This window comes from Kribbella steppae (assembly GCF_004342025.1).
Taxonomy (GTDB): domain Bacteria; phylum Actinomycetota; class Actinomycetes; order Propionibacteriales; family Kribbellaceae; genus Kribbella; species Kribbella steppae.
Map to the genome: position 1 here is coordinate 455,352 of NZ_SLWN01000005.1, position 54,983 is coordinate 510,334.

Annotated in this window: 56 protein-coding genes and 10 tRNA genes (2 of these 66 cut by a window edge); 41 read left to right on the forward strand and 25 right to left on the reverse strand. The window is 66.7% G+C overall.

All coding sequences use genetic code 11. The annotated features are described in order from the left end of the window. Positions 1 to 735, reverse strand: the 5' portion of a protein-coding gene (locus EV652_RS17010) for an alpha/beta fold hydrolase (protein WP_158441173.1). It extends 177 nt beyond the left edge of the window; the window shows 735 of its 912 coding nt (coding positions 1–735); its start codon is at positions 733 to 735; the stop codon falls past the left edge of the window. 20 nt (positions 736 to 755) lie between these two features. Then, complete coding sequence (locus EV652_RS17015) at positions 756 to 1,166, reverse strand: VOC family protein (protein WP_132210105.1); 411 nt, start codon at positions 1,164 to 1,166, stop codon at positions 756 to 758. Between the two features lie 207 nt (positions 1,167 to 1,373). Here EV652_RS17015 and EV652_RS17020 point away from each other — a divergent pair, with 207 nt between their 5' ends. Continuing rightward, positions 1,374 to 1,748 (forward strand): VOC family protein, encoded by a 375-nt coding sequence (locus EV652_RS17020; RefSeq protein ID WP_132210106.1) that lies wholly within the window; start codon positions 1,374 to 1,376, stop codon positions 1,746 to 1,748. A 43-nt stretch (positions 1,749 to 1,791) separates the two neighbouring features. On the opposite strand, the gene EV652_RS17025 is transcribed toward EV652_RS17020, so the two are convergent. After that, positions 1,792 to 2,163 (reverse strand): nuclear transport factor 2 family protein, encoded by a 372-nt coding sequence (locus EV652_RS17025; RefSeq protein WP_132210107.1) that lies wholly within the window; start codon positions 2,161 to 2,163, stop codon positions 1,792 to 1,794. Between the two features lie 194 nt (positions 2,164 to 2,357). On the opposite strand from EV652_RS17025, the gene EV652_RS17030 reads away from it, so the two are divergent. The 4 genes from EV652_RS17030 to EV652_RS17045 all read left to right on the forward strand — a co-directional run bounded on the left by EV652_RS17030 (position 2,358) and on the right by EV652_RS17045 (position 8,130). Then, positions 2,358 to 4,304, forward strand: coding sequence for a heparinase II/III domain-containing protein (locus tag EV652_RS17030; protein WP_132210108.1), 1,947 nt, complete (start codon positions 2,358 to 2,360; stop codon positions 4,302 to 4,304). Positions 4,305 to 4,419: 115 nt separating this feature from the next. Then, positions 4,420 to 5,229, forward strand: a complete 810-nt coding sequence (locus tag EV652_RS17035) for an SGNH/GDSL hydrolase family protein (RefSeq protein WP_242001821.1) — start codon at positions 4,420 to 4,422, stop codon at positions 5,227 to 5,229. Between the two features lie 569 nt (positions 5,230 to 5,798). Continuing rightward, the gene (locus EV652_RS17040) at positions 5,799 to 7,697 is read left to right on the forward strand and encodes a heparinase II/III domain-containing protein (protein WP_132210109.1); all 1,899 of its coding nucleotides are present in this window, start codon (positions 5,799 to 5,801) and stop codon (positions 7,695 to 7,697) included. Positions 7,698 to 7,704: 7 nt separating this feature from the next. Continuing rightward, positions 7,705 to 8,130: a hypothetical protein gene (locus EV652_RS17045; RefSeq protein WP_242001822.1), complete on the forward strand. Its 426-nt coding sequence runs from the start codon at positions 7,705 to 7,707 to the stop codon at positions 8,128 to 8,130. Positions 8,131 to 8,132: 2 nt separating this feature from the next. Here the strand turns inward: EV652_RS17045 and EV652_RS17050 are convergent, their stop codons facing one another. Beyond that, a complete protein-coding gene (locus tag EV652_RS17050) occupies positions 8,133 to 8,702 on the reverse strand; it encodes a mycothiol transferase (protein WP_132210110.1) in 570 nt (189 codons plus the stop codon). 57 nt (positions 8,703 to 8,759) lie between these two features. Between EV652_RS17050 and EV652_RS17055 the strand changes: the two genes are divergently transcribed. Both EV652_RS17055 and EV652_RS17060 read left to right on the forward strand, forming a co-directional pair. Then, the gene (locus EV652_RS17055) at positions 8,760 to 9,248 is read left to right on the forward strand and encodes a GNAT family N-acetyltransferase (RefSeq protein ID WP_132210111.1); all 489 of its coding nucleotides are present in this window, start codon (positions 8,760 to 8,762) and stop codon (positions 9,246 to 9,248) included. A gap of 17 nt (positions 9,249 to 9,265) precedes the next feature. After that, positions 9,266 to 9,748: an NUDIX hydrolase gene (locus EV652_RS17060; protein WP_158441174.1), complete on the forward strand. Its 483-nt coding sequence runs from the start codon at positions 9,266 to 9,268 to the stop codon at positions 9,746 to 9,748. Between the two features lie 144 nt (positions 9,749 to 9,892). On the opposite strand, the gene EV652_RS17065 is transcribed toward EV652_RS17060, so the two are convergent. The 3 genes from EV652_RS17065 to EV652_RS17075 all read right to left on the reverse strand — a co-directional run bounded on the left by EV652_RS17065 (position 9,893) and on the right by EV652_RS17075 (position 12,412). Continuing rightward, the gene (locus EV652_RS17065; protein WP_132210113.1) at positions 9,893 to 10,897 is read right to left on the reverse strand and encodes a methyltransferase; all 1,005 of its coding nucleotides are present in this window, start codon (positions 10,895 to 10,897) and stop codon (positions 9,893 to 9,895) included. Positions 10,898 to 10,948: 51 nt separating this feature from the next. Continuing rightward, entirely contained in the window at positions 10,949 to 11,662 is a 714-nt protein-coding gene (locus tag EV652_RS17070; RefSeq protein ID WP_132210114.1) for a hypothetical protein, read from the reverse strand. 72 nt (positions 11,663 to 11,734) lie between these two features. After that, positions 11,735 to 12,412 (reverse strand): TetR/AcrR family transcriptional regulator, encoded by a 678-nt coding sequence (locus tag EV652_RS17075; RefSeq protein ID WP_132210115.1) that lies wholly within the window; start codon positions 12,410 to 12,412, stop codon positions 11,735 to 11,737. A 187-nt stretch (positions 12,413 to 12,599) separates the two neighbouring features. Between EV652_RS17075 and EV652_RS17080 the strand changes: the two genes are divergently transcribed. Continuing rightward, positions 12,600 to 13,262, forward strand: coding sequence for a hypothetical protein (locus tag EV652_RS17080; protein WP_132210116.1), 663 nt, complete (start codon positions 12,600 to 12,602; stop codon positions 13,260 to 13,262). Further along, on the forward strand, positions 13,259 to 14,035 hold the full coding sequence (locus EV652_RS17085) for a hypothetical protein (protein ID WP_132210117.1): 777 nt from the start codon (positions 13,259 to 13,261) through the stop codon (positions 14,033 to 14,035). Before EV652_RS17080 ends, EV652_RS17085 begins: the two co-directional genes overlap by 4 nt. A 122-nt stretch (positions 14,036 to 14,157) precedes the next feature. On the opposite strand, the gene EV652_RS46025 is transcribed toward EV652_RS17085, so the two are convergent. Continuing rightward, on the reverse strand, positions 14,158 to 14,739 hold the full coding sequence (locus tag EV652_RS46025; RefSeq protein WP_132210118.1) for a carboxymuconolactone decarboxylase family protein: 582 nt from the start codon (positions 14,737 to 14,739) through the stop codon (positions 14,158 to 14,160). Then, on the reverse strand, positions 14,729 to 15,139 hold the full coding sequence (locus EV652_RS17095; protein ID WP_199238224.1) for a hypothetical protein: 411 nt from the start codon (positions 15,137 to 15,139) through the stop codon (positions 14,729 to 14,731). The genes EV652_RS46025 and EV652_RS17095 overlap by 11 nt, the downstream gene beginning before the upstream one ends. A 129-nt stretch (positions 15,140 to 15,268) precedes the next feature. Between EV652_RS17095 and EV652_RS17100 the strand changes: the two genes are divergently transcribed. Next, a complete protein-coding gene (locus tag EV652_RS17100) occupies positions 15,269 to 15,634 on the forward strand; it encodes a VOC family protein (RefSeq protein ID WP_132210119.1) in 366 nt (121 codons plus the stop codon). A 227-nt stretch (positions 15,635 to 15,861) separates the two neighbouring features. Here EV652_RS17100 and EV652_RS17105 read toward each other — a convergent pair whose 3' ends face one another. After that, on the reverse strand, positions 15,862 to 16,344 hold the full coding sequence (locus EV652_RS17105; protein WP_132210120.1) for a GNAT family N-acetyltransferase: 483 nt from the start codon (positions 16,342 to 16,344) through the stop codon (positions 15,862 to 15,864). Between the two features lie 485 nt (positions 16,345 to 16,829). On the opposite strand from EV652_RS17105, the gene EV652_RS17110 reads away from it, so the two are divergent. Next, positions 16,830 to 17,495: a Type 1 glutamine amidotransferase-like domain-containing protein gene (locus EV652_RS17110; protein WP_132210121.1), complete on the forward strand. Its 666-nt coding sequence runs from the start codon at positions 16,830 to 16,832 to the stop codon at positions 17,493 to 17,495. A gap of 659 nt (positions 17,496 to 18,154) precedes the next feature. Continuing rightward, positions 18,155 to 18,682, forward strand: coding sequence for a hypothetical protein (locus tag EV652_RS17115; protein WP_132210122.1), 528 nt, complete (start codon positions 18,155 to 18,157; stop codon positions 18,680 to 18,682). Between the two features lie 76 nt (positions 18,683 to 18,758). Here EV652_RS17115 and EV652_RS17120 read toward each other — a convergent pair whose 3' ends face one another. After that, positions 18,759 to 19,292 (reverse strand): hypothetical protein, encoded by a 534-nt coding sequence (locus EV652_RS17120; protein WP_132210123.1) that lies wholly within the window; start codon positions 19,290 to 19,292, stop codon positions 18,759 to 18,761. A 433-nt stretch (positions 19,293 to 19,725) separates the two neighbouring features. On the opposite strand from EV652_RS17120, the gene EV652_RS17125 reads away from it, so the two are divergent. Together EV652_RS17125 and EV652_RS17130 are read left to right on the forward strand one after the other, a co-directional pair. Further along, the gene (locus tag EV652_RS17125; RefSeq protein ID WP_132210124.1) at positions 19,726 to 20,277 is read left to right on the forward strand and encodes a DEAD/DEAH box helicase family protein; all 552 of its coding nucleotides are present in this window, start codon (positions 19,726 to 19,728) and stop codon (positions 20,275 to 20,277) included. Between the two features lie 360 nt (positions 20,278 to 20,637). Beyond that, a complete protein-coding gene (locus tag EV652_RS17130) occupies positions 20,638 to 21,177 on the forward strand; it encodes a GNAT family N-acetyltransferase (protein WP_132210125.1) in 540 nt (179 codons plus the stop codon). Positions 21,178 to 21,368: 191 nt separating this feature from the next. Here EV652_RS17130 and EV652_RS17135 read toward each other — a convergent pair whose 3' ends face one another. Next, complete coding sequence (locus tag EV652_RS17135; RefSeq protein WP_132210126.1) at positions 21,369 to 22,250, reverse strand: sigma-70 family RNA polymerase sigma factor; 882 nt, start codon at positions 22,248 to 22,250, stop codon at positions 21,369 to 21,371. Between the two features lie 79 nt (positions 22,251 to 22,329). Here EV652_RS17135 and EV652_RS17140 point away from each other — a divergent pair, with 79 nt between their 5' ends. From EV652_RS17140 to mraY, 4 genes are all read left to right on the forward strand, one after another. Then, entirely contained in the window at positions 22,330 to 22,710 is a 381-nt protein-coding gene (locus EV652_RS17140) for a DoxX family protein (RefSeq protein WP_132210127.1), read from the forward strand. Between the two features lie 320 nt (positions 22,711 to 23,030). Then, the gene (locus EV652_RS17145) at positions 23,031 to 23,390 is read left to right on the forward strand and encodes a YciI family protein (RefSeq protein ID WP_132210128.1); all 360 of its coding nucleotides are present in this window, start codon (positions 23,031 to 23,033) and stop codon (positions 23,388 to 23,390) included. A gap of 446 nt (positions 23,391 to 23,836) precedes the next feature. Then, positions 23,837 to 24,415, forward strand: coding sequence for a dihydrofolate reductase family protein (locus EV652_RS17150; protein ID WP_242001823.1), 579 nt, complete (start codon positions 23,837 to 23,839; stop codon positions 24,413 to 24,415). A 337-nt stretch (positions 24,416 to 24,752) separates the two neighbouring features. After that, positions 24,753 to 25,838: a phospho-N-acetylmuramoyl-pentapeptide-transferase gene (gene mraY / locus EV652_RS17155; protein WP_132210130.1), complete on the forward strand. Its 1,086-nt coding sequence runs from the start codon at positions 24,753 to 24,755 to the stop codon at positions 25,836 to 25,838. A gap of 84 nt (positions 25,839 to 25,922) precedes the next feature. Here mraY and EV652_RS17160 read toward each other — a convergent pair whose 3' ends face one another. Continuing rightward, positions 25,923 to 26,540, reverse strand: a complete 618-nt coding sequence (locus EV652_RS17160; protein ID WP_158441175.1) for a GNAT family N-acetyltransferase — start codon at positions 26,538 to 26,540, stop codon at positions 25,923 to 25,925. A 475-nt stretch (positions 26,541 to 27,015) separates the two neighbouring features. Further along, complete coding sequence (locus EV652_RS17165) at positions 27,016 to 27,918, reverse strand: MBL fold metallo-hydrolase (protein WP_132210132.1); 903 nt, start codon at positions 27,916 to 27,918, stop codon at positions 27,016 to 27,018. A gap of 410 nt (positions 27,919 to 28,328) precedes the next feature. Here EV652_RS17165 and EV652_RS17170 point away from each other — a divergent pair, with 410 nt between their 5' ends. After that, positions 28,329 to 28,736: an NUDIX domain-containing protein gene (locus EV652_RS17170; protein WP_132210133.1), complete on the forward strand. Its 408-nt coding sequence runs from the start codon at positions 28,329 to 28,331 to the stop codon at positions 28,734 to 28,736. Between the two features lie 240 nt (positions 28,737 to 28,976). Here the strand turns inward: EV652_RS17170 and EV652_RS44045 are convergent, their stop codons facing one another. Together EV652_RS44045 and EV652_RS17175 are read right to left on the reverse strand one after the other, a co-directional pair. Beyond that, positions 28,977 to 29,150: a hypothetical protein gene (locus tag EV652_RS44045; RefSeq protein WP_158441176.1), complete on the reverse strand. Its 174-nt coding sequence runs from the start codon at positions 29,148 to 29,150 to the stop codon at positions 28,977 to 28,979. A gap of 209 nt (positions 29,151 to 29,359) precedes the next feature. Further along, positions 29,360 to 30,040: a hypothetical protein gene (locus EV652_RS17175; RefSeq protein WP_132210134.1), complete on the reverse strand. Its 681-nt coding sequence runs from the start codon at positions 30,038 to 30,040 to the stop codon at positions 29,360 to 29,362. Positions 30,041 to 30,210: 170 nt separating this feature from the next. Between EV652_RS17175 and EV652_RS17180 the strand changes: the two genes are divergently transcribed. From EV652_RS17180 to EV652_RS17200, 5 genes are all read left to right on the forward strand, one after another. Next, positions 30,211 to 31,365, forward strand: a complete 1,155-nt coding sequence (locus EV652_RS17180) for a sensor histidine kinase (protein WP_132210135.1) — start codon at positions 30,211 to 30,213, stop codon at positions 31,363 to 31,365. Beyond that, entirely contained in the window at positions 31,362 to 32,081 is a 720-nt protein-coding gene (locus tag EV652_RS17185; protein ID WP_132210136.1) for a response regulator, read from the forward strand. The genes EV652_RS17180 and EV652_RS17185 overlap by 4 nt, the downstream gene beginning before the upstream one ends. Positions 32,082 to 33,214: 1,133 nt before the next feature. Continuing rightward, complete coding sequence (locus EV652_RS17190) at positions 33,215 to 33,580, forward strand: hypothetical protein (protein WP_132210137.1); 366 nt, start codon at positions 33,215 to 33,217, stop codon at positions 33,578 to 33,580. 238 nt (positions 33,581 to 33,818) lie between these two features. Next, positions 33,819 to 35,954 (forward strand): carbon starvation CstA family protein, encoded by a 2,136-nt coding sequence (locus tag EV652_RS17195; RefSeq protein ID WP_132210249.1) that lies wholly within the window; start codon positions 33,819 to 33,821, stop codon positions 35,952 to 35,954. Then, entirely contained in the window at positions 35,951 to 36,139 is a 189-nt protein-coding gene (locus tag EV652_RS17200; protein WP_132210138.1) for a YbdD/YjiX family protein, read from the forward strand. The genes EV652_RS17195 and EV652_RS17200 overlap by 4 nt, the downstream gene beginning before the upstream one ends. A 143-nt stretch (positions 36,140 to 36,282) precedes the next feature. Here the strand turns inward: EV652_RS17200 and EV652_RS17205 are convergent. Continuing rightward, a tRNA-Thr gene (locus EV652_RS17205) sits at positions 36,283 to 36,358 on the reverse strand. Positions 36,359 to 36,521: 163 nt separating this feature from the next. Next, positions 36,522 to 37,310, reverse strand: a complete 789-nt coding sequence (locus EV652_RS17210; RefSeq protein WP_132210139.1) for an NmrA family NAD(P)-binding protein — start codon at positions 37,308 to 37,310, stop codon at positions 36,522 to 36,524. Positions 37,311 to 37,732: 422 nt separating this feature from the next. On the opposite strand from EV652_RS17210, the gene EV652_RS44050 reads away from it, so the two are divergent. The 14 genes from EV652_RS44050 (at position 37,733) to EV652_RS45795 (ending at position 42,462) form a co-directional block, all read left to right on the forward strand. Then, positions 37,733 to 37,801, forward strand: a tRNA-Trp gene (locus EV652_RS44050). A 178-nt stretch (positions 37,802 to 37,979) separates the two neighbouring features. Next, positions 37,980 to 38,055: transfer RNA gene (locus EV652_RS17215), tRNA-Pro, on the forward strand. Positions 38,056 to 38,147: 92 nt separating this feature from the next. Then, a tRNA-Arg gene (locus tag EV652_RS17220) sits at positions 38,148 to 38,221 on the forward strand. A 200-nt stretch (positions 38,222 to 38,421) separates the two neighbouring features. Beyond that, positions 38,422 to 38,498: transfer RNA gene (locus EV652_RS17225), tRNA-Leu, on the forward strand. Between the two features lie 69 nt (positions 38,499 to 38,567). Continuing rightward, positions 38,568 to 39,014, forward strand: a complete 447-nt coding sequence (locus EV652_RS17230) for an HNH endonuclease (protein ID WP_132210140.1) — start codon at positions 38,568 to 38,570, stop codon at positions 39,012 to 39,014. A 32-nt stretch (positions 39,015 to 39,046) separates the two neighbouring features. Then, a tRNA-Gln gene (locus EV652_RS44055) sits at positions 39,047 to 39,119 on the forward strand. 105 nt (positions 39,120 to 39,224) lie between these two features. Then, positions 39,225 to 39,316, forward strand: a tRNA-Ser gene (locus EV652_RS17235). A 28-nt stretch (positions 39,317 to 39,344) separates the two neighbouring features. Beyond that, positions 39,345 to 40,538, forward strand: a complete 1,194-nt coding sequence (locus EV652_RS17240; RefSeq protein ID WP_132210141.1) for an RtcB family protein — start codon at positions 39,345 to 39,347, stop codon at positions 40,536 to 40,538. A 48-nt stretch (positions 40,539 to 40,586) separates the two neighbouring features. Next, a tRNA-Ser gene (locus tag EV652_RS17245) sits at positions 40,587 to 40,674 on the forward strand. Between the two features lie 13 nt (positions 40,675 to 40,687). Further along, positions 40,688 to 40,761, forward strand: a tRNA-Glu gene (locus EV652_RS17250). Positions 40,762 to 40,859: 98 nt separating this feature from the next. Further along, a complete protein-coding gene (locus tag EV652_RS17255; protein WP_132210142.1) occupies positions 40,860 to 41,687 on the forward strand; it encodes an alpha/beta fold hydrolase in 828 nt (275 codons plus the stop codon). Positions 41,688 to 41,704: 17 nt separating this feature from the next. Then, positions 41,705 to 42,121, forward strand: a complete 417-nt coding sequence (locus tag EV652_RS17260; RefSeq protein WP_199238226.1) for a methyltransferase family protein — start codon at positions 41,705 to 41,707, stop codon at positions 42,119 to 42,121. Then, a tRNA-Tyr gene (locus EV652_RS44060) sits at positions 42,122 to 42,205 on the forward strand. A 134-nt stretch (positions 42,206 to 42,339) separates the two neighbouring features. Next, the gene (locus EV652_RS45795; RefSeq protein WP_255512598.1) at positions 42,340 to 42,462 is read left to right on the forward strand and encodes a hypothetical protein; all 123 of its coding nucleotides are present in this window, start codon (positions 42,340 to 42,342) and stop codon (positions 42,460 to 42,462) included. Between the two features lie 119 nt (positions 42,463 to 42,581). Here EV652_RS45795 and EV652_RS17270 read toward each other — a convergent pair whose 3' ends face one another. From EV652_RS17270 to EV652_RS17300, 7 genes are all read right to left on the reverse strand, one after another. Then, a complete protein-coding gene (locus tag EV652_RS17270) occupies positions 42,582 to 43,961 on the reverse strand; it encodes an FAD-binding oxidoreductase (protein WP_132210144.1) in 1,380 nt (459 codons plus the stop codon). Positions 43,962 to 44,079: 118 nt separating this feature from the next. Further along, on the reverse strand, positions 44,080 to 44,946 hold the full coding sequence (locus EV652_RS17275; protein ID WP_132210145.1) for a U32 family peptidase: 867 nt from the start codon (positions 44,944 to 44,946) through the stop codon (positions 44,080 to 44,082). Beyond that, positions 44,943 to 46,247, reverse strand: coding sequence for a nickel pincer cofactor-dependent isomerase, group 22 (locus EV652_RS17280; RefSeq protein ID WP_132210146.1), 1,305 nt, complete (start codon positions 46,245 to 46,247; stop codon positions 44,943 to 44,945). Before EV652_RS17280 ends, EV652_RS17275 begins: the two co-directional genes overlap by 4 nt. Then, positions 46,247 to 48,079: an IlvD/Edd family dehydratase gene (locus tag EV652_RS17285; RefSeq protein ID WP_132210147.1), complete on the reverse strand. Its 1,833-nt coding sequence runs from the start codon at positions 48,077 to 48,079 to the stop codon at positions 46,247 to 46,249. The genes EV652_RS17280 and EV652_RS17285 overlap by 1 nt, the downstream gene beginning before the upstream one ends. After that, the gene (locus EV652_RS17290; protein WP_132210148.1) at positions 48,076 to 49,527 is read right to left on the reverse strand and encodes an aldehyde dehydrogenase (NADP(+)); all 1,452 of its coding nucleotides are present in this window, start codon (positions 49,525 to 49,527) and stop codon (positions 48,076 to 48,078) included. The genes EV652_RS17285 and EV652_RS17290 overlap by 4 nt, the downstream gene beginning before the upstream one ends. After that, positions 49,524 to 50,414 carry a fumarylacetoacetate hydrolase family protein gene (locus EV652_RS17295; protein WP_132210149.1) on the reverse strand — a complete coding sequence of 297 codons (891 nt, stop codon included), beginning with the start codon at positions 50,412 to 50,414 and terminating at the stop codon, positions 49,524 to 49,526. The genes EV652_RS17290 and EV652_RS17295 overlap by 4 nt, the downstream gene beginning before the upstream one ends. Before the next feature lie 11 nt (positions 50,415 to 50,425). Then, a complete protein-coding gene (locus EV652_RS17300; RefSeq protein WP_132210150.1) occupies positions 50,426 to 53,140 on the reverse strand; it encodes a UxaA family hydrolase in 2,715 nt (904 codons plus the stop codon). Positions 53,141 to 53,301: 161 nt separating this feature from the next. Here EV652_RS17300 and EV652_RS17305 point away from each other — a divergent pair, with 161 nt between their 5' ends. The 3 genes from EV652_RS17305 to EV652_RS17315 all read left to right on the forward strand — a co-directional run. Further along, a complete protein-coding gene (locus EV652_RS17305; RefSeq protein WP_132210151.1) occupies positions 53,302 to 53,982 on the forward strand; it encodes a GntR family transcriptional regulator in 681 nt (226 codons plus the stop codon). Positions 53,983 to 54,019: 37 nt separating this feature from the next. Further along, positions 54,020 to 54,667 carry a DAPG hydrolase family protein gene (locus tag EV652_RS17310; protein ID WP_132210152.1) on the forward strand — a complete coding sequence of 216 codons (648 nt, stop codon included), beginning with the start codon at positions 54,020 to 54,022 and terminating at the stop codon, positions 54,665 to 54,667. A gap of 104 nt (positions 54,668 to 54,771) precedes the next feature. Continuing rightward, a protein-coding gene (locus EV652_RS17315) for a VOC family protein (protein WP_132210153.1) crosses the window boundary here: on the forward strand, positions 54,772 to 54,983 show its 5' portion. Its footprint extends 133 nt past the window's final position; 212 of the gene's 345 nt are visible here — the first part of the coding sequence; the start codon lies at positions 54,772 to 54,774; the stop codon falls past the right edge of the window.

The following is a 54,983-nucleotide window of genomic DNA, read 5'->3' on the forward strand; positions in this document are numbered from 1 at the left end:
CTCGATCTGCTCGGGCCGGAAATCCCAACCACGGAAGGAGATCGCGGCATCGCGAAGGTAGCCGTCTGAGTTCGCGAGAGCTTCGCGTACGGCGGCCGCGATCGCACTGTCCGAGCCGAGGATCCGTCCGTCGATCGTGGGTCCGCCGCGGGTGGTCAGCTCCGCATCACGTGGGTCGAGCTGAGCGAGAAAGCGTCGTGCCAGAGCCGCGTCGTCCGGATCACCGGGGTTGAGCTGATCGACGTACGACTCGAAGTCGGGCCGCATCAGCTCGACCGCCTCGTCCGGCGTGAGACCGGCCAGGCGGGTGAAGAATCCCTGCTGGTCGGGCCCGAGGTCGTCACGGAGGTACGGCGGATCCAGCTCAGGAACGACCGCCGGACTCGCCACCACGCCGACCGCGGTCACCCGGCCCGGATGACGAACCGCGCACGCCAACGCATACGGACCACCGATCGACATGCCGAGCACGGCGTACCGCTCGATTCCCAGCAGATCCGCCACCGCCGCAACGTCATCCGCCACGGACAGGTGCGTCGACGCACAGACATCGGACAGCCCGTACCCCGGCCGATTGACCGCGATGAGTCGTACGCCGGCGCGCCGAGCTGCCGCGTCACCGGCGTACGCCGCATGCCGCGTGTCAGGGCACCCGTGAAGGAAGAACACCGGCACCCCGTCGGTCGCACCACCGTGCCAGTACTGCGCCAGCCGTCCGTCCGGCAGGCGCGACAACCCCGTGGTCAGTTCAGTGCTCAGCTCTGGGCGGAGATGTTCACCATCCAGTTGATGCCGAACTTGTCGGTCACCATGCCGAACTCGTCACCCCACATCTGCTTCTCCAGCGGGACCGTCACCTTCCCGCCGTCGGACAGCTTCTCGTAGTACCCGCGCAGTTCGTCGCCGTCGCCACTCAGGCTGATCGCGATGTTGTCGCCCGGGTTGTACGTCATGCCCTGCGGTGTGTCCGACGCCATCAGGGTGAAGCCGCTCGGCGTCTCGAGCTGGCTGTGCATCAGCTTGTTCTCGTCGTCCGGGCCGCTGCTCGCGCCGAATTCGGCGAAGGTATTGGTGGCCAACTCCCCGCCGAAGACGCCCTGATAGAACTCCATCGCCTCCCGCGCGTTGCCGTCGAACTGGATGTACGGATTGAGCCGAGACGCCATTTGACTGCCTTCCCCCTCTGTGGAAACGCTCTTGCCCGCACAGTAGACCCGGCCACCGACAGTCCGCGAGCCCTCGCCTGCCCGACCCCGAGCGGTCACCACCCGTACGCCGATCGTGCCCCCACCCGCCACCGGCGTACGACGGTTGACCGGAGCGGCGGCCGAAATCAGCCGTCCACCGCCCGCACTCGCGGTTAGGGTCTCGGCATGATCCCGCGACACATCACGATCGACGCCGGCAACCCGTACGAGCTCGCGCAGTTCTGGAGCACGGCCACCGGCTGGCCGATCGCGGACGGCGACGACCACGGCGACGACGAGGTGCTCGTGGTCGCGCCGGCACCCGTCCCCAGCCTGCTGTTCATCGCCGTACCCGAGTCCAAGTCGGTCAAGAACCGCGTCCACCTCGACTGGGTTCCGGACCAGCGCACCCGCGACGAAGAGGTCGACCGCCTCGTCACGCTCGGCGCCACCATCCACGACGACCACCGCCAACCCGACGGCCGCGGCTGGGTCACCATGCACGACCCCGAGTACAACGAATTCTGCATCGAACGCAGTGAGGCAGAACGCACCGCCTGACCCTCCACGGCCCGCCCGGCGGCCGCCAAGGACTCAGCGATCGTCAGAGGATCGCCGTTGCCTGGGACCAGCGGATCTGCCAGCCGGTCGCCGTACGGCGGTAGCAGTCGAGATGCCAGGCCTCCAGTTCGTCGGGTTCGCGGCCGCCGACGGAAATCTGTATCGCGGACTTGTAGCGCAGTACGGCGACATCGCCGTCGAGCATCACGTCGATCGCGGAGATCGGCTCGAACCGCCGGTAGTCGATCTCACCGGACTCGATCCCGCCCAGGTACTCAGCCTTGGACCACGGGTGCCCGCTCGGCGTGACGAGGACGAAGTCGTCCGCGTGCACGGCATCCGCCTCGGCGCCCCTGCCCTCCACCAGACAGCTCAGCCGCTCCCGCTCGAGCTCCCTCAACCCATCCGCATCCACACGCCAAACCTACCGTCCACGACTAGTCGGTCAGGGTGAGGACTCGGCTGGGCGGGTACTGAGAGCTAGCGGGTGGGCACGCTCTGAAATTACTGGGGCCGGGCGCAACTTTTCCTGATTACTGACCATCGTGCGGCGTGTAGGAGTTGCTCACCGCCGGCGGGGGGCGCGGGTTAGTGGGTTGGGGGAAAGACATGGTCAGGTGGGTCCTGGTCTTTGGGCTGGTGGTCGCGGGGGCGACGTACAGCAACGAAGCGGTAGCGGAGGACAACCCGGGGATTGCGGTGGCGAGGGACCTGCCCGAGCCGCCGGGTGCGCAGTTCGTGCCGGGGGCAACGAATGTGGTTCCGGCGACCGCTGCGCCGGCGAGCGACATCAAGGCGAAGACCGAGGCCAGAACGACGGCGGAGGCGGAGGCGGCAGTTGCCGGCACGTACACGTGTCCCGGGTTCAGCTCGGTCGACGACGCGACGCCGTTGTCGTACATCATGCAGGACTACTACGCCTGGGGTGGGTTCAAGGCGTACAAGGTCGGCAACGGCAGCGGCAACATCAACTGGAAGCTCAACCCGTACGGCAATCCGAGCTGGTACATGTGGTTCCACTCACTGCGTTGGCTGGGGCAGGGAATCGTCGCGGCCAGCCAGGGCGACGCGAACGCGATCGCCCGCGTGACCACGATCGTGAGTGACTGGGTGATCGACAATCCCTATTCCTGGAAGGGAAATGTCGGCGCCTGGGAATCGACGATGCATCGCACCAACGTGATCATCTGCACACGACAAGCAGTGCTGACCGGCCTGAAGGTCACCACCCTGCCGGCGCGGTACCAATGGCTCGACAAGGCCTTGCTCGACCACGCCGCGTTCCTGGTCTACAACTGGAGCGGCGCCTGGAATCACGGCACCGACGAGAGCATCGCGCTGTTCGGTGTCGGCTGCACGCTCAACCGCGCGGACTACAAGACACTCGCGCAGCAACGCCTCGCCTCCGGCATCACGACCGCGATCGACTCTCAGGGGTCGACCAACGAGCAGTCGACGGCATACGCGCAGTTCAACTATTCCCTCTGGGGCCGTGCGGTCGACGTACTGCGGGCCTGCGGCGCCGACCCCGGTACGACGATCACCACGAGACGCGCCCTGATGGCGAATTGGCTGGCCCTGGCCACGAACTCACTGGGCAATCTCCACCAGATCGGCGACTCCGAGGTCGTGCGTACGGCGCCCATCGCCGGCACCCCACTCGAGTACGCCGGAAGCCTCGGGGCGACCGGAATCGCACCGACCCAACGTGTCGGGTTGTACTCAGCCGGTTACGTCTTCGGCCGCTCTGGTTGGGGCACGAGCGCCACGTTCGCGGACCAAACGTCGTACAGCATCAGGTACGGACCGGGGCGCCAACTGCACGGGCACAGCGACCACATGTCGCTCACGTACACCGCTCGCGGAAGAGACATCGTGATCGACGGCGGGCACACCGGCTACCAGAACGACACCTGGCGGACCTGGGCCAAGAGCCCGTTCGCGCACAGCGCGATGACGACGCCGCTGTCGGCCGACGGGTATCCGGCCACCAAGCTGACCCGGTACGCGCTCAACTCGACGTCTGATTTCTACGAGTTCTCCGACACACCCGGGACCGGGATCAGCCGTGTCCGCGCCACACTCGTGGTCAGGAATCCGGACCTGGTCGTGACGCTCGATCGCGGGTCGGCCAAGACCGCCCAGCAGTTCCAGACGCTGTGGCATCTGCCGTCGGACCAGCAGGCGACGGTGTACTCGCGAACGACCGCACTGGCGATGCGGCCGGGTGAGGACACCCGGACGATCCTGTTCCAGGTGCCGTACCGGCAGGCGCTCCCACGCGGGGCCATCCTGCTCAAGCAGGCGCAGACCCAGCCGATCCAGGGTTGGCACTACCCGACGATCACCACCCGGCGTTCGGCGCCCACGCTGATGTTCGCGCGGGCCGGCACCACGGCGTCGATCCTGTCGTTCATCGCACCGGTGCGGGCGACTGGCGCGGTCACCTACAGCACCCGCTGGTCCGGTACGACGTACGTCGTCGACATGAGCGTGGCCGGCGTACGGACATCTATCGGAATTGCCGCTGGCGGGTCGCTCGTCCGCCTTGCTTGAATCGGTGTCTACGGAGGGCCTGCCACGCGGCGGGCCCTCCGTGATGCAACGAATGGAACCGCTCAACGCGTCGAGACATATAGAGGGGTAAGACTTGAACCTGGGGGTGGGGCCCTTGAGACTTCGACGCGGCTTCCGCGAGCACGTCGGAGGCCCGCTCGTCGCCATGACGGTGACGCTGCTCGTCCTGGCGCTGCTGGGTGGTGTGATGGTGCTGCTCGAGCCCGGCAAGCCGCCCCTGTCAGCGCCGGTCAGCAGTGTGTCCGGCACCGGGGCGCGATCGGTGAGTCCGGGGGCCTTCGGCTCGGGGACGCTCGGTCCGTGGCAGGACCTGGCCAAGCGCATCTCGTCCGACGACGACATCCAGGACGCGCTGATGTTCAACGGGGTGTTCATGTTCGGCGACTCGATCGCCGTCCAGGACGGCGCGGCTCTGGAAGAGCTGCTCAGGAACCGAACCGGTGACTCCATCGCCGTCCACGACTGGTCGGGTCAGCCGACCTCGGCGGCGGTCGACGCCTTGGAGGACTGGGAACGACGGTTCGGACTGCCCAGCCGGATCGTGATGGCAGTCGGCTCGAACGACATCTTCGATCCGTCGGCGTTCGCCGCGCAGGTCGAGCGGGCCATGCACATCGCCGGGCCCTCGCGGACGGTCTACTGGGTGAACGTGCACGTCGACCGGGACCGTCAGCCGGCCGATGTCCGGGCGGCCGATCAGGCCAACAGCGCGTGGATCAACCAGCAGCTCGGGCAGGCCGCCGTACGCCACCCGAACCTGCGGATCATCGACTGGGCTGAGTATCTCGCGACCCAGCCCGGTGGGCCGGCGAAGTACCTGCGGGACGGCATCCACACCTCTGAGCCGTTCGGCCGGAACGCTCGCAACGAGTTGATCGTCGGGGTTCTCGCAGGCTCTCGGTGAGCTTGGCAACCTCCTCACCGCTTCCCGCGTTACCAAGGTGTGCCTCATCAAGGTGTGCCTCGAAACCCTGCGCTCGCCGCTCGCGGCACGGTGACATCCGCGGTCATCATCGCGGTGCTGCTCGTCACTCTGCTGACGCTGATCCATCTGGAGACGCCGAGCGCCCATGCGAAGAACAGCGCGAAACGGCCTGATTCTGCAGGCGATTCTGGACTACTGACCGTGCCCGGACGGGCAACGAGGGAACCGGAGTAGGGGGTCCGGACAACTTTGTTGTGTGTGGAGACATCAATACATGCAGAGGGAAGCATTTCGACTCTGGGGGATCCGATGACGGCGAGCACCATGCTGGAGTGACCAGCGGTACGACGTTTCGGCCGCGGCGATGCAACGTCCGAGCAGCCGCCGAGCGTTAGTAGAGCAACACCTGTTGGAGCAACAGCCCTGAGCGCCGCCACCTCGGGCATCGCGAGAAACCACCTGACCAGTCCTCGGGCCCCGTCCGGCCCAAATTCAGGTCTAGGCCAGAATTAGGCATGCCCTTGGGGGGCTGCAGTGAGGAACCAACCATGCCCGCGAAACGCCTTCGCAAGGCCGGAACGACCCTGCGACTGAGCATCGCCCTGCTGCTGAGCGCGATCGTCGTCGTGACGTCCTTGGTGATTCCCTGGGATAACTCCACGCCCGAGGCCGCACCGGATCCGACGGTTGCCCGCACTCCCGAACCGCCCACCCCGACCATCACCCAGGCGCCGAAGCAGGACGTCTACACCTGCCCGGCGTACAGCGGGATCGATCGTGCGAACCCGCTCGCCAATCTCTACCGCGACACCTTCGCCTGGGGAACGTCGGCGCCGTACAAGGTCGGCAATGGCAACGGTGATGTCGACTGGAGCCTGAACCCGTACGAGAACCCCAGCTGGTACATGTGGTTCCACTCACTTCGTTGGCTCGGACAAGGAATCGCCGCGGCCGACAAGGGCGACAAGCGCGCACTGGCCCGGGTCAGCGCGATCGCCCGCGACTGGGTGAAGGACAACCCGTACACCTGGAAGTCGAATGTCGGCGCGTACGAGTCGACCATGCACCGTACGAACGTACTGATCTGCTTGCGGCAGGCAACGTTGAGCGGGCTGAAGGTGGCGAAGTTGCCGCTCTCGTACACCTGGCTGGACAAGGCGCTGCAGGAGCATGCGTGGTTCCTGCAGAAGAACTACAGCGGTGACTGGAACCACGGCACCGACGAGAGCCTGGCCCTGTTCGGCATCGGCTGCACGCTCGGCCGGAACGACCTGAAGAAGGTCGCCGCCGATCGGCTGTCCAACGCGATCAAGACGTCGATCGACACCCAGGGCTCGACGAACGAGCAGTCGACGGCGTACGCGCAGTTCAACTACTCGCTGTGGGGACGGGCGATCGACGTCCTGCAGAAGTGTGGTGTCGACCCCGGTACGACGATCAAGGCGCGCCGGCGCGAACTCGCCAAGTGGCTCACGCTCGCGACCAACTCGCTCGGCAACCTGCACCAGATCGGCGACTCCCAGGTGGTGAAGACGTCTCCGGTCGAGGGGACGGTTCTCGAGTACGCCGGAACGCTCGGCCAGCGCGGGATCCGGCCGACCCAGCGGATCGGGATCTTCGACGCCGGGTACATCTTCGGCCGGACCGGGTGGGGTGAGACCCGGCCGTTCACGCAGGAGTCGACGTACAGCATCCGATTCGGGCCGGCGCGGAAGCTGCACGGGCACGAGGACCACACGTCGGTCACCTACACCTCGCGCGGTCGCGACATCCTGATCGACGGCGGTCACTCCGGCTACAAGTGGGACGACTGGCGGAGCTGGGCGAAGAGCCAGTTCTCGCACAACCAGATGACGGTGCTGTCCACGGCAGCCGACCACCCGGTCACCAAGCTGAACCGGTCGTCGATCAACGCAACCTCGGAGTTCTACGAGTTGAGCGACTCGCTGGGCAACGGGATCAACCGGACCCGCGGGGTGCTGGTGCTGAAGGACCCTGACCTGATGGTCGTGCTGGACCGCGGTACGTCGGTGTCGAATGAGGAATACCAGACACTGTGGCACTTGCCGTCGGATCAGAAGGTGAGTGTCCAAGGCAATGGATCTGCGGCGGCTGCGCGGCCGGGCGATCGGGTGAAGACCGTGTTGCTGCAGGTTCCGTTCCAGCAGGAGACCACACCGATCCAGGTGGCGACCGGGGCGACCGATCCGATCCAGGGCTGGCACTACGAGAACATCAACACCCGCAAGCCCTCGCCGGTCGTCAAGTTCACCCGCTCCGGCCGGTCGGCGTCGATCCTGTCGCTCATCGTCCCGGTCCGCACGAACGCTGCCGTCACCTACACGACCACCCAGCAAGGCGGCCGGATGCTCATCAATCTGATTGTCGACAAAGTCAAGACCACGATCGCGGTCGCACCCGACGGCACTTTGCAACGCGTGAAATAGTCGCGGTGTGCGCCATCAGATCCGCTTCCAGATTCGTCGCTGGGAGGAGTCCGGCCGCGAGCTCGTCCCGCTCGTCGACGGGGTGAGCCTGGCGGACCTGGTCAGTGGATTCGAGCACGCGGCCGGCTACCAACCCGCGGGAGGGTACGCCGGCCTCGTCCTCGACCACTTCAACTTCGGTGACCTCGGCAACTACCTGCACGGCGAGGCCGACTCGCCGTACTGGCGCGACGCCGTCGCCCTGCTCGGCTGCAACTGCGGCGAGGTCGGCTGCTGGCCCCTCGAGGCCCAGATCCGAGTCGACGACGAGTCGGTGACTTGGAGCGCCTTTACCCAACCCCACCGACCCGACCGCGACTACTTGGACTTCGGTCCTTTCACGTTCCGCCGTACCCAGTACGACCAGGCAGTCCGCGAGGCTGTGGATTCCTGAAGTCAGGCCGCGTGCGCGCCGACGGGGCGCCAGCCGGCGGGCGGGTCTTCGCCTACTCGGCCGTCGACGGCTTCGCGGAGGAGGTCGGCGTGGCCGGTGTGGCGGCCGTACTCCTCGATGAGGTCGCAGACCAGGCGGCGGAGGCTGGGATGGCTTCCGTCGGGCCAGGAGATGTGCGCGAGTTGGTCGAGTCCGCCGTCGGCGATGGCGGCGGCCAAGGATGCGCGGGAGCGTTCGACGGCGCCGTCCCAGAGTGCGTAGAGCTCTTCGGGCTTGTCGTCGGCCGCGGAGTTGAGTTCCCAGTCGTTGTCGTCGTTCCACCCGTTGTTCTCCCACGGCCCGCCGATCGGCTCGCCGCGGAGCTTGACGTTGAACAGGTAGTCCTCGTTCGCTGCCAGGTGTTTCAGCAGCGCGCCGAGCGTCAACGACGATGCACCGATCCGGGTCTGCAGCCCGGCCGCGTCCAGGTCGTCGGCCTTCCACCGGAACGTCGTACGCAACCTCTCCAGCGCACCGACCAAGTGCTCGACCTCGCTGCCGGCGAGCGGAGGTTCCCACGGAGTGTCAGTCATAGCGCCACGCTAAACCCGATTCCGGACGATCCCCTTCCGGAACTATTGTCGACAATCATGATGCTCTGCCTCGAGTTGACGTCGCCGACCCAACTCGTCCCCGGCAGCCCGCCACCCGCCCCACTGGCTCTCGATGCGGTACGCGCGGACGCCGCGCCCCTGATCCGCACCCTCTACAACCGCATCTGGGACCCGATCGGCCCAAGCGGCCGAAGCACCTGGACCGAAGCACAATGGACTGCAGAGCTGACGTTGCCAGGAATCCATACCTGGCTGGCCGTGGTGACCGACGAGGTAGCGGGCTTCGTCGAACTCTCAGCCGAACCATCCGGCGACGTCGGCATCGTCGTCTTCGGTCTGGTCCCCGAGTACCAATCCAAAGGTTTCGGCGGCGCGCTCCTCACCCTCGCCACCCAAACCGCCTGGCACCTCAACACCCCCACGACTCGCGTCTACCTCCACACCAACCCCCACGAGCACCCCCACACCCTCCCCAACTACCAGTCCCGCGGCTTCCGAATCGTCGAACCCAAGCCCGGACAATGAGCCTCTATGCTCGGCGGATGCAGGAGTACGCCGGAGTGATCGCGCAGTACGACGGCAAGATCGCCTTGATCCGAGACCACTACGAAGCCTGGGACCAGCCGTACTGGAACTTGCCGAGTGGTGGTGTCGAACCAGGCGAGTCACCCCCAGCCGGCGCGATCCGTGAACTCCGCGAAGAGACCGGCCTGCACACCACAAACGAAGCTCTCCGCCTCGTCTGGACGACCACAGTCACCAGGACCGGCGAGACCCTGTCCCAGTCCTGGAACTACGTAGCCGCAGTGACGGATCCGACGCTCCAGATAGACGATCCCGATGGCACCGTGACTGACGCGGCCTGGTTCTCACCACAGGACGCCGTACGACTCCTCCATCAGATGCCCTACCCACCCATCGCGGTCCCCGCCCTCGCCTACCTACACACAGCAGCCCACGCCACCTGGACCTTCACCCTGTCGGGCACCACTGACTGGACCTGGCTGTCAGACCCGCTCCGCTAAACGTGCACAGGCGTGCATCGCGCGCCGTTGTTCCAGCCGGGGAGTTCGAAGGCCCAACCGGTCAAAAGTTTGGCTCCGCGCATGTCGGCTACCGCCAGCAGTTCGAAGAGCAGGTCCTCGGACCAGGCTGGGGCGACGCGGCCCCTACTGAGTAGGCGCCGCCTCGATCACAAAGACGTCGCTGGCGGTTGCGAATGTGCGGGTGAGGTCGAATCCGGAGGCCGACAGCAGCGAGCGGTACTCGTCGGTCGTGCGTTCCTGGCCGCCCGCGACCACGAGCATGGTGAGGTCGGAGAGCGCCGTACGAACAGGATCTGGAGACAGGTCGAGCAGTTGTTCCACCAACAGCAGGCGCCCGCTCGCCGACATCGCGCGGCGGCAGGTGCGCAGGATCTCGACCGACTCCGCGTCCGACCAGTCGTGGATCACGGCCTTGAGGACGTAGACGTCACCGCCGGCTGGAACAGCTTCGAAGAAACTGCCACCGATGACCTTGCAGCGCTGCGCCACCCCGGCCGCCGCCAGCAACTGGTGCGCGCCGGCCGCGACGTCAGGGCGGTCGAACAACACCCCTTCGACCGAGGGGTACCGCGACAGAACGGCCGACAGCAGCAGTCCTCGACCGCCGCCGACGTCCACGACCGTGCCGAACCGGCCGAAGTCGTAGGCATCGACAACTGCGTCGGCCACCGCCCGGGACAATGCCGTCATCGCGTCGTCGAAGACGTTCTGCTCGTCGGGATGCTCGGCCAGGTAGCCCCAGAGCGACATTCCGTGCACAGCCGCGAACCCGGTCTCGCCCGTGCGAACGCTGTGCTCCAGCGAGGCATACGCCTGCCAGTGGAACGGCCGCCCGACGAAGCGCGCCCAGCCGGCCACCGAACGCGGCGCATCGTTCCGGAAGGCGTCACCGAGCTCGGTGTTCGCGAACCTGTCGTCGCCGGTGTCGACGTACAGGCCGACAGCGACCAGGCCCCGCATCAGGCGGCGCAGAGAACGTGCATCCGTTCGCGTGGCGTCGGCGAGCTCAGCCACGCTCCTCGGGCCATCAGCGAGCAGATCGCTCAGCCCCAGCGTCGCGGCAACATGCACCGCCTGCGAGACCTGATATCCGGTGATCAGGCGATGCAACTCTCGAAAGGCATCCATGAGTCATTGTGCTGCCGGAGGTCGCTGCGTTCGAGGGGCACGGGCAGATTGCTAGGTCTGCGTCTGATCCGCCAGCATCTCGAGGTACTCGGCCAGACGGGGTTCGACCGGGACACGTGCGAGCCGTGGCTGCGCGTCTTCGAGGATCCAGTGCTTGATGTCCGTCGTGATGTCGATCGTTTCGGACCAGCCGACCTTCAGCTCGCCGCCGAGCAGCTCGCCCGCCCACCAAAGACAGAGGTCCGCGGCGTGCAGGTCCGCGGGACCTGACGGCTGTGCGTTCCACACCTCGAGCCAATGGACGAGCGGTACGGGCGTCGTCGCGAGGAAGCTGAGTACGACGCGAGCCTCCGGCTTACGTGGGTACGACGCGAGCGTCGCCTCCCACCAAACGTTGCCCACCGCAAGCATCGCCGTACGCTCATCCTCGGCCCACGTACTCCAGCACCCCGCTTCGGCGAGACGCGCCGCGATCAGCTCCTCGTCGACGTGCAGGTCGTCATGCACCATCAGCGCCATGATCCGAGGCGTCAACTTCCTGTACAGGTTGGCGAAGTCACCGAAATGGTCCGGCACCTCGGCCGCGACCCCGGGCACCAAGTCTGACGGTATCGCCGCAACCGGGCCGGCGAGCGCAGCCGCGTCCTGCTCGCTGTAGCAGTAGCCGCAGTAGTCATTCAGATCAGCCGTGACACCGTCCAGTACGTCGGCCAACCGCACCAGTGCGGCGTCGACGGCGGCATCCTGTCCCCCACGCATCGTCATGCTGAGATCATCCCGGCCACCTGCCACTCCCGCCAACGCAATATGCCACCGCGAGCTGACGGTCACCGCGGATCAGGGTTGGGGTTGGAGGCCGTTGAGGATGCGGGTGAGGCCCCAGAGGAACTGTTCGGTGGTGAGGTCCTTCGCCATGGTACCGACCGCTTCTGTCGTGCGCGGGTAGGTCTTGGCGGAGATGATGTCGAGGGCGGCGCGCCGGTCGGTGACGCGGTCGGCTTCTGTCGGTGCAGTGTGGTGGTCGAGTTCGGCGACTTCGAGGGCGATGGCGCCGAAGATGTAGACCAGCAGCACGTACGAGGCACGAGCGGCGTCATCGGGTGTGGAGCCGGCGTCGGCGAGGACCTCGCTGAGGGACTCGCGCAAGGCCAGGGCGTTGGGTCCGTCCATGGGTCCGCCGAGGATGAGATGTACGGCGCCGGGGTGTGCGACGAGGTGCGTTCGGAGCTCGAGCCCGAGCGCCTCAACGCGCTGACGCCATGGCAGCCGACGGTCGACGAACCGGTCGTGGTTGACGTCGCCGAGGAATCGCTCGACCAGCGCCCGGAGCACCGCGGCCTTGCTGGGGAAGTAGGTGTACACGGCATTGGGTGCGATCCCGACCTGAGCGGCGATGCCCCGGATCGAGACCGCGGTCGCTCCGCCGGCGTCCAGCTGCGACAGGGCGGCATCGAGAATCGCGTGCTCTGTGACCGCCCGCGGCCGACCGGTTCGCCGGCCTATCGGTATCGCCATCGACGAGGACCTCCGCCCCTTGACTGTTTCTGTACACCGTCCATATTATGTACGGAGTACAAAAAGGCCCGGTCACCGGGTCTCACCTTTGGCAGTCGGGGACGGGGCAGGACCACCGAGGGTCCGATCGTCCTGGGGACCTGGTGGGGGAAAACGCCGGTCCCGCTCGCTGAGGGGACTGTCCAGCATGACAAAACTGGATGCATCACAGACGCACCAATCAAGCACCGACCTCACCGCTTCCCGCGCACCACTTGCCCGGCTGGCAGGTCCGCTCGCCTTGGCCGCCGGATCCCTGATGGTCCTGGTCGAACTGGTGATCTTCCCGATCGTCGATCGCGACGATCATGTGGGTACGTCGACCAACACCGTGTACCGGGTCAGCGGCGTGGTGTACTTCGTCGCCTTCTGTCTGCTGCTGCTCGCCGTGGTCGCGGCGTACGGATGGCAGGCTCGCAAGGCAGGCCGGTTCGGCGTCGTGGGCGTGATCGCCGCGATGGTGGGCACGATGTTCCTCGCCGGTGATCTGTGGTTCGAGACGTTCTACGTCACCTACGTCGCCGACATCGCACCTGAGGTTCTCGACGCCGATCCGTCAGGTCTGATCGTGATCGGCGCCGTTTCGAGCTACCTGCTGTTCGCGATCGGCTGGGCCTTGTTCGGCATCTCGAGCCTTCGGGCCGGTGTCTTCCCACGCGCCATCTGCGTAGCCATCGTGATCGGCGGACTGCTCGGCTTCCAGGCGTTGCTGCCGCCGTTCGGTATCCCGCTCGGATTGGCGATGATCTGGCTGGGCGTCTGGATGATCAGGACACCCGCACCGGCCGATGTCACGGAGGCCGTCTCATGACCACGACCCCGGCTACCCCGATCCCCGCTCCTCCCACTGCACCGGTACGCCGCTCTTGGAGCGCCTGGCGCACGGTGCTGGTCATCATCGGCTCCATGTTCGTCATGCTCGGCGGCAGCCTGATGATCGGCGGCGGGATCGGACTGTGGGCCCACGAGCAACGCGACGCCGACGGCTATCACACCGCCGGCCCCGAACGCATCACCACCGACACCTTCGCTTTGTCCGCTCCGGCACTCGACGTCAACATCGCCGGCCCCGATGCGATCTTTGCCAATGACCTGCTCGGCGACGTCCGGATCAGGATCGAGTCGAGGAACCCGCAGACACCGCTGTTCATCGGCGTCGGCCCGTCCGCCGACGTAGCCAGGTATCTCGACGGCGTGGGCCACACCGAGATCGCGGACCTCGACGTCGACCCGTTCAAGGTCACCTACGTGCCACGGCCGGGCGGTCAGCCAACAGCCGATCCCGCCGCGCAAACCTTCTGGGTTGCCTCGGACACCGGAACCGGCCCACGTACCCTCGGCTGGGACGTTGCCGACGGCAACTGGTCGGTCGTCGTCATGAACGCCGACGGATCACCGGGTGTCGACGCCGACGTCAGCGTCGGCGGCGAACTTCCGATCATCCAGCCCATCGCCATCGCCGCGTTGGTCGTGGGCGGCGTACTACTGATGATCGGAATCGCGATCATCATTGTCACCGTTTCAACCCGGCGCAAGGACCGCCAACCGGTGCAGACCGCACCCGGCCACGTCCCGTCGCCATAGACGCTCCTGACTGGGTGGCCGACCCGCTTCGGCCACCCACCCGTTGCCCTCGGCAGGCCGTCGTACACAAGCGAACCGCGGCCTGCCCTGGATGACAACTGGCCGGCAGTCCGCTACACGACCTACCGGTAGCCGCGTTTGAGCAGGTAGTTGGCTCCTGCCTCGAAGTCCTCGGGACTGAGCATTTCGAACCCGAAGGCGTCGGCGAGCCGGTTGGTCGTGTTGAAGGCGGCGCAGACCGCCAGCGCGTCCTGGACCTGCTCGGGTGAGACGCCGGTGGCCAGCACGTCCCGCATGTCCTCGGCGCCGACCTTCCCCTCCCGGGTCAGCTTGCCGAGCATCCGCAGAGTTGCCCGCAGCGGCTCTGCTACGGGGGCCGAGTCCAGGTCGGCCAGCGCCGCCGTTACCTGTGGCCCGTCCTGGTACGCCTGACTTGCGGTCGCGGTGTGCGCGCTGACGCAGAACGCGGACTCGTTCACCGTGGAGACGTACGCCGCCATCAGCTCCCGGTCGCCCACCGACCAGGCGGACGGCCCGCGCATCGCCTCGTGGGTGAACTCCTTGGCCCGGGTGCCGTAGAAATCGGGCCGGTAGAAGACCAGCTTGGCGGCGTCCGGTACCGGGTGCCGGGAGAACAGCCGGATGAGCCCGAACAGCAGTTTGGTCCCTGCGCCGTACCCGTTGTTGAGGATGTCAAGTCGCACGATCCGGCCTCCCCTCGGCGGTCGCTTCGGCCAGGGCGGCCAGCCCCGCCTCATACAGCCGGGCGGACTGGCCGACCGCGGCGCAGACCACCAGCTCGAAAAGCTGATCCTCCGTGCAGCCCGACGCCTTCGCCGCAGCCAAGTCCTCGGCGGTGACCTGCGCCGGCCTGTCGGCGACCTTGCCGATCAGCGCGTCCAACGGCGGGGAGAGACCGTCGTTGCTGAAGGCCCGCGCTCGATCCTCCGCAGACGCTCTGCCCTCCCCGTTCAGCACGCGATCTACCAGGGCCAGGTGCGCTGCCCGCTTCTTGTCCTCGTCCGCCACGGCACCCTCCTTCGCAGTCTGGGCTTCTACCCTCATGTATACGACGATCGGCGTACCGCTGAACACGACACCCATCCAAGGAAGCCCAACCACAGATATGCACCCGCAGGCCGAGCAGATACGTTCCTGGCGGTTCGTCTGGTACATAGTCGTGCACATCGATCCACAGGTTCCGTGAGCAAACGTCCACCTAAGGAGAGATTCATGCCGGGTTCGACAGGCGGCGTCCTCGTCCACATCAACCCGATCCTGAACGTCTCCGACCTCCAGGCCAGCATCACGTTCTACACAGAGGTCCTCGACTTCGAACTCCTGGACACCTTCGGAGATCCAGCCGACTTCGCCATCATCCGCTGGGACCAAGAGGAGATCTATCTCTGCGAGAACGGCCAGGGACAACCCGGTACGTGGCTTGCGCTGTTCGTCAGCGAGCCTGCCGCGCTGTACGAGCACCTCGTCATCAATGACGCCAAGATCCTGATGCCCTACGCGGCCGACGGTGGCGAGTTCCGCGTCGCCGACCCAGACGGCCACGTGCTCCGAGTGTTTTCGGGCGCCCCAGAGGAGTAGCCGACCTGCTCGGGGCCAGCGATCAGGCGGCACGTCCAGCCTGTCGGTCCACCGTTGTCCACGGCGGTCCAGCACCTTGTTAGCAGGTTCGCCAGTTTTGGAAGTGCGGCCGGCCGCCTAGCGTGATCTCCACACCTGAAACCGATGTCCACAACACCCCCTGAGTGACCACCGACGGCCGGTGAGGGCACGATGCACGCCCCGGTCGTTCGAACTCAGGGGACCAGTCACGGTGTCTTCGTTGGAAGTGACATCCACAATCGGACCTCATCGAAGACGAGACCATCGTGATCGTGGAAGCCGCCGGGCAGCTGCCCCCACACCTGGAACCCGAGACCGACGTACGCCTTCTCGGCATGAGTGCCGCCGCGACAGCTGACCTCAAGGATCGAGCAACCCCAGTCGCCGGCATGCCTGCTTGCAGCGTCCACGATCCTTCGAGCGAGCCCGGTCCCACGAGCGACGGGAAGAATGACAAAGCCGCCCAGTTCAGCCCGATGCCTGCACATCCGATGCTTCAGCCGCTTCACCGTGGTCATGCCGACAACTCCTCCGCCCTGCGCGACGGCGACGAGAAAGCGCGACTCGTCGCCGTGCTCCTCGTCGGTTGCCGACATGACCAGTTCGGCGGTCTCCTCAATGGTGAGCCCGCACAGCCGGTTTCGGTGAAGGCTCTCAATGTCGCTCTCACGAACGGGCCGGATCAACATTGCGCCGACGATAGTTGCGCTCCCCCAAGCGTGGCCAAGGACTTTCCCCCGGCAGCTGGGGGTTTGGGTGGAGTCACCTGTCGGAATCGAACCGGCGACCTTCTCATTACGAGTCCGCTTCCGTGAGCGTCCACTCGCCGACGACCCCCGATCCTGAGCGCCAATTGTGCCCAGTGGTCGAGGGTCGTTGACGGCTGTTCAGGGCCGTCCGGGGCCTCTCGGGGGCCTCGCTGTCCGCGAGATTCAAAGTTGCCCCTGCCCTGTTCACCCCGATTTACCGGCTCATCGAAGTTACGTGAGGTTGCCGGTCGGTGTCCTGAGTGGATCCGTCGTGCGCAATCGGTGCTTACAGGACCTGCGCCGCCGGCTGTACGATCCTTCGACCACACTCGTCGCCAAGGACGCCGTCACAACGGTCGTGGGTCAGTTTCAGGTGAAATACTAGTCTCATCGAGCGGTCGACGATTTAGCCAGGGAAAGGCATTATGAAGCTTCTCCTCACGGACTCAGGCATCAAGAACCCGAGCATCCACGACGCGTTGGTCGACCTGCTGGGCAAACCGATTGCCGAGTGCAACGCTCTCTGCATTCCCACCGCGTTGTACGCCCAGCCCGGCGGCGCTGGCCAGGCATGGAAGCTGATCAGCGGACAACAACCCCTCTGCCCCATGACCGAACTGGGTTGGAAGTCCCTGGGAGTGCTGGAGCTCACCGCGCTGCCCAGCATCGATGAAGAGGTCTGGGTTCCCCTGGTTCAGGAGACTGACGCCCTGCTGGTGGGAGGCGGCGATCCCATGTACCTGTGCTACTGGATGCGGCAATCCGGACTGGCAGACCTCTTGCCGTCGCTGCGCGCAGTCTACGTGGGATTGAGCGCCGGGAGCATGGTGATGACCCCCAGCATCGGGGAGAGGTTCGTTCGCTGGAGCCCGCCCGGTGGTGGCGACAAAACGCTGGGCATAGTCGATTTCTCGATGTTTCCGCACCTGGACTACCCGGGTTTCCTGGACAACACCATGGCCAGCGCCGAGAAATGGGCCGCCACCATGCCGGTGCGGGCGTACGCGACAGACGATCAGACCGCCCTCAAAGTGATCGATGGAAACGTCGAAGTCGTCTCCGAGGGGCACTGGAAGCTGTTTACCCGCTAACGCCCGATGTCGCAGCGCATCTCCGCACCCCCCTCCGACCTATGCCGGCCGATTCAACCCCGTCATCCCGGAGTCGTGAGGCCCCGACCGGAGGCAATGTCGTTGGCTCTGGTGAAGAACTCGAAGGGCGGGCCCGGCCGGTGAACGGCCGGAGGCCGTATGCGCACGGCCGGGCCGCGCGCCGAAGGCGCGCCTTGATCCATAAAGCCAAACTCGGCAGAGACCCGTAGAGGTGTCCTGTCCTGTGACGGCTGATGCTTGACAGTCGTGTGCCAGCTGATGGTTGTCATCGGCATGACCGCGCCATCCTATCTGCGGCATGTCAGGATGCTCCGGTGACGGAGAACCGATTCGTGATTGGTCCGCGGTCGTCCGACGGCTCGTTCCGACTTTTGCGCATGCCGGACGGTCTGGCGCTGAGGGCTCGATCGTGGGATGACGTGTGGGCCCCATGCCCCGAGTTCAACGTCCCCTGGCGTGCCGTCAGTTTCAGTGACTTGCTCATCCGTCAGCAGGTGCTCGACGAGTGGGGAGATCACCCCGATATGCCGTCATGACCGGCAACGCTCGCATCGCGGCATATCCGCGCAGCCCAACCAACCGCCCCACGCTGAAGCGGCTCCCGATGCCCGCTTAGGTCTGCCGCTCCGGCGTCGTCAATGAGTGGCTCCGTCGGTGAACTCATACACGACCCGTTTCGGAACGCCGAGCTCATCGACGAGGACCCTGAGCCGGTGTGCGCCTTCCCCGATCTCAGCAGGAAGTTCCTCGTCGTAGCCCGCGTCCGACAAGATGACCGCACCACTGGTGGTGACGAACTCATCGTCGTAGACACACACCATTTCGTCGGGCTGGTGTCCGACCCACACCTCCGCGACAGCCTCACCATCCACTGCGTGCAACCAGAAGGCGCCACGGCCCGCGCTCTCCTCGGCGTGAGCGAGCCTTACTATCTGCGGCAGTCGCCGATCGCCTCGACGAGCAGTGCCCACGGCCAGGAGATCGATCCCGTATCGCGACGCTGCGATACTCGCGACTGCATGCGTTGCTCGATGCTCTCTGCTTGGGCCATGTCGAATCCGCTCACCACCGCGATCGCGCGCTCGTACGTCGGTCGCCCAACCCACATTCCGAGCCTGTGCTGCACGACGTCGATATCTAACGGCCAGGTCAGTGGTCGAGTGTGAACCTTGGTGCATCTCCCATGGCCCGGTTCTACACCGTCTAGGTCGTGCGGATCGCCTCAGTAGTGCCGGGTCGGTGTCAGGCGAACGCCTGCGGAACCTGGAATGACGCGTGGCAGCGTGGGCAGTTGGAACCGCCGAAGAGATAAGGCAATTTGGCGGCGATGGCAGTTCGCTGGTTGGTCTGTGCGAGCGCGAGCAGTCGGCCTTCAACCGTCGGTGCGGAGGGCTCGAGTGGCGTGACCGCCGTGGGTGCGAGCGAGGCGTCGGCAAAGCTGGCCACCCGGGGCATCGGGCTGTCGAGGTTCAGCAGCAGGTCTTCACCGCAAGACGGGCACTCAAGCAAAGCCTCGCCGTTCGCGAGGCAATCGAGGGTTCGCTGCCATATGCCTCCATCCTCGAAGGCCATGAGTGCTTGCAGTCCGTACACAAAGTCGGTGTCGTCCGATGCATGCCGCAGGTTCCGGGTGGCGACGGTGCGTAGGTCGGCCAGCTCATGCGCGTAGCGCTGGCGAACTACAGCTCTTTCCTCTGGCCCGTCGTTCGAGGCGATGATTGAAGCGGCCAGGTGCAAGGCGGCCACGTACCCACTCGGGTCGTGCTGCTCGCTCATCTGCGCCAGCGTGGGGAGCGCGGCGTAACTCGCACTGTAGACCGTGCCCTGGTGGCACAGCCGCCCCCATAGTTCATCCCAGGGTCCGCCGTCGTCAGCACCCGCTGCCGCGGCCGTCGCAAGGAGAGCAGGCACATGCTCGGCGGATCCATACGCGTCTCGCAATGATGCCCACTCCATCATGCCAGGATTCAATCAGAGCCGAGCACACATCGGCAGCTCCGTGTGTTGCAGCCCGTCGTGTGGCGCGTCCCGCGTGGCAACAAGATGCAAATCTCTGGTCGACTGCTCGGCCTGTGGCTACCCTGCGTGGACTGAACGGGGCCGGCAGCAACCAAGTCGTGTGATCACCATGCACGACGACAAATCCGGGCCGCGGCGCGAACTATCCTGACAGACATGAGCGATCGTCCGGCACGACAGTCTGATGCGGATGCCTAGAACCGTCTTCCTCTCCGGACCGGCCGGCTCCGGCAAGACGACCATTCTCCGATTGAGCCACGACGAGAAGCTCACCACCTGGGGCCGGACCGCAGCGATCGACACCGACCAACTGTTCCTCATGGTCGACCCCCACTGGGACCTCCCGTACGACGACGCCCGCACCGCACTCGTACTGCGCCAGTGTGTGTCGCTCGCGGAATCGTTCTTCGGGGCGGACTACGACAACGTCCTCATCGCGGGCAACACTATTCACGACTCCATCGACCTGAACCCGGTCATCCCAGACCTCCTGCGACTCGGCCGGGTCTTCCACCTCTCCTTGGATCCCTCCAAAGAAGCAGTACTCCGGCGGACGGCCGACGACCCGGACCGATCACCGGCCCACCTCATGAACGACCTCCACCTCCTGCGAGCCAAGCGCTCTCCTTGGTCCGCACCCGTCGACAACTCGACCCTCACCCCGCTGGAAACGCTGCAGAAGATCGCTCACCTAGTCCAGTCGGGCGAGGGAGAGATCCGCGGCCCGCTGCCGGATTTCTAGATGGCGACTGGGGCTCTGCGCCAAGCCCAGTCGATGACGGCAGGGAGGTCCGTGATGGTTGCGCGACCCGTTGCCCATTGGGCAAGGTCCAGGGGTCGACCTCGGGGAGGCGGGGCGGGCGACCGGGGAACAGCCGGACCACGACTCACTAACATACGTCCGGGCGGCGGATCGAACGGCAGCCCAAGGCCAGCTGCGATGTCTCCGGCATGCACGAGTAATTCGATGCACCCCATCCCCGCGAATCCCTCAGGATCCGCTATCCCGCTGCGTCGCTGCTCCTTACCGGCTCACCCTGCCGGCCACTAGGAAAGAACGATGCGGCCGGTTGGTGTGACCACCACCTGTTAGCGTGCGCGGATGGAAGATCTGGGACTCGTGGCTTGGCCGCCTGAGCCGATCAGGACCGAGCGGCTCGTGCTCCGTGAGCCCGAGGCCCGGGACCGTGCGACGTTCATCGAGCTGCTGGCGTCGCCAGAGGTGCACACCTACCTCGGCGGCCCCCGCCCGCGTGACGAGCTTGAGCGCGAGACGCCCGGGACGCCCGAGCGGTGGCCCGGGAGTTTCGTCGTTGATCTCGACGGGGCGATGATCGGCCAGATCCTGCTCAGGAGAGCAACGGAGAACCATCGCCCGGCTGCCGCGGGGACGGCCGATCTCGGCTACCTGTTCCTGCCGCGAGCGTGGGGATTCGGGTACGCCGCCGAGGCGTGCGCGGCCGCACTCGACTGGTTCGACGGCGTCCTTCCCGGCGAGCCGGTGGTGCTCACCACTCAGACCGCCAACGTCGGCTCGATGCGCCTCGCGGCGAAGCTGGGGTTCACCGAGGTAGAGCGATTCCAGGCCTGGGACGCCGAGCAGTGGCTCGGCCTGCGGTCCCCGGTCACGCGGTCCAGTTGAGTTCGTGACGGAACCGCCGGGGAGTACCCGCCCATCCGCGCGCGGCCTGCAACCGCGACTTGCCTGCGCGCACGTCGGGCTGGGTGTGAGCCAGGAGCGGCTGACGCCGGCGGCTGCGGCGATGTTGGCGTAGGTGACCGGTTCGCCGGATGTTCGCCATGCAGTAGGGAAAGCTGACTTCGAGACACGACCTAGTCGGGGCGTCCGGGGAGGTCCATCGCAGCAAGCTGGCGTGGGTCACGTAGAGAGGTGATCTCGACGATCCGCCCATCGACGACCGTGCACGCCAGTACGCCCAGGGGCTTGCCGTTCGCGCCCCAGGCCACGATTCCCGGCTCGCCGTTGACGAGGACCGGCTGCACCGTTGCCCTGACGTAAGCCCCGCGCTGAGCATTTGTCGCCACCTCGGTCGCTCCCAGCTTGACCACCACGCCGTGCGCGGTATGGCTGCGCCACTGCACGTGCGGGTCGAGTATCCGCAGCAGCCCTTCGAAGTCTCCTTCACGGGCCGCCGCGAGAAACGCATCCAGCACCGCCCGCCGCTGCTGCCGTTCGCCGTCCGGGCGAGGTGTGCCCTGGACCTTCCGACGGGCGCGGCTGGCAAGCATCTTGGTGGCGTCGGTGGACTTGCCGATGATCTGACCGACCTCCTCGAACGGCACCGCGAACATATCGTGCAGCACGAGGGCGAGCCGCTCGGCGGGACTGAGGCTGTCGAGCACAACGAGCAGTGCCAGCCCGACCGAATCAGCAAGCAGCGCGTCGTCCTCAGGCGCCGAGACGTTGTCCTCGGTCACGACGAACTCGGGCAACCCGTCGTCGTGTGACGCCACCGGCCGGGCCTTGCGTGAGCGCAGCATGTCGATGCACACCCGGCCGACCACGGTGGTCAGCCAGCCGGCCAGGTTGTCGATCGAGGCCGCGTCCTGGCGCGCGAGCCGCAGCCACGCCTCCTGTACGGCGTCCTCGGCGTCCGCCCGCGAGCCGAGCATCCGGTAGGCCATCGCCACCAGTCGCTCGCGCTCCTCCATGAACGCTTCCGCGACGGCGTTCTCCCGGTCCGATCCAGTCATCTGTTACCTCCCACCGACAAGTTCCGTCATGGGTGATGACGGGCCCGGAAGGGCCAAGGTAACCAACAAGGAGAAACGCATGAATCTCGCTCTGTGGATCGTCGCCGGCCTGCTGGCTGCCGTCTTTGTCTTCGCGGGCGCCAACAAGCTGTTCATCCCGTACGAGAAGCTGGCCAAGGCTCCCGGTGGAGGCTGGGTCAACAACTTCAGCCCCGGCTTCGTCAAGGCACTCGGAACCGTCGAGATCCTGGGCGCCATCGGCCTGATCGTACCGGCCGCCCTCGACATCGTTCCGGTCCTCGCACCGCTGGCCGCCGTCGGACTGGCGACGATCATGGTGGGCGCGGCGATCGTCACCTCCCGTCGTCACGAGCGCGCGCACGCGGTGCTGAACCTCGCGTACTTGGCCCTCGCGGTCTTTGTGGCGATCGGCCGCTTCGGCCCCGAGTCCTTCAGTTGACCGCGCGTGACGAGTTGCAGCCGCTCTACGCGGTGTCACGGAGAAGGGTGTGGAGCGGTCGGATGTGGTCGTCAGGCTCATAACGCCTACGCGTGTGTTCCCGGCCAGGTCGGATAGTTGGTGAACCTGGTCCGCTGGGCTACTCCGAGCCGGTGGCAGGGGCGATGAACTCCGCGAACAGGGGATGCATGCCATCTGCGTCGGGGCCGAACGGCGGAGGTCCCGTGAAACTTCTGCCGATAGCCTGTCGGATCGAACGGACGCCGTTCGTAGCGTAGGTAGAGGCGGACAGCGGGTCCGCTCGAGCCGAAGGAGCAGACATGCCCGAGTACCTCATCTACTTCAACCAACAGTGGGTGGGTGACCACACCGAGGAGTGGTTCCGCGGGCGCGGGCCACTCGCCAGGGCGGTCGTGGACGAGATGAAGGCTGCCGGCGTGTACGTCTTTGCCGGAGGGCTGGAAGAGGAGGATGGCCCGGTCTACAGCGCCGACCCCACCAGTGGCGACGTAGTGATCACCGACGGACCATACGTCGAGACCAAGGAGTTTCTGGGCGGGTTCGGTCTGGTGGACGTAGCCGATGACGAGGCCGCCAAGATGTGGGCGGGCAAGGTCGCGGAGGCATGCGGTTGGCCGCACGAGGTTCGCCGCTTCAAGCCGCAGCCTCGGGCCGAGTGACTCCATCGCCGTGCTCGTCCAGACGGTGAGGAACATCGGCGCGGCTCTCTTACCACCTGACGCCTAATGGTCGACCGCGACCTCATCGTGGAGCTGCAGCCGTTCCACGATGAGGTCGCGGAATGCTCGGAACTCGATCCTTCTGGACAGTTTGATCGGCGGCCAACGCCTCGCCTGGTCATCGGCTGCTCCGTGCGTTGGCCCAGACTCCTCAGGTGGTCGCCAGGCTCCTAGGCTGTTGCGGATCAGTTGGCGGACAGGTGTCGCGGATCTGTTGGCGGATCACATGGGCTACCGGTCTGGCGCTAGGCGCCCTTCGAGCACAGAGGTACCCATGTCGGCAGAGCTTCGCGCGGCAGCGATCGACGTCCTCTGCTCGCCCTGCCTGCACCGAAACACTCCTCTCAAGGAGCACCATGACCGAGAACAGCACCCACGGCCGCCGGGTGGTCGCCAACATCGGCCTCACCCTGGACGGTTGCTATCAAGGGCCCGGAGGTCGCTGGGACCACGGGGCGATCGCCTCGTACGCGAGGGATTCCGACGTCGCCGGCGACCAGATGGTGCAGAGCATCCAGACGGCGACCGCCGTCGTGCTTGGCCGTGTCAACGCCGAGCACTTCTTTGAGGTATGGCCCCCCGTGATCGGCATGCAAGGCGCCGACCCACGCGATGAGGCGTACGCCAGATGGCTCGTCTCAGTGGAGAAGGTAGTGCTGTCCTCCACGCTCTCGGAGTTTCCGTGGGACGGCAGTCGGGTCGTCAACGCCCCGGCCGCCGACGTGATCGCTGACCTCAAGGCCAGCGGCGAGGGCGACATCCTGATCAGCCACAGCGCCAGCGTGATCAAGGCGCTTCTTTCGGCGGAGGCCGTTGACCGGCTCAACCTCATCGTCACCCCCGAGATCGTCGGCGGCCCATACCGGCTGTTCGACGAGGGACTGCCGGGATCGAAGTGGAAACTCGTCAGCCACGAAACCGAGGACCAGGGCGTGGTCGGCTTGACCTACGACCGGATCCACTGATGCCTCGTCCCACGGCCTCGCTACGGCTACAGCCTCGATCGACAGGACCCGAATCCCAAAATTCGGCCTTCGGGCCGGCCGGCACGGTCTCACGCAGGTACATCCGATCTTTGGTGATCGGGTCACTGCCGGCGTAGAGCGAGACCCTCCTCCGACTGATCGTCCGCTACTCGAAGGCCGGCCTCTGGCCTAGTACGATCCACGTCGCGGCCTGCTGGGACCTGCAACTTCGATATGTTTGACCGACTTGCCGATTCTCGCACCCCAGAATCGGCGAGACGACTCCCTCTTGCCTCGAAGGGATCGACCACGCGAATGGCCGAGAGGGCTGAATGGTATGCGGGCACTACTCCTGAGCGGCGCGCTGGCGACGGTCTGCTCGCTGCTGGGGACCCGGATCGCAATCGGATGGTTCGCCCGTCACGGCTTCGGCCAGCCGATCAGGCACGACGGACCGACGACACATCATGTCAAGCGAGGTACGCCGACCATGGGCGGTCTCGTGATCCTGCTGAGTGCCACTGCGGCATATCTGACGGCAACGATCTTGACCGGCGGGTGGCCGAGTGCCAGCGCTTGGCTCCTGATGTTGCTGTTCTTCGGCTGCGGGGTAGTGGGGTTCCTCGACGACTTCATCAAGGTCTACACCCAGAACAACCAGGGTCTGAGTAGTCGGGCCAAGATGGCGGGTCAGACGCTGGTCGCGCTTGTCTTCGGGGTCCTGTCCACGCAATTCTTCGCCGACGAGCGCGGTGTCAAGCCGGCGTCGCAGTACATCTCCACCACTCATGACTGGGGGATCAAGCTGCCCCTGATCGTGGTCCTGCTGGTGATCTGGTTCCTCGTCACCGCGACCTCCAATGGCGCCAACCTCACTGATGGTGCCGACGGGCTGCTCGCTGGCGCCTCGGCGTTGATCTTCGGCGCGTACACCATCGTGAATATCTGGCAGAACAACCAGCTGTGCGACTCCTCGCGGCCCACTGTGGTGGAGTCACAGTGCTACCAGGTACGCGACCCTCTCGACCTCGCGGTCTTCGCAGCCGCCATCGCTGCCGCCTGTATCGGCTTCCTTTGGTGGAACGCCAAGCCCGCACGGATCATCATGGGCGATGTCGGCTCCCTCGCCATCGGTGGCGCGTTGGCCGGGCTGGCGATCATGTCTCGTACCGAGCTCCTGATGGCCGTCGTCGCCGGACTGTTCGTGCTCGAGACCATGTCCGTGCTACTGCAGATGATCGGCTTCAAGCTGACCAAGCGACTGACGGGCACGGGGCGTCGCATCTTCCGAATCGCTCCCATTCACCATCACTTCGAACACCTGGGATGGGACGAGGTCACCGTCGTGATCCGCTTCTGGATCGTCGCCGGGATCTTCGTCGCGACCGGGCTCGGGATCTTCTATGCCTCATGGCTGGCCTGAGCCAAGATCAATTGAGCCGGACGGCAAGGTCTCGATCTGGCCCGGAGTCCGCCTCGGCAAGCCCGGCTCCGATCGCCTTGCACATCACGTTGGTTCGTCCGGCTTGCGCATCGTCCATTCGAGCGGCAGCGCCGCGAACCACATCACGTCGCAGCGCTCGCCCTGCCATACGCTGTGTGCGCGCATCGTTCCCTCGTGCACGAACCCCGCTCGGCGGGCCACCGCAGCTGACGCTTCATTGTCCGCCTCGACCGTCAGGAAGGCGCGAGCTGCGCCGAGCTCGAACAACCACCGTGTGAGCAGAACCACCGCCCGAGTCGCGTACCCGCGCCCTCGCGCGTTCGGCCCGATCCAGTAGCCGAACTGCGCTACGTCTGCCTTCGACCAGTCATCGACGCCGCAGCAGCCGACCAGGCCACCAGAGGCTGCCTCCGTGATGGCGAATGCAACACCAGATGGTGGCTCCGCCGCGACGAACGCCCGCCAGCTCGACGCGAACTCGTCGATGGTCGCTTCAGCGTCTTCGATCGAGAGCGGCGGAGCCGGTCGTCCGAGTCGGTCGTGGGCCCCGTTGTAGCGTCGGATCGCTGGATCGGCGAATGCTTCCGCCATGAACCCGGCGTCATCTCTCGACCAAGGCCGGAGAGTGACCACGCCATCCGATAGCGACACGACCGGAACGTCGGCATCCGCTTCGCGCACGTCTACCAACTCCTTCCGTTCCAGTTTGACCCTGCACAGATCGAACCCGGAGTTTACCGTCGAGCCTCAACAGCCGCCTCGGCGTGGCTCGGCTCCGACCCGAAGGTCGTTCAGGGGGCACCGAAGGCGATCGAGGCGGGAACGAAGAACCCCGGGCGAGGAAACTGGGTCCTGATCTGGGGGTTTGGGTGGAGCCGCCTGTCGGAATCGAACTGACGACCTTCTCGTTACGAGGAGGAACGACAGCGTCACATCCGCTCTCTACCAGCGGTTTGATCAGCAACTGCCGCTCTCAGCGGGCGCGAGATTCCCCATGCGTATCCGCCAATTCGTGCCACGAGTGCTGCCACGCAGCACGCCCCACAGTGCACCCAAACCTGCCATGGTGTGAGCGCCCCAGGCGTCACCCGCCGCGGAACTGTCAGTCGACTACGCGGCGACCGATCTGCAGCCGTACGCAACTGCCGCGAGCGGATCAGGGACCAAGTCCATCCGCCTTCATGGCCGACTTGAGATAGGCGATAACGCCGTCGTGTGTGGGCGTCCTTGACCACTCCGAGCGCGAGGCTTTGACGGCCCATTCCAGAGGAGTCTCGCCAGCAGTGTCAGATCGCGCCGTCAGATCAGCGCCCCTCTCCACCAGCTTGCGAACCTGTTCGAGGTCTCCGCGCCATGCAGAAATGTGAAGCGACGTAGCCGGCCACGGTGGACGCTCCAGCGCCTGCTCAAACGCCTCGCGAGTGTGGACGGGTTCGCCGTGGGAGATGATCACACGCTCGAACGGAAGGTCCAGCATCGCCCGCAGGTCAGGCAGGGCACGCTCCTCGTGAGTGGGTGACATCCACACCCGCAACGATCCAGCTCGCTCCGTCATGCTGTCGCCGAACACCAGAGTCTTGTGTTCGGGAAGGTACAGCGGCGTCTCGTGCCACCCGCGTGGATCCCGGAAAGGCATCAGGCCTCCCGGCAGCTCCTGACCGGGCTGGATCTTCTGTACGTCGGTCTCGGGCGGGCCACCTTTCTCGATCATCTCCGGATCGAAGGCGTTCGGGCCGAAGGCGCGGCATCCATAGCGCTGAACCAGCGCATCGACGCTCCAGGTCGTCCGATCGCCCCAGCTCTCGCGCAGGTGATCGCCAATCAGTACCGCGACCGCGGTGGGCGGTCTGTCGGCGAAGCGATCCCACACCTGGGTCGCCTGCTCCGGTGGGAGCAGCGGGTCGAGTACCCACCTCTCGGCGCCCGCGTCCACGCAGACGCTCGTCACCACTTCCTGCCAGTCGTGGCCCTCGCTCCAGTTCGGATGCTCGAGTCGCCAGATCCAAAGACCCGGCGCGAGGTCGATGACGTCCACAGTCGGCGAGCTTTGCGGATCCATCGCATCACTCCTTCGCTTCTGGACCTGTCGGATAGCCAGCAGCGGCTGTGTTGCAAGTCCTACCGGACACCCTTGCATCTAGCGATGCCGCGCACCTCAACGTATGCCTGACCGCGCGTCGCGGCAGATCACGACGTTTGCGGGAACCATGTTGTCGGTGGTCGGTGAAATAGTCGGGCCGTCGAGGTGGTGGGTGCCTGGCGGTGGTCGGTCTTTCGGCGCGATCGCGTACAGGAGGCGAAGGCGCCAGCATCCGACGACGGTATCGAGGAGTTCATCTTCGTGCTGAACGCGTAGGCCTGCGCAGCACGGCGCCCGGCGAGCCTCGGTCGACGCCAACGCGCTGTCATCGGCATGACCGCGCTTCCCTCTCGGCGGCATGAGAGTGCATTCGCGTCTAGTGTGCCGCCATGGTCGCCCAGATTCCGATCTCAGTCGCTGTACTTGTGCGCGACGGTCTCGTGCTCCTTGTGCATCGCCATCCATCGCGTCGGTGGTATCCCGACTGCTGGAGCTTCTCCGCCGGCGGACATGTCGAGTCGGGCGAGTTGCCTCACCAGGCCGTCAGTCGGGAATGCCTCGAAGAACTCGGTGTCCACGTCCACGACCCCCTACCCATCCCGATGACGGTCAGCGACCCGACCCTCGACATACACGCGTTCCTCATGACGCGCTGGGACGGAGAACCTGTCAACGCCGCACCCGAGGAGCATGACGATCTTCGCTGGTTCCGGCCCAGTGATCTCGCGGACTTGAAGATGGCCCACCCGGAGAGCCTGTCGAGCATCCTGAGCGCCGTCCAGGTCGCAACCGATTAGCCACTACGAACCCGTCCGCCCGATCGTCGAATCACAGTGAATCTGCTCGCGAGCTCCGGCGTAAGGGGCCCTTCCTCGCGCCGCTTGTCGTGCCGTTCGCCGCTCGCGTCCAAGAGAAGTTCACCGATCAGGCGGCCGGTCGACTCGCTTAGCGGCTTGCAGACGTGCGGCCTACAGCGCTCATCGCAGTCGTGCCGTTGAGTCGTCCGGTGCTGGACCTGGGGTCGACCGTTGCAATGGTCACGGCACCGTCGCAGCTCCGAGTAGAAGGAATCTGTGACGCGAGCGTCCACAGCGCGCAGTCTGCCGACCGATGCACGGAATGATGTGCTTCTCCGCCTGACTGCGGTAGTTCTTGCGGGTCTTGAACCCAAACTTGGCGTCGTCGAGGTGCTGGTTGATCAGTTGCTGCACGGTCGCATCCGTGCGCGGATGCCGCTGGGCACGTACTTGGGCGACGAACTCCCCGCTCGACCTCTCTCCTCTGGTCTGGGCAGGGTGGCACGCGCTCATGAGCGCAGACCCATTCCCCCTCGGGCTTCCTCGGCGGACGCTAGGTCTGACGTTCCGGGGCGCGGTCTGAGGACGTCGGGGTGGTGACCACCGGACTGCCCGGCCCTGCGTCACCCGCGCGTGGGCATCGTCGGCGCGGACATCGGATGCGGTTCACGCTCCCCGACACCGGCGACCTGGTGGGCGGCTAGCGCCCAGCCCCACATGAGCGGCAGGAGCGCGTTGCCCATTGACGTCACCTCCGTGATCGCGAAGAACAATGGCAGGAACAGGATCAGCAGCCAGGCCGTCGTTCGCGGCCGGAATCCGCTGCGGACCAGCATGATTCCCAGTACGGCGCCGCCGAGCGCGATGAGCGCCAGGGCCACCAGTCCGGCCCCGAAGAACTGCGCTGTCCATGGCGTGTAGTAGTCGCCGGCGACCGAGAGCGTCAGGATCGCGTAGGCCGCGAGTTGGATCCTCCAGGCCCACTTCTCGGCGCCCTTTGGTTGGCGGCGCCGGTAGACCAGGTAGGCCGCGGCGGCGAAGGCGACGCAGACCGGCAGCCAGATCTTGCCGTAGGTCCAGTAGACGAAGTACGGGTCTGACCAGTCGAGCAGCGGCCGCAGCGCGTCCATCGCGGGCATGGCCCAGGCACGGGTGAGCGGATACTCGAGGTCCTCGGGGTGGCTGTTGATCCGGGCCAGCGCGTGCAGCTGACCGGCGACTGTGCCGAAGGCGGCCATCGCCCAGGCGGCGAGGCTGATCCGGCGCGCCATGGTCGGAGCGATGTTGGTTGCTGTGTGGTGCATGTTCGTCCTCCCTCTGTTGGCCGGTTCGCCCGACCTCACTTGCGAACGTACGGACCAGGGCCGCTCGCAGTCGTCGTGCGTGCGCAGGACTCCCGGTGGACCGGAGCAGGATCTTCGAGTCCTCCGCAGGTAGGACGTAAGGCAACGTCTCGGGGCGTACCGTCTCAGTCGTGAGCCGCCGAAACTGGGCCTTCGACATCGCTGTGGCGATGGTGGTCGGCATGCTCGGGCAGCTTGAGGCGTGGTGGGGCATCGGGGCCACGCACCGGCAGGGGCCGCTCTGGGCCCAGTCCCTCCTTTATGCGGTGACGGCGCTCCTTCTCGTGGGTCGCCGGGTGCGCCCGCTTGCCGTCCTCGTGGCAGTGGTGGCGGTGTACATCGTGGAGTTCGCGGTGTACGGCTCGCCCGAGGGTTACGGCGTTGCGCTCGCCCCGCTTGTCGCGATCTACAGTGTCGGGCGATACGTCGAGCCGGCGCGGGCGGTGCTCGGACTCGCGCTGGGCGTCGTCCTCTGGGCCGGCTGGGCGGGCTTCGACCCCATGAACCATGGCCTCTCCGACCGCCTCGCCGCAATCGTCTGGCTCGCGCCGTGGGTCATCGGCTGGCTGGTCGGGGCGCTTGTGCGGATGACCATGCTCTACCGCGAGCAACGGCGGGTGACTCGCGAGCAGTACACGTCCCGGGCCGTGGTCGAGGAGCGCAACCGGATCGCGCGCGAACTGCACGATGTCATCGGCCACAGCGTCACCGTCATGACCGTTCAGGCCTCGGCGGTGCGGCGCCGGCTCACCGACCAGCAGGCGGCCGAGCGCGAGGCGCTGGAAACCGTTGAGGCCGTTGGACGGGAAGCGCTCGCGGAGATGCGACGGATGGTGGGGGTGCTACGTCAGGACGGCGACGCATCCGCAGCCGAGGAGCGCGAGCCGATACCCGGACTGGACCAGCTGGACCGGCTGGTCGGGGACTTCCGCGCCGCCGGTCTGCCGGTGGAGCTCACGGTGACCGGGACGGCTCGCAGCCTCGCACCGGGTCTGGACCTCACGGCGTACCGGCTAGTTCAGGAGGGCCTCACCAACACGTTCCGCCATGCACGGAGCCCGCGCCGGGCGGAGGTGGTCATCGACTACGGACCGGAGCGGCTCCAGTTGGCCGTTAGGGACGACGGCCAGACACCAAGGCCAGGTCATGCCCAGCTGATCAAGCCCAGCAACGGCCTGCTCGGCATGCGCGAGCGGGTTGCGGTCTACGGCGGCTCACTCGTCGCGCGGACGCGGCCGGAGGGCGGCTTCGAGCTGACGGCCTCGTTGCCCTTGGAGCCGACATGAGCCGGCCAACGCCTCCCGCCGCAGGATCCAAGGCAGCCAGCCCCATCGGCGTACTCATCGTCGACGACCAGGCGCTGGTGCGGGCCGGATTCCGAATGATCCTCGAGATCGAGCCGGACATCACCGTTGCGGGCGAGGCCGCGAATGGCGCTCAGGCGCTGGAACTGGCCGCGCAGCTGCGACCCGACATCGTGCTGATGGACGTACGGATGCCGGGCATGGACGGCATCGAGGCGACCCGGCGACTGCAGGCCGACCGCCCCGCTCAGTCCCGAGTCGTCATGCTGACCACGTTCGACATGGACGAATACGTGTTCGAGGCCCTTCAAGCCGGAGCGAGTGGATTCCTGCTCAAGGACGTGCAGCCCGAACTGCTGGTCGCGGGGATACGCGCCGTCCACTCGGGTGAGTCCTTACTCGCACCGTCCGTGACCCGTCGGCTAATCGAGTCATTCCTCCAGACACCGAGAATGGTTGACACTGCGGCGCGCACTCGGCTCGATGCGCTCACCGCACGTGAACATGAAACGCTGCGACTCCTAGCGCGCGGGCTGACGAACTCCGAGATCGCGACCAAGCTCTACGTCTCGGAGACGACGGTCAAGACACACGTCGGGCGCGTGTTGATGAAGCTCGGCCTGCGCGACCGAGTGCAGGCCGTCATCTACGCCTACGAGACAGGACTCATCAGCCGCAGCAGCCGACCCAACCCGTAGGGGACGGCACAGCACGATCACCTCAAACGTGCCATCCGAACAACCGTGGGCGATCGTGCCGGAGGCCTACGACCGAACGTCGTGACACTTCGCTCGGCTGAACGGAACTGGCACTGGATCCGAACTGTAGCCATCGCTCTACAAGTGCGAGGGGTCGCCTCACACGGTGTTGTCTGTAGGCGGAACCGTGGCAAGGCGGCTGTCTCCGCTGCCAGATCTGCCCTGGGGTGACTGGGTTTCATTGACAGAGCCATTGACAGACCGCCGGTCCTGATCGGGCAGCATCGAAGCTGCCCACCGCCATTGGCGAGTGTCCAGTCCCGCGTTGCTTCATGCCGGTGGCTCTGGCAATCAGCCAGATCTATTCGCGGTTCGCCAACGTCAGCAGCACGCAGCTAGCGCAGCTGCTCAGCGGCACCGCGCAACAGATGGGCCTGGTGCCTCTGATCAAGCCGGGTCGCTGCCTGGGTCAACCCCGGCCCCATCCGCGGCGGGAGTTCAACCCGCGACACTTCGTACGATGCGGCGGCACCCTCTACAGCCTGTCGCGTGAAGGTGCCGGCCATGCCGGCCGCTCGGCGCCGCGCACACCGCCGCCGTCGTCAAAGCTGCGAGGACTACGCCAGCACCTGCCGAGGCGGCCGGCCTCCCGGTTCTGACGCCGCGGCGCACTCGGGTTCGGCTGGAAAGCGTCGGTCACGCCGATCACACTGAGTTCGTGACTGATGACAACGCAGGAACTCCGGGCGCCCGCGGCCGTCCCGGACTGGCTATTCGATCACGAGAAGCAGCTCGCCGAAGCCAAAGCGCTGGTCGAGAAGCGGGCCGCCGAAATGCGAGTGACTGAGCCCGGCACCGCAGAGCGCGACCGAGCCAAGGCGCGGGTGGAAGAGGCAATGCGCAGGCTCCGGGTGCGCTCAGCGCAGCTCCAGGAGTATCGGGCGGAACAAGATGCAAATCGCTGGCCGACTGCTCGGCCTGTGGCTACCCTGCGTGGAATGAACGGGGCCGATAGCAACCAAATCGCCAACCGCCCAACGCCCGCCGCTTCGCGGGCCTGACGTGGCCCGCCCGGGGCTCGCTGGCGCGGCGCCGCGGACGTTCAACGCGCGGCTGGCCGGCACCGGCTCGGCGTGCGCGTACTGGCCCAGCAGGGTTGGCTGACCGGGGACCCGCTGGTGCGGTTCCTGTTGTTGATCTCGGCAATGATCTGGCCGGGCTTGAGCGGGATCAATGGCACAGCGTCGTCCGCCCGGCTGATCGTCTACCCGCTCGGCGTGACGGCGCTGCCGCTGTGGTTCGCGGACGGGCGGATGAAGACCCGCCTGCACGGAAGGTTCCCCTGGCAAGCGGATCTGCTGATCACGCTGCCGTGGCCGATCGACCTGATCGGCAACCGGTCCAATCTGTTCGACACGGTCAGCTGGTGGGATGACGCCCTTCGGTCGAACTGCAGACGGCATACACCGACACCCTCGGCGCACTCCTCGCCGGGCTGATCATCTTCCGAGCACCCAGGTGTCGAACGTCAGGTGTGTTGCGTCACCAATTCACTGCCGGTAACTCCCGACTTGGGTATGCCAGATCCCAAGCCTGTTGGACGCGGAAGTTCCGTGCCAGATTGGTAAGTACATCAGTGCGGGCCCCTTTTCGGCCGACGCGAAGCGCGTTCGACGAGGAGTATCCATGTCTACCAACACCGAAGAACGTCACGGGCCGACCGGCGGATCTGAGCGGATGTCGCTGAGGTCGCTGCTGATCTGGGGTGCGATTGCGGTGGTCGGCGCCGTCTGCTGGGCGGTACTGGCGTTGGTCCGCGGCGAGCAGATCTCTGCGCTGTGGATCCTGTTCGCAGCGCTGGCGTCGTACTTCATCGCCTACCGGTTCTACGCCCGCTTCATCACGTACCGAGTGCTCAAGGTCGACGACACCAGGGCGACACCGGCCGAGCGGCTCGAGAACGGAGTGGACTTCGACGTCACGGACCGGCGCGTGCTGTTCGGTCACCACTTCGCCGCGATCGCCGGAGCCGGTCCGCTCGTCGGGCCGGTGCTCGCCGCGCAGATGGGGTACCTCCCCGGCACAGCCTGGATCATCGTCGGGGTGATCCTGGCCGGCGCCGTCCAGGACCTGATGGTGATGTTCTTCTCCATGCGCCGCGACGGCAAGAGCCTGGGCCAGATGGTGCGCGAGGAGATCGGTGTCGTGGGCGGCACCGCGGCACTGATCGCGGTGTTCGCGATCATGATCATCATTCTGGCGGTGCTGGCGCTCGTGGTTGTCAACGCGCTGGCGGAGTCGCCTTGGGGCGTCTTCTCGATCGCGCTCACCATCCCGATCGCCCTGTTCATGGGCTTCTACCTTCGCTTCATCCGGCCGGGCCGAGTCATGGAGGTCACGGCGATCGGGGTCGCGCTGTTGCTCCTCGCGATCATCGGCGGTGGGTTCGTCGATGATTGGGGGCTTGCGAGCTCATTGACGCTTTCCAAGGAGACGCTGACGCTCTGCCTGGTCCTGTACGGCTTCTTCGCCTCGATCCTCCCCGTCTGGATGCTGCTCACCCCGCGTGACTACCTGTCCACGTTCATGAAGATCGGCGTGATCGTGCTGCTCGCGGTCGGCCTGGTCCTGGCCAACCCTCTGCTCGAGAACGAGGCAGTCACTGAGTTCGGGCGCGAAGGCACCGGTCCCGTGTTCGCCGGCAAGCTGTTCCCGTTCGTGTTCATCACGATCGCCTGTGGCGCCCTGTCCGGATTCCACTCGCTGATCGCCTCCGGCACGACTCCGAAGATGATCGCCAAGGAAAGCCACGTCCGCATGATCGGTTACGGCAGCATGCTGATGGAGTCGTTCGTCGCGATCAGCGCCCTGATCGCGGCGTCGGTGATCGACCAGGGGCTGTACTTCGCCATCAACAGTCCTGCCGGTGCCACCGGCGGGACTCCCGAGGCGGCGGCGGAGTTCGTGCGCACACTGGGCTTCACGATCAGCCCCGCCGATCTCACCAACGCGGCGCAGTCGATCGAGGAGCAGTCGCTGATCTCGCGCACCGGCGGTGCGCCGACCCTGGCGTTCGGTATCTCACTGATCTTCACCGAGGCGTTCGGTGGCGGGCTTGCCGCGTTCTGGTACCACTTCGCGATCATGTTCGAGGCCCTGTTCATCCTCACCGCCGTCGACGCCGGGACCCGCGTAGGCCGGTTCATGCTGCAGGACACGATCGGGAACCTGTGGCGAAAGTACGACGACATTTCCTGGAAGCCGGCCTCCTGGTCCGCCAGTGCGATCGTCGTCGCGCTGTGGGGCTACATGCTGTACGTCGGTGTCACTGACCCCCTCGGCGGCATCAACCAACTGTTCCCGTTGTTCGGAATCTCCAACCAGCTGCTCGCCGCCATCGCCCTCACACTCTGCGTGACGCTGCTGATCAAGCACGGCAAGGCGAAATGGGCCTGGGTTCCGGGGATAGGTCTCGCCTGGGACCTGATCGTCACCATGACCGCGAGCTGGCAGAAGGTCTTCTCCGACAACCCGAGCATCGGGTACTTCAAGCAGCGCTCGGTGTACCAGGACTCCATCGACAACGGCGCGCTTCGCGCGCCTGCAAAGGACATGGACCAGATGCAACAGATCGTCACCAACTCCACTGTCAACGGCGTGCTGCAGTTGATCTTCGCGCTGCTGGTGATCGTCGTCGTTGTCAACGCGTTCGTCATCTGGTTCAAGGCCGTGAGGGCGGGCGGACTGCCGACGACCGAGGTGCCGCACCAGCCCTCGCGCCTCGTCGCGCCCTCCTCCTTCTTCGCCACCAAGGAAGAGAAGGAAGCTGTGCGTCGGAACGAGGAGCTCACCCGGGCGGGAGACGAGCGATGAGGTCCGCTGTCATCCGGGCGGGTCGCGGGATCCTCTGGTACCTCCGCGAGGCAACCGGCGAGGCGAAATGGCACGAGTATGCCGACCGGTGCCGGCGCCAGGGCGTCGTACCCTTGTCTCGTCGGGAGTTCGAGCGTCACCGGGCCGACCACAACGAGCACAACCCACAGTCCCGCTGCTGCTGACTGCGGAACTACTGGCAGCAATTCTTGCCATCACCCTTAGTCATGCCGCGCATGGTAAGCAGCTTCGTGCCACGAACCATGCCACGCGACTAGGAGGGAAAAACCCCGGGCAAGGAAACGGGCCTCTGACCTGGGGGGTCTGGTGGAGCCGCCTGTCGGAATCGAACCGACGACCTTCTCATTACGAGTGAGACGCTCTGCCGACTGAGCTAAGGCGGCGTGGCCCGGGGGCCGAGGCAAGAGTGTAGCGGGAGGGTGGGGGTGTTTCCGAATCGGATAGGCGAACAGGCGGGATCGGCGGCGTCCACGGGTGCTCTTGCGTGCTGACGAGGTGAGGCCGACGGGTGGGGCTGTGTGGTGCTGGTCGGAGCGGGGAGCGCCGTCACGGGGTGGGCCAGGTGGCTGTGCGGGTGTAGGTGCGGAAGGGGATGGGTGGGCGGCCGGTGAGGGCATCGACGGTGGGGGTTGGGAGGGAGTCGCCGAGGGATTGTTGGGTGGCGAAGTAGGCGATCTCGGCTTCGACCTGGTCCGCCGGCGCGGTGGATGCCTGCCGGTAGTCGTCTGGTGTCCCTTTGTAGTGGATGGGGCGGCCGGTGGCTTCGGAGATCTGGGCGACGGCTTCGGCGAAGGTCAGGGCTTCGGGGCCCGTGACTTCGTAGGTCTGGCCGATGTGGCCGGTGCCGGTGAGCGCCTCGACGGCGACCGCGGCGATGTCTTCGGCGTCGACGAAGGAATGGCGGATGTCGCCGAGCGGGAGGACGAGCTCGCCGGCCTGGATCGCCGGGAGGAAGAACCCCTCGTCGAAGTTCTGGTTGAACCAGTTGGCGCGGACCACGGTCCACTCGACGCCGGACTCGCGGACCAGTCCTTCAGCGGCGAACAGACGGTCGTCGATCTCCTCGGCATGCAGGGTCGACAGCAGCACGAGTCGTCGTACGCCGGCTTCGACGGCCTGCTCGATGAAGGCCGGCTCGACCGGTACGCCGTCCGGCGCCATCACGTAGATCCCTGTCACGCCCTCCAGCGCCGGGCCCCAGGTCTGTGGGTCGGTCCAATCGAACACCACCTCTCCACGTCTGGAGGCGGCTCCTACGACGACGTCCCGCTCGCGGAGGAGTCGCGTGACCCGCCGGCCGGTCGAGCCTGTCGCGCCGAGCACAAGAACAGTCATGAACCCATCACAGCAGATCGCGTCGACAACGGAACCCGTCGCGGCCGGGTCGCGTCGGAGGAGGCGGGAAATGGCAATGGGAACAATTGATCGAGGAAATGCGTTGACTTCTTTGTGAGGCTTGGGTCAGACTAATGCCCGCAAGGAACTACAGACCAAGGAGATCACCGTGTACGGGAAAGCGAACGCGAGGCAGGCGTGGCAAGCAGCCATCGCCTTGTCGGCGTACCCCCGACCGGTGCGCGACGACCGATCCGTCTGCGAAGACGCCTTCTATCACCAGCTCGCCAGCGAGCTGGGCCCGAGTCCGGGCGGCCTACCTGTGTGATCTCCAGCGGGAGATCATCCCAGGAGCCGTCTGAGCCGGGTATCCGGCGCCAGGCGGCTCTTTTCTTTTGCCGCACGCCCGCACTTCTGACCACGTCGGTGAGCAATGGCTGCTGACCGGATTCCAAACCCGCGTCGCGAGGGTTCGATTCCTTCCACCGATGCTTTGTTCGGCATTTACGAATGCCGACTCGAACAATTGACAACTGGACATTCATCGCATTTTCCGCCGGGCCGCCGAGGCCGCGGCGGACCTTCCTGCGGCGCCGTGCGTGCGTCGGGGAAGACGCCCGGGCGCGTCCCGGGCAACCGTCCCCGGGACCGCACGTCCCGGGGACGCGACCAGCTGTGGGCCAGCGGCCAGGCCACCTCATTTGGGTTGAGGGCGACGGGGGTTCGAGTCCCTCCAGCTGGACCAGGCGCCCGCAGGATGCTCAGCTACCGGCCGAGCGGGCGCCCCAAACGTGCCCTGCGACGGAAATCCGCACCACATCCGGCGCAGGGCGCTCCACGCCCGTGGCTCAACAGGAGAGAGCACCGGTCTACGAAGCCGGGGAGTGCAGGTTCGAGTCCTGCCGGGCGTGCTGTGTCCCAAATAGAAGAAGGCGATGCGCTGTGGCCCTGGAGGAAGCGGGTTCGAGCCCCGCCGGACACCCCAAGTACTACGACCAACCACTACCGCCCTGTACGACGACCACACCGCAACCACATCACCTCGTACGGCGGTCGCCGTACCAGTAAGGCGTGTGCGGCAACGCGTCGTACAGGGAGACAACAAGTACCTGCGGCCCTCGCCCAATTGGTAGAGGCATCTGGTTCAGAACCAGGAGGTTCGGGGTTCGAGTCCCCGGGGCCGCACCACACGACCGACACCGAGATCACCGACCCGGCGGCGCGCTGTCGGGCACACTGGAGGGGAGGAGGAACCACATGAGCGGTGTGATCGTGCTCAACGCCTCGTACGAGCAACTGCATGTCGTGTCGATCCAGCACGCCATCCGGATGCTCGTCCGGGAGGTCGCCGTCGTCGAGGAAGCGCATGACGGCGCGAGCATCGGACCGTTCCCTCTCCCCCGCGTGCTACGGCTGGTGCGGTACGTCGTGACCAAGTGGCGGTACGCCTCTGGACGGCTGCAGTACACGCGGGCCGGCGTACTGAAGCGGGACAAACACACCTGTGCGTACTGCGGTAAGCCGGGCGCGACCACCATGGACCACGTGGTGCCGCGATCCCGTGGTGGGCGTGGCGAGTGGCTGAACGCTGTCGCCGCACACGCGTCCTGCAACGAGAAGAAGGGCTCTCGCACGCCCGAGGAGGCCGGTATGCCACTGCTGTGGCAGCCGTGGATCCCCTCGCGTGCTGAGCTGGCGATCTGACGCGGTACCCACCCGGTGCCGCGTCAGCGCGATGCCAGGTGGGCGACGGTGTCCCACCCTCGGTTCTGACCCGAGGTCCCGCAGGTTCGAGCCCTGCCCTGGCAGCTGGTACTGCGTTCATCGCGCAGCCCGAGGGGATCGCGTCGGCACGCGGGCGACTCTTGCACAGTCGCCTCACCGGGTTCGACACCCGGGATCTCCACGCAACAAGGCGGAATAAGCCGAGCTTCGGCCTAACGGCAGCCGTTTCGAAAACGGTCAGCCCTTCAGCGGGCGTGCAGGTTCGAGACCTGCTTCCGCCGCAGACACAGCAAGAAGGAGAGTGGGGAGATGAACGTGGAGTTTCCGGTGGAGCTGAGCGGGGCCAAGAGCTCTACGCTCATGTGGGCTCAGGAGCATGAGGTGGGGGCGCAGGCGCTGCAGCAGCTGCGGAACATCGCGGCGCTGCCGTGGGTGCACGGGGTCCGGGTGATGCCCGACGTACACCTCGGCAAGGGTGCGACCGTCGGGTCGGTGATCGCGATGAAGCAGGCGGTGTCGCCGGCCGCGGTCGGAGTCGACATCGGGTGCGGGATGGAAGGCGTCCTGACCTCGCTGACGGCCGCGGACCTGCCGGACGACCTGTCGGCAATCCGGTCGCGGATCGAGGCCGCCGTACCGGTCGGGTTCAGGGCGCACGAGTACCCGGTCAGCCTGCGCAAGCTCGGGTTGGATCGCGGTTGGGACCGGTTCTGGGGTTCGTTCTCGAGTTTGCACGACGGGGTGCAGGACCGGGAGAAGAAGGCGCAGCAGCAGATGGGTTCGCTGGGTGGTGGCAACCACTTCATCGAGGTCTGCCTCGACGACGAGGACCGCGTCTGGCTGATGCTGCACTCGGGCAGCCGCAACATCGGCAAGGAACTCGCCGAGCGGCACATGCGGATCGCGCGGACCCTGCCGCACAACGCCGACCTGCCGGACCGCGATCTGGCGGTGTTCCTGTCGGGTACGGCGGAGATGGACGCGTACCGGCGGGACCTCACGTGGGCGCAGGAGTACGCGTCGCGCAACCGTGCGGTCATGCTGGCGCTGGTGATGCAGGCGGTGCGGGAGTCGTTCGCGGAGGAGGTCCGGTTCGAGCAGCCGATCTCGTGCCACCACAACTACGTGGCCGAGGAGCACATCGACGGCCTCGACCTGCTGGTCACCCGCAAGGGCGCGATCCGGGCGGGGCGCGGGGACCTCGGGCTGATCCCGGGGTCGATGGGCACCGGGTCGTACGTCGTGCGCGGGCTCGGCTCGGAGCGGTCCTTCTACTCGGCCTCGCACGGGGCAGGCCGGCGGATGAGCCGCAACGAGGCGAAGCGCCGGTTCACGGTCGAGGACCTGATCGCCCAGACCGCCGGGGTCGAGTCCCGCAAGGACGCCGGTGTGCTGGACGAACTGCCGGCGGCGTACAAGGACATCGAGTCGGTCATCGCCGCCCAGTCCGACCTGGTCGAGGTCGTCGCCCACCTCAAGCAGGTCATCTGTGTGAAGGGATAGCAGTACGGCGGCCGCCGTCGTCAGGGGAGACGGCGGCCGCCGGGTCGGGGTGAGGTCCGCCTGTAGGCAGGGGCAGCGGTTTGCTAAACCGTCGGCCGGTTCGGCCGGTCCGCGAGTTCGAATCTCGCTCTCACCGCGTGGCACGCAGGGCCCCGTTGGTCTAGTTGGTCAGGACGTCCGGTTCTCAGCCGGAAGATCACCGGTTCGAATCCGGTACGGGGTACGTGGTTCTGCGCATCTCCGGGTCCGCCCGGGCTGCGTGGTTCTTCGGAAGCGGAGATGGTGAGCACTGCCTAGTGTGAGTGGCGGGGTGAGCTGAGCATGGACCACAGGGCGCGGTTGTTGCAGGGGCTTGCCGTCGAGGAGCGCCGGCTCGAGGTCGGCGGCGTCGGCACGACTGTGCTCGAGGCTGGGGATGGTCCGCCGTTGGTGTTGCTGCATGGCGGCATCGAGTGCGGCGGCATCTATTGGGCGCCGGTCATCTCCCGCCTCGGGCAGCACCACCAGCTCATCGTCCCCGACGCACCGGGCTTGGGCGAGTCCGATCCGGTTGAGCAGCTGGATCTCGCGACCTTCAGCGATTGGATGACCGCGCTGCTGCGGTTGACCTGCGAGGAGCCGCCGATTCTGGTCGCGCACTCGTTGCTCGGGACTCTGGCAGCAAGGTTTGCGGGCAGCCACGGCGAGCTGTTGCGACAGTTGGTGATCTACGCAGCGCCAGGGGTCGGGCCGTACCGGATGCCGATCGGGCTTCGGGTCGTGGCGATCAGGGTCGCGGTGCATCCTTCCGAGCCGAACATGGAGCGGTTCGAACGCTGGGCGTTCGCCGACCTCGATCGGGTACGACGGCAGAACCCGGACTGGATCGACGCCTTCACCACCTACACGCGGGGCCGTGCACGCGTTCCGCACGTCAAGCGGACGATGCGCCAACTGGTAGCGACCGGCACCAAGCAGGTCCGCGAGCGGATCGACGTGCCGACGACGATGGTGTGGGGTGCGCAGGATCGGATTGTGCCGGTGGATCTTGCCAAGGCGGCGAGCGCGAGGCTTGGCTGGCCGTTGCAGGTGATCGACGATGCCGGCCACGTGCCGCACATCGAACAACCCGACGCCTTTCTCGAGGTCATCACACGAACGCGAAGCTGACCGCCGTACTGCGGAATGTGCCGATCCCCGAGGCCAGTCTGGCCGGGATCGCAGCCGGGTTCGCGCTCGAGCAACTGAGCCCGTGGAGGTTGAAGCGCCGGCGATCCACCGGGTGGTCGATCGTCGGGGCGGGCAGCCTCATTATCGCCCAGTCGTTGAAGGCAGCGGGGAGCACGGAGCTGAGCCGGCCGCAAAGCCTCGTGACGAGCGGGCCGTACGCCGTCAGCCGCAATCCCATGTACGTCGGATGGGCCCTGCTCCAACTGGGGATCGGAGTGGCCGCCGGGTCCGGGTGGGTTTTGGCGACGTTGCCGTTCGTCGGCGCGGCTGTCCACCGGGGAGTTCTGAGCGAGGAACGACGGCTCAGCGAGAAGTTCGGGGATGAGTACTGGCAATACTGCGCGACCACTGGTCGCTACCTCCCCCAGCGATGAGCAGGAGCGCCACCGTGGGAGAGGTGGGGCGGGCTGTAACCCCGTCGCCGCGAGGCTGAGCAGGTTCGAATCCTGCCTCCTGCACGGACCCAGGGCAAAGGTGCCCTGGGCAATCAAAAGCAATGCGAAAGAGAGGAGGACCGGCCATGGCCGACCTCAGGAACAGAAAGCGAGTGCCCGGCGGTAGGACCGGTGCTCCAGTGAAGCAGGGTCACGCGATGCGTCGAGTGCAGCTTGCCTGCGGGCACGTGCAGCGTGATCGGATCGCCCACGCCGGCGATCACGTCTGGTGTGAAGCCGACTGCTCCGACTGGGTCCGCGTCGTCTCGGTCGAGGAGTAACACTCAGGTACGCCGCCCAGCCGGCGGGCGAGGCGGCGTACCAAAGGACCCTCTGGTGACGGATGCACGCCTGGCTCTCCGAAGGCCGGGTCCCTGGTTCGACTCCAGGCAGGGGGACTTCAGAGGAAGAGTTTGTCCGGGTTGAGGAGGTTGTCGGGGTCGAAGACGGCCTTGATCTCCCGTTGCAGGCGCAGGCCGACCGGCCCGAGCTCCTGCGCCAGCCAGTGGCGCTTGAGCTTGCCGATGCCGTGTTCGCCGGTGATGGTGCCGCCCAGCGCCAGACCGAGTTCCATCACCGCGCCGAAGGCTTCCAGGGCACGCGCTTCGGCGGCCGGGTCGTCGCGGTCGAAGACGACGGTCGGGTGCATGTTGCCGTCACCTACGTGCCCTGGGCAAAGGATCAGTACGTCGTACTTCGTGCCGATCTCGGCGATCCCGCGCAGCAACGCAACCAGCTTCGACCGCGGTACGGCGACATCGTCGACCAGCGTGACGCCGAGCGGCTCGATGGCAGGGTTCACCAACCGGCGGGCCTCGAGCAGCATCCGCGATTCTTCGGCATCCGACGCCTCCGCGACCTCGACCGCGCCGTGCTCGGAACAGATCGCGGCGATCAGCGCGACGTCCTCCGCCGCCCGCGGCCCGCGATCCGACTGCGCGATCAGCAGCGAACCGACATCGGCCGGCAGTCCCATGTCCCGGTAGTCCTGGATCGCCCGGGCCGTCGGCCCGTCCAGGAACTCCAGCAACGACGGCCGCAGCCCAGAAGCCATCACCGCGGCAGCAGCAGCGATCCCGTCCTCGATGGACAGGAACGTGGCCGCCGCGGTCAACGCGGCCTCAGGTGCAGGACGCAGCGCCAGCGTCGCCTCCGTGACGACACCGAGCGTCCCCTCGGATCCCACGATCAACCGCGTCAGGTCGTACCCCGCGACGCCCTTCGCCGACCGGCGGCCGGTCCGGACGACCTCACCCGACGCCAGCACCACCTCCAGGCCACGCACGAAGTCCGACGTCACGCCGTACTTCACACAACACAATCCACCGGCGTTGGTCGCGATGTTGCCACCCACCGTGGACATTTCCCACGACGACGGATCCGGCGGATAGAACAACCCCTTCTCCAGCACAGCTCTGGACAGCGAAGCGTTCACCACACCGGGCTGCACCACCGCGACCTGATCCTCGACCGAGACCTCCAGGATCTCCGTCATCCGCGAGGTCGACAGGAGCAGGCACCCGTCGATCGCATTCGCCGCCCCCGACAGCCCGGTGCGCGCGCCCTGAGGAACCACCGGAACGCCGAACGCACCGGCAGCCTTCACCACCTCGACCACCTCGGCCGTCGACGACGGCCGCACCAGCACCCGAGGTACGCCGGCCGTGCAGAAGGTCGCGTGGTCGTTGCGATGAGTGTCCAGTACGTCGGGATCGTCCAGAACAGCCTTGTCACCCAGCGCCGAACGCAGCCGGGCGACAAGTGGATCGGAGGAGGTCATGGGGCCTCCCGGCCTGGACTGAGGAGCGGAGGGAGCGCAGCGACTGGAGTGACGAGGGAAGGCCGGGAGCCAAGGCCCCATGACCCTGCCGGCGCCGAAGGCCCGGCCAAAAGCACTGTCATCCCTCATCCTGTTCGGCCAATAGCCGCAGGATCAACTCTGCTCGGCGGACTCGCTCGCGGCCGAGGGCTTCCGCCGTACCGGACAGGTGGGCGCCGACCGGGTAGATGTTCGGCGCGTTCCGCAGCCCCATCTTCAGGTACACCGGCGCTGCGACGCGCACGATCTCCGGTACGTCGTAGAACCGCACGTGCCCGCCCTGGTCGTCCGGGACCTCGATGTACATGTCGATCGGCACCGACGTCACCGACCGGATCTCCGCCAGCACCGGCACCGGCAGGTCGGTCGACACGTTCAGGCTGGTCGCACCCAACCGCTCGTACAACCGGGCCGTCGGAGCGTTCGCCAACGGCATCAGCACCGAAGTCTTCAGTACCAGGTCCGAAGGCAACGACCCGTCAATCTTCAACTCACCAAGGATTTCCAGTACGCCGAGATCCCCGACGAGCAGGCTGCGCACTCCGAGCTCAACCGCCCGGAAGGCATCACACAGCGACGCGGCAACCATCTCATTGCCCCGGGCAACACCACCGACAGCGGCCGACACCTTGGCCTGGCCGCCGATGTCCCAGGCACCGCGCGGCCCGAGGAACAGGCAGACCTCGACGCCGGACGACGCACCGAGCGAGAGCATCTCCTCGATCTCGGCGTCGGTCAGCATCATCACACCGCTGCCCTGCGACACCCGGTGGATGGTCACCCCACGGGTCTTGGCCTCCTCCAGCACGGCCGCCATCACCCGCGGCCCTTCACAGGAAGGAATCTCCACCTTGTACGGCGATCCGTCACCGAACGTGGCCGCGGACGTCTCGCCCGGGCGGAAACCACGATCGGCCAGCAGCGCGTGTGCCTCGCGAAGGTTCATGCGTCACTCCAGGGTCCGAGCCGGCCGGCCGACGTCAGGTTCCGCGCCGTCCCGGTGATCTCCAGATCGAAACGGTCACCCGCCTCGGTCAGCAGTGCCGGCGTCACCATCAACTCGTTCGGGGAAAGGGTGTCCTTGATCCGGGCCAGCCGGAGCTCGGACCAGTCGCGCCGGCCGCACATCGTCGCGGCGGCGAGGACGGCGGCCTCGTCGTCCTCCATCACCATCGGCAGCCGGGACCGGCGGGCTCCGCCGGCGCCGGACGTCAACGCGTTCACGTAGCTCACCTGCAGGTCGATCTGCTCCAGCATCCGGGCCGGGATCACGTCGGCCAGGCCGAGGCCGGACGCGTTCCCGTGCGACGCCGCCGAGAGTGAGTGCACGCTGATCGCCGCGATCGACGGCGACTCGAACTCGGGGATCCCGTGCACCCAGCACCGGCCGATCACGTTCGTGTCCATCCCGGCCCCGGACTTGTCCTTGCCCATCTCGTCCACGACCAGGACATCCAGTTCGTCGAACGGCAGCCGCCCGAGCAGGCTGCCCGCTCGTTGCAGCAACGCGTTCTCGGCCGGCCCGGCGATCCCGTCGGCGTCGACGAACTCGACCGCGGCGGTGCGCTCCAGTGCGTTCTCGAGGATCGCCAGACCACCGAGAATCTTGCCCTGGGCAATGACCATCCGGGCCGCGGCCTCGATCGCACCACCCAGGGAGGGAATCCCACCGGCGTGCAGGGAAGCCGCGCCGGAGTGATTCCCCAGACCGATCGCCAGGATCTTCGCCAGGCCGCTCTCGATCGGACCACGGAAGTCCGTGTGCGGCTTGACCCGGTTCACCAGCAGTACGCCGTCCGCCTTGGCGACCAGCGCGTCGTGATGAACCGGCGTACCGTCGGACAAGGTGCCGACGACAACGGTCTCCATCGTTGCCTCGACCGGGCAACCGACCGACTCCGGTGTGATCCCGAGCAAGGCCAGCATCTCCAGCTGACCTTCGGCCGTCGCCCCGCCGTGCGAACCCATCGCAGGTACGACGAACGGCGCGGCACCGACCGATGACAGCCAGTCCACCGCCGCCTTCACCACCGGCACGAGATCGTGGATCCCCCGGCTGCCCGCAGTCACCGCGATCCGCGCGCCCGGCAGGATCCGCTCCCGCAGCGGCTCGAGGGCTGCCTGGGCGTCGGCGTACGGGTCAGCCGAGCCGAGGACGTCCGGGAGCAGCCGGCGGATCGGCGTGACCTGCGGGATCACACCAGTCGGCCGCAACCCCCGGATGGCTTCGAACGGGCCCCAGTTCATCAGTGACTCTGCCGGGCCACGGCCGAGCCGGTTCGGCCGACCAGGAAGTCGAGGTCGCAGCCCTGGTTCGCCTGGGTGACGTGGTCGACGTACAGCCGGGCCCAACCGCGATCGCTCGGTGCTGTCGGCGGCTGCCAGTCGGCCCGCCGCTTCTCCAGCTCCTCCTCCGGTACGTCGAGGTGCAACCGCCGCGCCGTCACGTCCAGCTCGATCCAGTCACCCGTCCGCACCAATGCCAACGGACCACCCACGGCCGCTTCCGGCGTGACATGCAGTACGACGGTGCCGTACGCCGTACCGCTCATGCGCGCGTCCGAGATCCGCACCATGTCGTCGATGCCCTGCTCGGCGAGCTTGCGCGGGATCGTCATGTTGCCGACCTCCGGCATGCCCGGGTACCCACGCGGGCCCGCGTTCTGGAGCACCAGCACGGTGTCCGCGTCGACGTCGAGATCCGGATCGTCGACGGCCTTGTCGTAGTCCTCGATGGCCGTGAACACCAGCGCCTTGCCGCGGTGCCGCAGCAACCGCTCCGACGCCGCCGACTGCTTGATGACGGCACCGTCCGGCGCCAGGTTCCCCTTCAGTACGGCGGTCCCGGCGCCGCTACCCAGGGGGTTGCCGACCGCACGGATGACGTCGGTGTCGACGGTCCGCTCGGCGTTCGCGACGTTCTCGCCGATGGTCTTGCCGGTCACCGTGATCGCGTCGGTCTTCAGCAGCGGAAGGATCTCCTTCATCACCGCGGGCAGCCCGCCGGCGTAGTAGAAGTCCTCCATCAGGTACTTGCCCGACGGCTGCAGGTCCACCAGCCACGGCACCCCGCGGGCCCACTCGTCGAGGTCGTCCAAGGTCACGTTGACGCCGACCCGGCCGGCGATCGCGAGCAGATGGATGACGAAGTTGGTCGAGCCGCCGATCGCCGCGTTCGCGCGGACCGCGTTCGCGAAGGCGTCCCGGGTCAGGATGTCGCTCGGCTTGAGGTCCTCGTGCACCATCTGGACGATCCGCTGACCGGTCTGCTGGGCGATCGAGTAGCGCCGCGAGTCGACCGCGGGAATGGCCGCGCCACCGGTCATCTGCAGGCCGAGCGCCTCGGCCATGCAGGCCATCGTCGACGCCGTGCCCATGGTCATGCAGTGTCCGTTGCTGCGGGACATACCGGACTCGGCCGCGGCATAGTCCTCCTCGGACATCCGCCCGGCGTTGCGGTCCTGGGTGAACCGCCAGACGGCCGTCCCCGAGCCGATGTCGCAGCCGCGGAACTTGCCGTTCAGCATCGGGCCGCCGGTCACCACCATCGTCGGCAGGTCGACGCTGGCGGCGCCCATGATCGAGCCGGGCGTGGTCTTGTCGCACCCGGTCAGCAGGACGGCGCCGTCGATCGGGTTGCCGCGCAGCGACTCCTCGACGTCCATGCTGAGCAGGTTGCGGAACAGCATGGCGGTCGGACGGAGCATCGTCTCGCCGAGCGACATCACCGGGAACTCCAGCGGGAACCCGCCGGCCTGCCAGACGCCGCGCTTCACCGAGTCGGCGAGCCGGCGCAGGTGCGCGTTGCACGGGGTCAGCTCGGACCACGTGTTGCAGATGCCGATCACCGGGCGGCCGTCGAACACCTCGTCGGAGAAGCCCTGCGCGCGCATCCAGGACCGGTGGATGAACCCGTTGCGGCCGTCCTCGCCGAACCAGTGGTCGAAGCTACGCCGGCCGATCGGCGCCTGCGGCCTTTCACCACCGAAGCCACCGGTCTTCTCCGGTGTCGGTGCACCGGGTACGTCGCCCGGGAGTTCGGCGTCGACCGGGTCGTTGGTCGGGGGAAGATCGCTCATCGAGACACCTCACCTGTTGTCACAGAGCCGTTCACCCGGCGGCTGATCCCAGCCGGGTTGGAGTCCTTCAGTACGGCGGGCAGCACCGCATCCGGCGTGTCCTGGTAGGCCACCGGACGCTGGAACCGGCGGGCCGCGGTCACCCCGACGCTGGTGTGGATCGAGCCGACGGTCGAGGGGAACGGGCCACCGTGGTGCTGTGCCCAGGAGACGGCCACACCGGTCGGCCAGCCATTCCAGAGCACGCGTCCAGCCCTTGCCGTCAGCAACGGAAGCAGCTCGCCCGCAAGCTCGGTATCCGAGGACTCGGCGTGCAGGGTCGCGGTCAGGTTGCCCTCGAACGCATCGACCGCGGACCGCAGTTCGTCAAGACCGTCGTACTCGACGACGATCGAGACCGGGCCGAAGCACTCTTCGAGGATCTCGTCGCGGCGGGCCAGCAACTCGGTGACCGTTGTCTGTAGCAACGTCGCGCCGGCGGATGCCCAGACGCGAACGCCTTCGACCTTCTGCAACCGGTCGAGACCGGAGGAGAAGCCCTCCTTGATCCGGTCGTTCAGCATCGGCGCTTCGGCGACTCCACCGGCGGCCTCGGTCAGCTGCTCCTGCAGGCCATGGCCCGCGGGCAGGAAGAGCAGGCCGGGCTTGGTGCAGAACTGACCGACGCCGAGCGTGAACGAGCCGACGTACCCGGTCGCGATGTCCTTGCCCCGGGCATCGACCGCGGCCTGGGTGACGAAGACCGGGTTCAGGCTGCCGAGCTCGCCGTAGAACGGGATCGGTTCGGGTCGCGTGACCGCGATCTCGTGCAGCGCCTTCCCGGCAGGGACCGAACCGGTGAAGCCGGCCGCGGTGATCCGCGGGTCCTTCAGCGCGGTGACGCCGACGTCGAAGCCCTGGATCAGCCCCAGCGTGCCGGCAGGAGAACCGGCGACCCGCAGCGCCTCGATCATGACCTCAGCCGTCTTCACCGACAGCTCGGGGTGGCCTGGGTGTGCTTTAACGATCACCGGGCAACCGGCGGCCAGTGCGGACGCCGTGTCGCCGCCGCAGACACTGAACGCGAACGGGAAGTTGCTGGCCGCGAACACCAGCACCGGCCCGAGCGGGACCAGCACCCGGCGCAGATCCGGCCGTGGCACCGGCTTCGCCTCGGCGTCAGCCGTGTCGATGACGACTTCCAGCAGCGAGCCCTCTTCGAGCACCTCCGCGAACATCCGCAGCTGACCGCTGCTCCGCGCGACCTCACCGCGCAGCCGCGGCTCGGGCAGCGACGACTCCCGCATCGCGATCGGCACGAGTTCGTCGGCGGCCGCGTCCAGCGCGTCCGCCACGGCGCGGATCCACCCGGCCCGCACGGCGGGCTCCGAGGCGCCGAGTGCCGGTGCGGCCGCCGCCGCGTCGGCCAGGGCTTGCTCGAGCTCGGCGGGCGTGGTGTCCGGGATCATCGCTTCTCCTCCAGGTTCTCGGTTGCCAGGAACGCGAAGGGTCCCCGGCCTACTGCCACCGTATTCGTCAGCGTTCCGACCTCGGCGATAGTGATCGTGATGACGTCACCCTCGGCCAGCGCGAAGTCCAGTTCGGGCACGATCCCGGTGCCGGTCGCCAGGATCACGCCGTCCGGGAAGTCGTTGGGCAGGAACAGGGCATCGATCAGGACCTGCAGCTCGCGGACCAGCTTCGAGGTGGACGTCGTACCACTGAAGACCTCGTCGTCGCCGCGGCGGATCACCAGGTCGATGGTCAGATCCTTCGGGTTCGCCACCTCCCAGGCGGGGCGGATCCCGGCGGCCAGCGCGCAGCCGCCCGCGAACAGCTTGGCCTGCGGGACGTAGAGCGGGTTCACGCCTTCGATCGAGCGCGAGCTCATGTCGTTGCACACGGTGAAGCCGACGATCTCGCCGTGGCTGTTGGCGACGACGGCGAGCTCCGGCTCAGGTACGTCGTGACCGGAGTCCACCCGGATCCCCACCGGCTCACCGTCCGCGACCACCCGCCAGGCCGGCGCCTTCTGGAACAGCTCGGGCCGATCGGCCGTGTAGACCTTGTCGTACACGGACTGTTCGGCGCTCTCCTCCATCCGCGCACCACGCGACCGCTCATAGGTGACACCCGCGCACCAGACCTCGCCACGCCCGTCGAGCGGCGGCAGGAACCGTACGCCGTCGGCCGGCACGGACTCGCCGACCTTGGCGACCGCGGTTTGCAGTTCGTCGACGGTCAGCCGGAGCAGCTCGGCGAAACTGCCGACGCCTTCGACCGGCGCGACCGTGTCGCCGGTCTGCACGCCGACGACAGGCCGCCCGTCCGGGGACTGGTAACGGACCAAGTGCATATGACTACCTTTCACATTGAGGTACCGAGCAAGCCACGGGTGATCTGGAAACCAACGTTGCCGGAAGCAACCGCTTTGGGAACCATCCTCCGGCTCGCCACCGCCGCGATCGTGTCCAGGCCGGCCCGGGCCTGGTCCGCCGCGTCACCGGTGGCCACCGCATCGAGGTCGTCGCCGTACTTCACGACCGTCTCCGGGTCGTTGCTGAACTCGACGACCGGCACGAATCGCTGCGCGGACAAGGTGCCGCCGGCAACATGCGCGAGAATCTGCTGGACCCCGCCGGCCCCGAACCCGGTCGCGGTCTCCATCCAGTCGGTGCCGGGCATCCGCATCACGTGCCAGCCTGGCTCGGCGAACCGCTGCCCGTGCGCGATCGTCGAGGCGACCTCGCCGACCGATCCGAAGGCGACGGTGCGGAATCCCCCATGCGCAAGAAGGTTTCCGCGTGAGGACAGGACGACGGACCCGCCCGAGCCGACGATCTCGCGACCGATCAAGGCCATCGCCTCGGCCGTCTCGTCGGACAACGGTCCGCGCGCTTCGAGACCGACGGTCAGGTCACCGACCGTTCCGTCGTACTCGATCGGGGCCGCGAGGTCGAAGCTGCTGAACCAGTCCTTGACCCGGGTCCCGACGGCCTCGAGTCCGCCGTCGGCCTGGATGCTGGCCCAACCGAACCGGGCCGGATCCGCGCCGGCCTCGACCAGGCGGGACCGGAAGTAGTCGTTGTGGGTCTTCTCGCAGCCGTGCTCGAGGAGCAGCGCCATCCGCGTGTTCGGGTGCAGCAGGTAGCCGAGCATCGTGCGCGCGAACGTCTCCTCGGAGGCGCCGCCGCTGCTGCCGCATCCCTCGGTGTGCGGCAGCGCGACCATCCGCGTAACCGCGTCGCCGGCCCATTTCTCCAACTCCGCTTGGGCTGCGAGCCTCAGCGCGATCTGTCCCGAACACAGGCTGGTCGGCAGGATCAGTCCGACCGACTCGGGCACCAGCCGGTCGTCGACCTTCAGCAGTCGTACGGCGGTCCGCGCGTTCGTACCGAGGCCCGTCAGCGGGAGTCCGTCGAGCGGGGCGTCGCGGTCCTCGGCAGGGAGGTCGGCGAGCTTGCGGCTCATCCGGCCGTCGGTGGTGATCGAGATACCCTCGCGCGGTCCGCTCTGCCGCCAGTTCCGCCAGATCGACACCTGGCTGTGGCCGGCCATCTCCCCCGCACTCAGCTCGCCCGACGCGACCCGGACGGTGAGGTCGAAGGTCTCCGCGGTCAGCTCGGTCATCGGCGTACCGGTGAGGTACTTGCCCGCGTCCACATCCATCTCGGCGTGCAAGCGCTCGTACCTGGTCGATGTCGTGACGAACTTCAGCGTCGGGACGAACGGGAAGTTGGTGATCGAGCCGTTCCCGGTGGTGAAGAAGATCAGGTTGCAGCCGCTGCCGATCTGGCCGGCCACGGACTCGAGGTCGTTGCCGGGGCTGTCCATGAAGATGTAGCCGTTACCCGGCAGCGGTTCGCCGTAGTCGATCACGTGGTCGAGCCGGACCTCGCGCGGCAGCTTGCGGGCGGCGCCGATCGACTTGAGCACGATGTTGTAGAGACCGCGGTACACGTTGCCGCCGGACGGGTTGCCCTCAGCGGTGTGACCGTGCCAGCCGACGCGTTCCTTGAACGACCGGACGGTCGCGAGGAAGCGACGAGCGGTGTGCAGGTCGCGGACGTTCTTCAGCACGTAGCCCTCGGCACCGATCAGCTCGTCGGTCTCCGCGAGTACGGCGGCGCCACCGTGCTTGATCACCTCGGCACCGACCAGACCGGCCAGCGGGTTGGCCGAGATCCCGGAGAACGCGTCGGACCCGCCGCACTGCAAGGCGATCTTCAGATCGGTGAGCGGGACTTCCACCCGCTGCTGGGAATCCACGACCGGCAGCCAGGGCTCGATCAGCGCACCGGCCTCGGTGAGGTCGTGCTCGAAGCCGGCCTGGCGGGTGAAGTACGCGTGCGGCACCTTGATCGACGGGTAGCCGTGCTCGGCCATGAAGTCCTTGATCGCCTGGCCGGACACCACGTCGTCCTCGGTGTCGACGATCAACACAGCGCCGACGTTCGGGTTCAGGGTGAAGCCGGCCAGGGTGGCGAGCAGGAAGTGCAGGTTGTTCGGGACCTCGTCCTCGCCGCCCTCGGTGTGAGCTACCGGTACGACGCCGTCCCCGGCGGCCGCGCCGTCGAAGCGCCGGGCGAGCTCGGTCACGAACCCGCTGCTGCGCGAGCTGGTCGCCATGATCACCACGTGGTTGCGGGTGCCGGCCGCACCCTGCGCGCGGGGATAACCGAGGAATGTGCCGGGCTGCTCGACGCTCGTCACCTGGGCGCCGAAGTTCAGCGCGGACTCGTCCATCTCGTACGGGTCGAGCGGCTCATTGGTGGCCGACGGCTCGGCCGGGAGACCTTCGACCCCGCGGGCGGTGACCGCGGCGAGGCTGGTCGGCGTACACACGTAGTCGCCGATCTCGAGGTCACGCGAGGCGCGGGCGAACGGGGTGTTCCACGACGTGATCGCCTCGCCGGTGCGGACCGGGCGGACGATGAATCGGTGCCCTTCGAGGATCGTGTGCGGCAGCGTCACCACGGTGCCGTCGAAGTCGATCGGCGTACCGGCGTCGAGCCGTCGGGAACAGATCGCCGCGTTGTCCTCGGCTTCGGGCAGTACGCCGACCTCGTCGAACCTCAGCATGTGTCGCCTCTCTGGATCAACACCGAGTGCGATCGCCTGGTCACCGATTGTGTGACTCTCTGGCTCTCGGACCTCAAATCATGCATGATGCATGATTACAGTGCCACCCTGCCGAAGACGACCGGCCGGGTCAAGGCCGCGACCAGGATCCGGAGAGAGCGATGACGGAGATCGTGGAGCCGCACAATCGACGGCTGCTCCGGCGGCAGATGCTCGCCGACGACGTGTACGAGGCGATCAAGACGATGCTGATGGACCACGTCATCCGGCCCGGTGCGCGGATCTCGATCGACGGGCTGGCGCGCGAGTTCCAGGTGTCGTCGACCCCGGTGCGGGAGGCGCTGGCGCGGCTGGAGTCGGTAGGACTCGCGGACAAGGAGCCGCTGAAGGGGTATCGCGCGACGCCGTTGCTCTCGCTCGCGGAGTTCGACGACCTGTACCGGTTCCGCCGGTTGCTCGAGCCGTGGGCGGCGCGGCGGGCGGCCGAGCTGATCGACGACGACGGTCGCGACCGGCTGAAGGCGGAGCTGGCGACCGCGGTCGAGCCGACATCGGAGGACTACGCCGGCTACAAGTCACTGACCACCCACGACAACCGGTTTCACCTGCTGATCGCGGCACTCTCGGGCAGCGACCAGGTCCGGCTCGCGTTCGAGCGGACCCACTGCCATCTGCACATCTTCCGGCTCCACTACGACCGCGACATCGGCCCCGAGGTCCTCACCGAGCACCGCGCCCTGGTCGCCGCGATCAGCTCGGGTGACCCCGAGGCCGCCGAGGCCGCGATGAACCAGCACATCGACAACTCGATGTCGCTGCGGTTGCGCAAGATCTACGAGTAATCCGTTTCGGACCGCCGGTCGCGGGCACGCGCAGAAGATGAAGGCACCGAACCTGCCGGCGCCGCGCCCGGTCCTGTGGCCACTTCGTCCGCTCGGCTCTGCCGCGGTCACAACCACCTCGAACGATGGCCGGACCGTGGTCACCATCCGTCATGCCCTGCTCGACGACGTCACACCCGAGATGCTGTCGTGGTGGTACGGCCACGTCTCCGGCACGATGCGGTACGCCGGGAAGGTTCGGCCTCGATACCTCGTCTGGCATCCGCTGGACCACATCGCGTACGACGTGACCAGTCCGGACAGCAACGGTGCAGTTGGAGCGGGTGCCCGGCTCCACATCACCGAAGCACCCGGCCGCGACCTCGAGCAGTTGATCGATATCCATGTCGGCGTCGAGCAGATCGACAGCCAGGCGGCGATCATCTCCTCCCGCATGCTGGGTACGGCGCTCGTCCGCCTGGAGAACGAGTTCACCGCGGCCCGCGGCGGGACCCGGTACGTCACCCGGATGACCATCGGCGACACCACCGCCGCAGGCCGACTCGTTCTCAACCGCATCGCCCACAAGCGAGCGTTCCCACCGGCCAAGCTCACCGCCTGGATCCGTCACCACATCGAGGAGATCGGCAACCTGGAGAACTTCCTCCCCGACCTCTTCCGCTACCGCTCCGACCACGAGCCTTAGGTGCCGTGCTCCTGCCCACGCGTGCTCCCGCGGTCGCTCCTCCGTCGCGCCTGTGGCCATGCGTCGACCGGCAGCGCGGTCCGACGTACTGGCTAAGATCCCGTATGGCTCTTGATCTGTTTGCCGGTGTCTCGGTCAGCGACTACGACACGGCCGTCGCCTGGTACACGAAGTTGTTCGGCGCGCCTCCGAGCTTCCTGCCCAACGACATCGAAGCGGTGTGGGAACTGGGCGAGCACCAGTTCATCTACATCGAAGTCGTCCCCGAGCACGCCGGGCATGCTCAACACACCCTCTTCGTCGAAGACTTCGAAGG

What these genes read in the sequence shown, in the direction of transcription:
- EV652_RS17015 (WP_132210105.1), bottom strand. Translation starts at nt 1,166, where the DNA reads ATGGCGTCTCGGCTCAATCCGTACATCCAGTTCGACGGCAACGCGCGG.
- EV652_RS17020 (WP_132210106.1), top strand. Translation starts at nt 1,374, where the DNA reads ATGATCCCGCGACACATCACGATCGACGCCGGCAACCCGTACGAGCTC.
- EV652_RS17030 (WP_132210108.1), top strand. Translation starts at nt 2,358, where the DNA reads ATGGTCAGGTGGGTCCTGGTCTTTGGGCTGGTGGTCGCGGGGGCGACG.
- EV652_RS17040 (WP_132210109.1), top strand. Translation starts at nt 5,799, where the DNA reads ATGCCCGCGAAACGCCTTCGCAAGGCCGGAACGACCCTGCGACTGAGC.
- EV652_RS17050 (WP_132210110.1), bottom strand. Translation starts at nt 8,702, where the DNA reads ATGACTGACACTCCGTGGGAACCTCCGCTCGCCGGCAGCGAGGTCGAG.
- EV652_RS17055 (WP_132210111.1), top strand. Translation starts at nt 8,760, where the DNA reads ATGATGCTCTGCCTCGAGTTGACGTCGCCGACCCAACTCGTCCCCGGC.
- EV652_RS17060 (WP_158441174.1), top strand. Translation starts at nt 9,266, where the DNA reads ATGCAGGAGTACGCCGGAGTGATCGCGCAGTACGACGGCAAGATCGCC.
- EV652_RS17065 (WP_132210113.1), bottom strand. Translation starts at nt 10,897, where the DNA reads ATGGATGCCTTTCGAGAGTTGCATCGCCTGATCACCGGATATCAGGTC.
- EV652_RS17070 (WP_132210114.1), bottom strand. Translation starts at nt 11,662, where the DNA reads ATGACGATGCGTGGGGGACAGGATGCCGCCGTCGACGCCGCACTGGTG.
- EV652_RS17075 (WP_132210115.1), bottom strand. Translation starts at nt 12,412, where the DNA reads ATGGCGATACCGATAGGCCGGCGAACCGGTCGGCCGCGGGCGGTCACA.
- EV652_RS17080 (WP_132210116.1), top strand. Translation starts at nt 12,600, where the DNA reads ATGACAAAACTGGATGCATCACAGACGCACCAATCAAGCACCGACCTC.
- EV652_RS17085 (WP_132210117.1), top strand. Translation starts at nt 13,259, where the DNA reads ATGACCACGACCCCGGCTACCCCGATCCCCGCTCCTCCCACTGCACCG.
- EV652_RS17095 (WP_199238224.1), bottom strand. Translation starts at nt 15,139, where the DNA reads ATGGGTGTCGTGTTCAGCGGTACGCCGATCGTCGTATACATGAGGGTA.
- EV652_RS17100 (WP_132210119.1), top strand. Translation starts at nt 15,269, where the DNA reads ATGCCGGGTTCGACAGGCGGCGTCCTCGTCCACATCAACCCGATCCTG.
- EV652_RS17105 (WP_132210120.1), bottom strand. Translation starts at nt 16,344, where the DNA reads ATGTTGATCCGGCCCGTTCGTGAGAGCGACATTGAGAGCCTTCACCGA.
- EV652_RS17110 (WP_132210121.1), top strand. Translation starts at nt 16,830, where the DNA reads ATGAAGCTTCTCCTCACGGACTCAGGCATCAAGAACCCGAGCATCCAC.
- EV652_RS17115 (WP_132210122.1), top strand. Translation starts at nt 18,155, where the DNA reads ATGAGTGGCTCCGTCGGTGAACTCATACACGACCCGTTTCGGAACGCC.
- EV652_RS17120 (WP_132210123.1), bottom strand. Translation starts at nt 19,292, where the DNA reads ATGAGCGAGCAGCACGACCCGAGTGGGTACGTGGCCGCCTTGCACCTG.
- EV652_RS17125 (WP_132210124.1), top strand. Translation starts at nt 19,726, where the DNA reads ATGCCTAGAACCGTCTTCCTCTCCGGACCGGCCGGCTCCGGCAAGACG.
- EV652_RS17130 (WP_132210125.1), top strand. Translation starts at nt 20,638, where the DNA reads ATGGAAGATCTGGGACTCGTGGCTTGGCCGCCTGAGCCGATCAGGACC.
- EV652_RS17135 (WP_132210126.1), bottom strand. Translation starts at nt 22,250, where the DNA reads ATGACTGGATCGGACCGGGAGAACGCCGTCGCGGAAGCGTTCATGGAG.
- EV652_RS17140 (WP_132210127.1), top strand. Translation starts at nt 22,330, where the DNA reads ATGAATCTCGCTCTGTGGATCGTCGCCGGCCTGCTGGCTGCCGTCTTT.
- EV652_RS17145 (WP_132210128.1), top strand. Translation starts at nt 23,031, where the DNA reads ATGCCCGAGTACCTCATCTACTTCAACCAACAGTGGGTGGGTGACCAC.
- mraY (WP_132210130.1), top strand. Translation starts at nt 24,753, where the DNA reads ATGCGGGCACTACTCCTGAGCGGCGCGCTGGCGACGGTCTGCTCGCTG.
- EV652_RS17165 (WP_132210132.1), bottom strand. Translation starts at nt 27,918, where the DNA reads ATGGATCCGCAAAGCTCGCCGACTGTGGACGTCATCGACCTCGCGCCG.
- EV652_RS17170 (WP_132210133.1), top strand. Translation starts at nt 28,329, where the DNA reads ATGGTCGCCCAGATTCCGATCTCAGTCGCTGTACTTGTGCGCGACGGT.
- EV652_RS17175 (WP_132210134.1), bottom strand. Translation starts at nt 30,040, where the DNA reads ATGCACCACACAGCAACCAACATCGCTCCGACCATGGCGCGCCGGATC.
- EV652_RS17185 (WP_132210136.1), top strand. Translation starts at nt 31,362, where the DNA reads ATGAGCCGGCCAACGCCTCCCGCCGCAGGATCCAAGGCAGCCAGCCCC.
- EV652_RS17195 (WP_132210249.1), top strand. Translation starts at nt 33,819, where the DNA reads ATGTCGCTGAGGTCGCTGCTGATCTGGGGTGCGATTGCGGTGGTCGGC.
- EV652_RS17200 (WP_132210138.1), top strand. Translation starts at nt 35,951, where the DNA reads ATGAGGTCCGCTGTCATCCGGGCGGGTCGCGGGATCCTCTGGTACCTC.
- EV652_RS17210 (WP_132210139.1), bottom strand. Translation starts at nt 37,310, where the DNA reads ATGACTGTTCTTGTGCTCGGCGCGACAGGCTCGACCGGCCGGCGGGTC.
- EV652_RS17230 (WP_132210140.1), top strand. Translation starts at nt 38,568, where the DNA reads ATGAGCGGTGTGATCGTGCTCAACGCCTCGTACGAGCAACTGCATGTC.
- EV652_RS17240 (WP_132210141.1), top strand. Translation starts at nt 39,345, where the DNA reads ATGAACGTGGAGTTTCCGGTGGAGCTGAGCGGGGCCAAGAGCTCTACG.
- EV652_RS17255 (WP_132210142.1), top strand. Translation starts at nt 40,860, where the DNA reads ATGGACCACAGGGCGCGGTTGTTGCAGGGGCTTGCCGTCGAGGAGCGC.
- EV652_RS45795 (WP_255512598.1), top strand. Translation starts at nt 42,340, where the DNA reads ATGCGTCGAGTGCAGCTTGCCTGCGGGCACGTGCAGCGTGATCGGATC.
- EV652_RS17270 (WP_132210144.1), bottom strand. Translation starts at nt 43,961, where the DNA reads ATGACCTCCTCCGATCCACTTGTCGCCCGGCTGCGTTCGGCGCTGGGT.
- EV652_RS17275 (WP_132210145.1), bottom strand. Translation starts at nt 44,946, where the DNA reads ATGAACCTTCGCGAGGCACACGCGCTGCTGGCCGATCGTGGTTTCCGC.
- EV652_RS17280 (WP_132210146.1), bottom strand. Translation starts at nt 46,247, where the DNA reads ATGAACTGGGGCCCGTTCGAAGCCATCCGGGGGTTGCGGCCGACTGGT.
- EV652_RS17285 (WP_132210147.1), bottom strand. Translation starts at nt 48,079, where the DNA reads ATGAGCGATCTTCCCCCGACCAACGACCCGGTCGACGCCGAACTCCCG.
- EV652_RS17290 (WP_132210148.1), bottom strand. Translation starts at nt 49,527, where the DNA reads ATGATCCCGGACACCACGCCCGCCGAGCTCGAGCAAGCCCTGGCCGAC.
- EV652_RS17295 (WP_132210149.1), bottom strand. Translation starts at nt 50,414, where the DNA reads ATGCACTTGGTCCGTTACCAGTCCCCGGACGGGCGGCCTGTCGTCGGC.
- EV652_RS17300 (WP_132210150.1), bottom strand. Translation starts at nt 53,140, where the DNA reads ATGCTGAGGTTCGACGAGGTCGGCGTACTGCCCGAAGCCGAGGACAAC.
- EV652_RS17305 (WP_132210151.1), top strand. Translation starts at nt 53,302, where the DNA reads ATGACGGAGATCGTGGAGCCGCACAATCGACGGCTGCTCCGGCGGCAG.
- EV652_RS17310 (WP_132210152.1), top strand. Translation starts at nt 54,020, where the DNA reads ATGAAGGCACCGAACCTGCCGGCGCCGCGCCCGGTCCTGTGGCCACTT.